Source organism: Pseudomonas sp. SWRI18 (genome assembly GCF_014268345.1).
Lineage (GTDB): Bacteria > Pseudomonadota > Gammaproteobacteria > Pseudomonadales > Pseudomonadaceae > Aquipseudomonas > Aquipseudomonas cedrina.
In genome coordinates, this window is sequence record NZ_JACCQQ010000032.1 from 1 (window position 1) to 41,575 (window position 41,575).

The window sequence follows — 41,575 nt, forward strand, 5'->3', positions numbered from 1 at the left end:
CGCGAATGCGGTGTGTCAGTTACAGATGCACTCGCTGACACACCGCATTCGCGAGCAAGCCCGCTCCCACAGTTTTATTGTGTTTCGTCAGCTACATGTTACAGACGTCGGCGATGGCTTCAGCCAGCAACGCAAGACGCGTCGCATCAACCCCCGCCACATTGGCCCGCCCGGAACTGACCATGTACACGCTGTGTTTCTCGCGCAGTTGCCTGACCTGCTCGGCGCTCAAACCGGTGTAGGAAAACATTCCGCGCTGCGCCCCAATGTGCGCAAACCGCTCCGACAAGCCGTGGGGCGCCAGCGCTTCCACCAGGCCTGAGCGCAAGTGCGCAATCCGCGAGCGCATGGCTTCGACTTCCTCGCTCCACAGCTGTTTCAGCTCGGCATCGCCCAGGATGGTCGCGACCACTGCCGCGCCATGATCCGGCGGCGTCGACCACAGGTTGCGCGCGGTATTCGCCAGTTGGCTGCGCACATCCGTCAGCTTCTCGGCATCCGCGGCGCACACGATCAGCGCGCCGACGCGGTCGCTGTACAGGCCAAAGTTCTTCGAGCAGGAACTGGTGACCAGGACTTCCGGCAACTCGGCGGCAAACAGTCGCACCGCCGAGGCGTCCTGCTCCAGGCCATCGCCAAAGCCCTGGTAAGCGAAGTCGATGAGCGGCAGCAGTTGGCGCTCGCGCACGATCTCGAGCACCTGGCGCCAATCAGCCTGGGACAGGTCGAAACCGGTCGGGTTGTGGCAGCAGGCGTGCAGCAGCACCACATCACCCTTCGGCACGCTAGACAGGGCGGCGAGCATCGCCGTCACGTCCAGACGATTGTCCGCCCCCACATACGGGTAATGGCTGACCTTGAGGCCGGCCTTGGCAAAGAGGGTCTCGTGGATCGGCCAGGTCGGGTTGCTCAGCCATACGCCACGGCCGGGCAGGTTCTGGGCGATGAAGTCGGCGCTCAGGCGCAGCGCACCGGTGCCGCCCGGGGTTTGGGTGGCGCCAACGCGGCGTTCGCGGATCAGCGCGGAATCGGCGCCGAGTACCAGTTCGCTGATCAGTGTGCCGAACGCGGCATTGCCGTGGCCGCCGATGTAGGTCTTGGTGGCTTGGGTGTCCACCAGGCGCTGCTCGGCGAGTTTGACCGCATGCAGGATGGGCGTAAGGCCCTGGTCATCCTTATAGACGCCCACGCCCAGATCGAACTTGTTCGGGTTGGCGTCCTGGGCGTACAGGTCCATCAGCCCGAGGATCGGGTCGCCGGGCACGCGGCCAATGGCATCGAAGTGCATTACTTGCGGCCCTCGGCATCTTTGGCCACTTCGTCGGTGCGCGCGGCCATGATGAAGTCGTTGCGGTGCAAGCCCTTGATGGAGTGGCTCCACCAGGTCACGGTGACCTTGCCCCATTCGGTAAGCAGGCCTGGGTGATGGCCTTCGGCTTCGGAAATTTCACCCACCGCGTTGGTAAAGGCCAGGGCGAATTTGAAGTTCTTGAACAGGAAAACCTTTTCCAGCTGCATCACGCCGTCGCGCACTTCGATGTTCCAGTCGGGGATCTGCTTGAGCAGTACCGGCAACTCTTCATCGCTGACTTGCGGGGCATCGGCGCGGCAGGCTTCGCAGTGGGCTTGGTTCAAGGTGGTCATGTGCGGTGTCCTGAATTCGAATGATTGAAGATCAGTGGGCGTCACCCTAAAGCAACGCGGGGCCAGGGAAAAGACTCACCTGGCCACAAAATATGAGGTTCACGCAGCCCTGGGCTTGGGCGCAAACTTCGGTGCGTGCAACCCAAGCTGCATGCCGCGCTCGACCATGCCCATGATGTCTTCCTGCGCCACATCGAACAGGCGCTTGAGTTCGGGCAGCACGAAGTACAGCGGTTGCAGGATGTCGATGCGATACGGCGTGCGCATCGCTTCCAGCGGGTCGAACGCCTGGTGCTCGGGCTCGGAGGACAGGCTGTACACCGTCTCCCTGGGCGACGACAGAATGCCGCCGCCGTAGATGCGCCGGCCTTCGGGCGTGTCCACCAGGCCGAACTCGATGGTCATCCAGTACAGACGCGCCAGGTAGACGCGCTGCTCCTTGGTGGCCGCCAGGCCGAGCTTGCCGTAGGTGTGGGTGAATTCGGCGAACCAGGGGTTGGTCAGCAGCGGGCAGTGGCCGAAGATCTCGTGGAAAATGTCCGGCTCTTGCAGGTAATCCAGTTCTTCACGGGTACGAATAAAGGTCGCCACGGGAAACTGCTTGCCGGCGAGCAACTCGAAAAAGGTCTGGAAGGGAATGAGCGCAGGCACGCGGGCGACTTGCCAGCCAGTGGTCTCGGCCAGCACCTTATTGATTTCGCCGAGTTGCGGAATGCGATCATGTGGCAGGCCGAGCTTATCGATGCCGTCCAGGTATTCCTGGCAGGCACGGCCCTCGATCACTTTCAACTGGCGAGTGATCAGGGTGTTCCACACCGCGTGTTCTTCCGGCGAGTAGTGGATAAAGCCTTGCGCGTCGGGTTCGCGGGCCACGTATTGCGTCTGCTTCATACGGCTCTCCTGCTAGGCATTCGTTCTTGTTATGTCCTGCTATGGGCTTATTGATAACCCGTGCGCGGCAAGATTCCATCCGCCTGAACAGCCGCCATGTAGGAAGAATTACCGGCTATCGTAAAGTATTCGTTACGTTTAGGCGGATGGCCGTGGTCTTGGGCTGGGAAATCCCCCGGGACTGTCACATAATCTTGACGACTATCTGCGCCCAGCGACAAAAAGACACGGCGCCTACCCACCTTTCGAGCCTCTTCATGCGTATCAAAGTGCACTGCCAGAACCGCATCGGCATCCTGCGGGACATTCTCAACCTGCTGGTGGAGTACGGCGTCAACGTTGCCAGGGGCGAGGTCGGCGGTGAGCACGGCAACGCCATTTACCTGTACTGCCCTAACCTTGTGAACATGCAGTTCCAGGCGCTGCGCCCGCAGTTCGAGGCGATTGCCGGGGTGTTTGGCGTGAAAAGGGTAGGGCTGATGCCCAGCGAGCGCCGGCACATGGAGCTCAACGCACTGCTCGGCGCCCTGGAGTTCCCGGTGTTGTCGATCGACATGGGCGGCTCCATCGTCGCCGCCAACCGCGCCGCGGCTCAGTTGCTCGGGGTGCGGGTGGATGAAGTGCCGGGCATTCCGTTGTCGCGCTATGCCGAGGATTTCGACTTGCCGGAGCTGGTGCGAGCGAGCAAATCGCGAATCAATGGCCTGCGGGTCAAGGTCAAGGGTGATGTGTTTCTGGCGGACATCGCGCCGCTGCAATCTTCCGAACACGATGACAGCGAGGCCATGGCCGGTGCGGTGCTGACCCTGCACCGTGCCGACCGCGTGGGTGAGCGCATCTACAATGTGCGCAAGCAGGAACTGCGCGGCTTTGACAGCATCTTCCAAAGCTCCAAGGTCATGGCCGCCGTGGTCCGCGAAGCCCGACGCATGGCGCCGCTGGATGCGCCTCTATTAATAGAAGGCGAAACCGGCACGGGCAAAGAGCTGCTGGCACGCGCCTGCCACCTGGCCAGCCCGCGTGGGCAATCGCCGTTGATGGCGCTTAACTGCGCCGGCTTGCCCGAGTCGATGGCCGAGACCGAACTGTTCGGCTACGGCCCGGGCGCCTTTGAAGGCGCTCGCGCCGAAGGCAAGCTGGGGCTGCTGGAGCTGACGGCGGGCGGTACCTTGTTTCTTGACGGTGTCGGGGAAATGAGCGCGCGCTTGCAGGTGAAATTGCTGCGCTTTTTGCAGGACGGCTGCTTTCGGCGGGTTGGCAGTGATGAAGAGGTGTACCTGGATGTGCGGGTGATCTGTGCGACCCAGGTGGACTTGTCCGAACTCTGCGCACGGGGTGAATTCCGCCAGGATCTCTACCATCGGCTCAATGTGCTGTCCTTGCACATCCCGCCTTTGCGCGAATGCCTGGATGGCTTGTCGCCTTTGGTTGACCACTTTCTCGACCAGGCGAGCCGACAGATCGGTTGCCCATTGCCCAAGCTGGCGCCCGCCGCGATGGATCGCTTGAGCCACTACCACTGGCCCGGCAATGTGCGGCAGTTGGAAAACGTGCTGTTTCAAGCGGTGTCGCTGTGCGAGGGCGGCACGGTCAAGGCTGAGCATATTCGTTTGCCGGATTACGGGGTGCGTCAGCCGCTTGGCGATTTTTCGCTGGAGGGAGGGCTTGAAGCGATCGTTGGTCGGTTCGAGAAGGCGGTATTGGAAAGTTTGTATGCGCAGCATCCCAGCAGTCGGCAGTTGGGCAAGCGGTTGGGGGTTTCTCACACCACGATCGCCAACAAGCTGCGCGATTACGAAATTCTCAAAGCCGAACGCGGTTGAAAAGTGGGTGGCTTGCCTGCGATGGCCGTGGGTATCTACACAACTTTGTAGTGAGCGGGCTTGTCCCGCGCTGGGTGGCGAAGCCGCCCCAATAAGAACACTGCGGTGTTTCAGATAGAACACAGTCGCCTGGTTTGGGGCGGCTTCGCCACCCAGCGCGGGACAAGCCCGCTCACTACAGGGATACCTTTCAGTCGTTGGGAGTTGTGTAGATACACATGCTGCGATTGCGGTCATTCAGTCACAGATGAGCAATATGACACTCGGCAATCGCAGGCAAGCCAGCTCCCACAGTTGATCTTTGTCGGTTTCAAGACCGGGGCTTGCCGTAAGCGGCAGTAGTCCGCCGTTTTTTCGACTCTCACCCAACCCTTAAATCACCATGCCTGCCCGCAAACCCCCGTCCCGCCTGCACTTCACCGCCTTTTTAAAAGTTGGTTCGCAAATTGCTTAAGCCTCATCAGTACAGCGGTGGGCGGCAAGCGTCCGTCAGAAAGAGGAAGAAGCGTGGACAAGTACCTTTATGTGGCAATGACCGGCGCCAGCCAGAATGCGCTGGCGCAGAAGGCCCATGCCAACAACCTGGCGAACATCTCCACCAATGGTTTCCAACGTGACCTGGAACAGGCGCGTTCGATGCCGGTGTTCGGTGACAGCTTTCCGGCGCGGGCGTTTGCCCTTACCGAGCGTCCGGCCACCGACTTCACGCCGGGCGCCATGATCGAAACCGGCCGCGACCTCGACGTGGCCGTCAGCGGCGACGGCTGGATGGCCGTGCAGACCCCGGATGGCGGCGAAGCCTACGTGCGCAGCGCCAGCATGAACGTTGACGCGCTGGGCGTGCTGCGGGCCGGCAACGGCATGCCGATCATGGGCAACGGTGGCCCGATTGCCGTGCCGCCCCAGCAGAAGATCGAAGTGGGCGCCGACGGCACCATCAGCATCCGCGCCATGGGTGAAGGCCCACGGGTGATGGCTGAAGTGGACCGCATCAAGCTGGTCCAGCCCGACCTGAAGAACATGACCAAGGGCCTGGACGGCACCATCCACACCAAGGATGGCCAGCCGGCCCAAGCCGACGCGAACGTCACGCTGACCTCGGGCTTCCTGCAGGCCAGCAACGTCAATGCGGTGGAAGAAATGACCGCGGTGCTGGCGCTGGCCAAACAGTTCGAACTGCACATCAAGATGATGAACAGCGCCAAGGAAGATGACCAGGCCATGACCCGCGTCATGCAGATGAGCTGACAGGCGACCCCCGAATTCTAATTGTGTAACGCGGCGCCAACAAACAGGCGCGCAGAGGAGAACAGCATGCTTCCGGCTCTATGGGTTGCCAAAACAGGTTTGTCCGCCCAGGACACCAACCTGACCACCATTTCCAACAACCTGGCCAACGTGTCGACCACGGGTTTCAAACGTGACCGTGCCGAGTTCCAGGACTTGCTCTACCAGATCAAGCGCCAGCCTGGCGCCCAGTCGACCCAGGACAGCGAGCTGCCATCGGGTCTGCAACTGGGTACCGGTGTGAAGATCGTCGGCACCCAGAAGAACTTCACCGCCGGTAACCTGCAGCAGACCGGCCAACCGCTGGACATGGCGATCAACGGCAAAGGCTTCTTCCAGATCCTGCAGCCGGATGGGACCACGTCCTACACCCGTGACGGTACGTTCCACCTGGATTCCAACGGCCAGATCGTCACCGCCAACGGCTTCGCGCTGGAACCTGCGATTGTGGTGCCAGCCGATGCGCAGACCTTCACCGTCGGCAACGATGGCACCGTCTCGATCACCGTGGCCGGCAACCCGGCGTCCCAGGTGATCGGCAACCTGCAGACCGCCGACTTCATCAACCCGGCCGGCCTGCAGGCCATGGGTGGCAACCTGTTCCTGGAAACCGCCGCCAGCGGCGCGCCGCAAATCGGCACCCCTGGCCTGAACGGTTTCGGCACCACGCTGCAAAGCACCCTGGAGACCTCCAACGTGAGCACGGTTGAGGAGATGGTCAACATGATCACCACCCAGCGCGCCTACGAGATGAACTCGAAGGTGATCTCCACCGCCGACCAGATGCTCTCGTTCGTTACGCAGAATCTGTAATCAAGTCTATGGGCGCCCTCGAGGGCGCCGGCAACACCGTGAGGTTAGGGTCATGAATCGCTTTGTTTCTGTTCTGGCATTGAGTGGGATCGCCGTGCTCGCGGGCTGTGTCGCCCCGACGCCGAAACCCAATGACCCGTACTACGCGCCGGTGTTGCCGCGCACGCCACTGCCGGCGGCGGCCAACAATGGCTCGATCTATCAGGCCGGTTTCGAACAGAACCTGTACAGCGACCGCAAGGCGTTCCGCGTGGGTGACATCATCACCATCACCCTGAACGAGCGCACCCAGGCCAGCAAGAACGCCAACTCCCAGGTGGGCAAGACCAGCAAGGCGGGTCTGAGCCTGACCTCGTTGTTCGGCGCCGTGCCCAACGTCAATAACCCGCTGGGCGATGGTGACCTGAGCCTGAACGCCGGCTACAGCGGCGACCGCGCCACCAACGGCAAGAGCGCGGCGGGGCAGGGCAACAGCCTGACCGGCTCGATCACCGTGACCGTCGCGGATGTATTGCCCAACGGCATCATCGCCGTACGCGGCGAGAAGTGGATGACCCTCAACACCGGCGACGAGCTGGTGCGCATTGCGGGCATGGTCCGCGCCGATGACATTTCCACCGACAACACCGTGCCGTCCACGCGGATCGCCGATGCGCGCATCACCTATTCCGGTACCGGTGCTTTCGCCGATGCGAGTCAGCCTGGCTGGTTCGACCGTTTCTTCCTCAGCCCGCTGTTTCCTTTCTAGGTGGCCACTTTGAAACTCAAACAGCTGATGGCGGCCGCATTGTTGCTGAGCCTGAGCGCCGTCGCCCAGGCCGAACGCCTGAAAGACATCGCCAGCATCTCCGGCGTGCGCTCCAACCAGTTGATCGGCTACGGCCTGGTGGTGGGGCTCAGCGGTACGGGTGACCAGACCACCCAGACCCCGTTCACCCTGCAGACCTTCAACAACATGCTCTCGCAGTTCGGCATCAAGGTGCCGGCGGGTTCGGGCAACGTGCAGCTCAAAAACGTCGCGGCGGTGTCGATCAGTGCCGACCTGCCGGCGTTCTCCAAGCCGGGCCAGGTGGTGGACATCACCGTGTCGTCCATCGGTAACTCCAAAAGCCTGCGTGGCGGCACCTTGCTGATGACGCCCCTCAAGGGTATCGACGGCAACGTCTACGCCATCGCCCAGGGCAACCTGGTGGTGGGCGGCTTTGATGCCGAAGGTCGCGACGGTTCGAAGATCACCGTCAACGTGCCGTCGGCGGGGCGTATTCCCGGCGGCGCCACGGTTGAACGCACCGTGCCCAGCGGTTTCAACCAGGGCAACAGCCTGACCTTGAACCTCAACCGCTCCGACTTCACCACCGCCAAGCGCGTGGTCGACAAGATCAACGACATGCTCGGCCCTGGCGTGGCCCAGGCCATCGACGGCGGCTCGATCCGTGTGACGGCGCCGCTGGATCCAAGCCAGCGCGTCGACTACTTGTCGATCCTGGAAAACCTCGAGGTAGACCCGGGCCAGGCGGTGGCCAAAGTCATCATCAACTCGCGCACCGGTACCATCGTGATTGGCCAGAACGTCAAGGTCTCGCCGGCGGCGGTGACCCACGGCAGCCTGACCGTGACCATCACCGAAGACCCGATCGTCAGCCAGCCCGGGCCGTTGTCCAACGGCCAGACGGCGGTGGTGCCGCGTTCGCGCGTCAATGCCGAGCAAGAAGCCAAGCCGATGTTCAAGTTCGGCCCCGGCACCACCCTGGATGAGATTGTCCGCGCGGTGAACCAGGTGGGCGCAGCGCCCGGCGACTTGATGGCGATCCTTGAAGCTTTGAAACAGGCCGGCGCCTTGCAAGCCGACCTGATCGTGATCTGAGGCCATGGCCATGGACATGCGCAAGAGCGGTATCAGCAGCACGGCGGACTCGGGGTCCTACTCCGACTTGAACCGGCTTAACCAGCTCAAGGTCGGCGACGACAAGAACAGCGAAGGCAACATGCGCAAGGTGGCGCAGGAGTTCGAATCGCTGTTCTTGAACGAGATGCTCAAGTCCATGCGTTCGGCCACCGACGCCCTGGGCAAGGACAACCCGCTGAACACCCCGGCGGCCAAGCAGTACCAGGAAATGTACGACCAGCAACTGGCGGTCTCGCTGTCCCGCGAAGGCGGCGGTATCGGCCTGGCCGACGTGCTGATGCGCCAGATGCAAAAGAACAAACCGGTGGAGGCCCAGGCCGCCACCCTGCAGGGCCCGGCAGCGGCAACGGCTGCGAAGAAGGCCGATGTGCCGACCGAAATAGCCGCCGGCACCCAGGCTCAAGGCCCGCTGGGTCGCTCCAACGGCCAGCGTCCGCTGTGGGCGTACCGCGTGGCTGAACCCCAGGCTGGCGCCGCGGCCTCCCACGGCAACGATATGGAGTTGATGAACCAGCGCCGTATCGCCTTGCCGAGCAAGCTGACCGATCGCCTGCTCGCCGGCATCGTGCCGACCACCCAGGTAGCCACGCAAGCCAAGGCCGCGCCGCTGCGCAACAGCGCCTTGCAAGACAATGTGGTCAACAGTGCTGCGCGCAGCGTTGCCGTGCCCAGCGACCGCATGCAGATTTACAGCCGCGCCGTGGCCCAGCCGCCGTTGGCGCCGGCGAAGAAAGCCTTCAGTTCGCAGGATGAATTCGTCGCCACCATGTTGCCGATGGCCGAAGCGGCCGCCAAGCGCATTGGTGTCGATCCCAAGTACCTGGTGGCCCAGGCCGCGCTGGAAACCGGTTGGGGTAAATCGGTGATGCGCGCCCAGGACGGAACCAGCAGTCATAACCTGTTCGGCATCAAGGCCGGCCAGAGTTGGCAGGGCGAGAAAGCGCGTGCGATCACCAGCGAATTCCGTGACGGGGCGATGGTCAAGGAAACGGCGCAGTTCCGTTCCTACAACTCTTACCAGGACAGCTTCCACGACCTGGTGACCTTACTGCAAAGCAATGATCGCTATAAAGATGTTGTGAAATCGGCCGACAACCCGGAACAGTTTGTACGCGAGTTGCAAAAAGCCGGGTACGCCACCGACCCGGCCTACGCCAGCAAGATTTCGCAGATCGCCAAAACGATGGACAGTTACCAGAATTACGCTGCCGCTGGCGCAACCACACATTTATAAGGTCTGAACCATGAGTTTGCTCAATATCGGGATGTCGGGGCTTAACGCTGCTCAAGGATCGTTGACGGTCTTGAGTAACAACATCGCCAACGCCAACACGGCGGGCTATTCGCGTCAGCAGACCACCCAGAGCGCGAATGCGTCGAATCCGTTCGGCGGCGTATTCATCGGCAGCGGCACCACCCTGGCGGACGTGCGCCGGGTGTACAACGAATTTCTCGACGCGGCCTACCAGAACAGCACCTCGCTCAACGCTGACGCCAAGGCGTACCTGGACCAGGTGAGCGCCGTGGACAAGACGCTGTCGGACAAGACCACCGGCATGTCGGCGGTGCTCAGCGATTTCTTCGCCGCGGTCCAGTCCGCCTCGGCCAGCCCGAACAATACGTCGACCCGCCAGATCCTGCTGACCAGCGCCCAGACGTTGAGCAACCGGTTCAACTCGATCTCCAGTCAGTTGAGCCAGCAGAAAGAAACCATCAACAGCCAACTGACCTCCCTGACCGATCAGGTCAACCAGCTGACGACGTCGATTGCTTCTCTCAATAAACAGATCAATCAGGTGCAGGGTTCTTCGAACACCACGCCGGCCAACCTGCTGGATGCGCGCGCCGAAGCCGTGCGTTCGCTCAATGAACTGGTCGGCGTCACCGTCGGCGAAAAGAATGGCGTGTTCAGTGTCAGCACCGGCAGCGGCCAATCCCTGGTGCTGGGCGATCGGTCCAACACCCTGTCCGCCGTACCGAGCAAGAGCGACGCCAGCCAGTACACGATCCAGCTCAATGCCGCAGGCGGCGGTACGACCATGGACCTGGGTAACGTGATCAGTGGGGGCAGCATTGGCGGCTTGCTGCGCTATCGCAGCGATGTCCTGACGCCGGCCATCAATGACCTGGGCCGCATTGCGATTGTCACTGCCGACACGATCAACAGCCAATTGGGCCAGGGTCTCGACCTGAACGGCGAGTTCGGTGCGTCGATGTTCAAGGACATCAACAACGCGGCGTCCGTCGCCCTGCGCAGCGTGGGCGCCCAGGGTAACCAGGGTGCCGGTAGCCTGGGTGTGACGATCAAGGACACCAGCAAGCTGACCAACTTCGATTACAAGGTCAGCTTCAACGACCCGGCCGACCTCAACAAGGTCACCGTGCTGCGCTCCGATGGCAAGGCCATGGGCAACTTTGATATCAGCGCCACACCGCCCGCAGTGATCGACGGCTTTACCCTGGAGCTCAAGAACGGCCCGATGCAAGTCGGCGACAGCTTCAAGGTCAGCCCGACCGCCAGCGGTGCCAAGGATATCGGTACCGTCCTCACCGACCCGAACAAGGTTGCGTTTGCCGCGCCGTTGAAAGGGGAGGCCAGTAAAACCAACCAGGGCACCGGCAGCTTTACCCCGCCGACCCTGACCCTGCCCCTGGATATCCAGGGCGGCGCCGATACCGCGCAACTGCGCGTCGGTATCGAAAGTTCGATGCCGGTGAAGATGGTCTTTGCCAAGCCCGCGGCCGACGGCACCCAGGCCTATACGCTGAATGACGCCAAGGGCGACCCGATCGGCTCCGGCACCATCATCCCGGGGCAGGCGAACAAGATCACCATCAACGTGCCGATGCGAGATGCCAGCGGTGCCCTGGTGGTGCCGGCCAAGAGCTTCGGCTTCGATACCTCGGTGGCGGGTTCGCCGGCGCCGGGTGACAGCACCACGTTTTCGTTCAATGCCACGGGCGAGTCCGACAACCGTAACGCCCAGCAACTGCTCAACTTGCAAACCAAAGCAACCGTGGGCGTGGCGCTGGATGGCACCGGCGGCACCAGCCTGGTGGGGGCCAACAGCAAGTTGGTGTCCACGGTAGGCGCCAAGGCCGCTGCGGCCACCACGGACACCACTGCCACCAACGCGTTGCTGGCGGCCAACAAAAATGCGCGCAACTCCGTGTCCCAGGTCAACCTGGACGAAGAGGCGGGCGACATGATCAAGTTCCAGCAGTACTACACAGCGTCGTCGCAGATCATCAAGGCTGCGCAAGAAACCTTCAGCACGCTGATCAATAGTCTTTAAGGGAGTCTGGGACGATGCGCATTTCTACACAGCAGTATTTCGACACCAGTGCCGCCAAGTACCAGAACAACTATTCCGGTGTGGTCAAGGCGCAAGAGCAGGCGAGCTCTGGCGTGCGCGTGCAAACCGCTGGGGATGACCCGGTGGCCGCGCAGCGTTTGCTCATGCTGCAGCAGCAGAAAGATATGCTGGCGCAGTTCAGCGGCAATATCACCAACCTTCAGAGCTCGCTGACCAACGAAGAAGGCGTGCTGCAGGCGATCACCCAGACGATCCAGGCGGCCAGCCAATTGGCGCTGAAGGCCGGTGGTGTGACCAGCGATGCCGACCGCAAATCCATCTCGGTGGAGGTGGGCGCCCTTGAAGACCAACTGCTGGGCTTGCTCAACAGCAAGGATGCGTCGGGCAACTATCTGTTTTCCGGCTCCAAGACCGATACCCCGCCGTACGCGCGCAACATTGACGGCACCTACAACTATCAGGGTGACGAAAACGAGCTGAGCCTGCAGGTGTCCGAAACCCTGAGCGTGCGCACTGGCGACACCGGCAAGAGCATTCTGGAAGGGGCGGCCAACAACAGTCGCACCCAGACCCAGTACACCACGCCGGCACCGGTGCCACCTGCGACCACGCCGTCTGCGGTGGATGACAAAAAAGTCTCCATTTCGGCCGGTTTGGTGACCTCGGGTATCGACTACACCAAGTCGTTCGCCGACGGCCAGCCCTACAAGCTGACGTTCACCAGCAGCACCCAATACGTGGTGCGCGACAAAGACAACAACGACATCACGTCGCAGCTCCCAGGCAACGGCACGTTCGACTCTACCAAAGAAGGCAGCGCCAGCATCAACCTGCGCGGGGTCAAGTTCGATATTGCCGTCGACCTCACCGACATTTCCACCGGACCGGTTGCCGATGCGATGGTTGCAGGCCGCGAGTTCAGCCTGGCGGCCAAGCCGGACGTGTTCAACGTGTCGCGAACCGCGAGCAACACCTCGGCGACCCAGTTGACCAACGCCACCATCAGCAGCCCGGCCAAATATGCCAGCACCTTTCCCGCCAACAGCGGCGTGCTGATCAAGTTCAGCGACACCGACCCGTCGGCGTTCCAGGTGTTTACGCAGCCGTACAGCGCCAACAGCAAGGCGATTGACTCGGGCGTCATCGACACGACGACCACGCCCAATTCCATCACGGCGGCCGGCGTGACCTTTGGCCTGAGTGCCGCGCCTGCGGTCGGCGATCAGTTTTCGGTCGGCGCCAGCACCCAGAAAACCCAGAGCGCCCTCGACACCCTGAGCCAGTTGCGCAAAGCCCTGGAGCTGCCGGCCGATGGCATTCCCGGTGCCCGGGTGAAGCTGCAGGACGCCTTGAACGCCGCGGTCAGTAACCTGACCAGTTCGGCGGACCAGGTCGACAACGTGCGCGGCTCCGTCGGTGCTCGGCAGAACGCGCTAGATGTGCAGGCCTCCGAGAACCAAAGCGTGGGCCTGGCCAACAAGACGACGATGAGTGCCCTGGCGAACATCGACATGGGCGAAGCGGCGATCAACCTGACCCTGCAGCAGACCATGCTGGAAGCCTCGCAGCTGGCCTTCGTGAAAATCTCGCAGTTGAGCCTGTTCAACAAGATGTAAGCGGCGTTACGTCAAGCGGCCCGCTCTGGAAACAGGGCGGGCCGTTGTCGTTTGCGGGGTTTAATTGTTTGAAGGTTTTGCATAAAGCACACACAATTAGGTGACCTGCGGGTCATAAAGCGCATCTTCACTGTATCGTGTGAAAAGGATAAGTCGTCACAGGATCCTTGCGGGACGGCTTTCAGCGAGATTTTTATGGGGTTATCCCCTTTATTGTCAGCACTCCGGGCGCAGGCCCTGGGGTGTTCTCCAGCTATTTAGTATTGGGAAGCCACAATGATTGGCATAAAAAGCATCGCCAGTTACGTGCCGGCAGACGGTATCGATAACTACGCCCAGGGTGCGAAGTTCGCCAAGGATGAAGAATTCATCATTGGCAAGATCGGTTCGGCGTTCCTGCCGCGCAAGGAAGCCGCGCAGGAAACCTCCGATCTGTGTGTCGAGGCGGTCAACGCTTTGTTTGCCAACAACCCCGATTTGAAGCGCGAGTCGATTGACGCGCTGATCGTCGTCACCCAGAACGGTGATGAAGAGGGCTTGCCCCACACCGCGGCCATCGTCCAGGACAAACTGGGCCTGCCGACCCATGTCGCGGCCTTTGATATTTCCCTGGGCTGCTCCGGCTACGTCTACGGCATCTACGCGATAAAGGGCTTCATGGAAGCCGCCGGCCTGAAAAACGGCCTGCTGGTTACCGCCGACCCGTACTCGAAGATCGTCGACCCGGAAGATCGCAACACCACCATGTTGTTTGGTGATGCCGCCACCGCCACCTGGATGGGCGAAGACGCGCCGTGGTTGCTGGGCAAAGCCAAGTTCGGCACCGACGGTTCCGGCGCGCCGCACCTTAAGGTCAGCAACGGTGTGTTCTTCATGAACGGCCGCCAAGTGTTCAACTTTGCCTTGCTCAAGGTGCCCGCGCATCTGCACGAGCTGCTCAATGAGTCGAATCTCAAGGCCGATGAGATCGATGCGTTCTGCATCCACCAGGGCAGTGCGGCCATTGTCGACGCCGTGGCGCGGCGTTTCGAAGATGCGCCGGTGGACAAGTTCATCAAGGACATGGTCGAGACCGGCAACACCGTGTCGTCGAGCATTCCGTTGCTGCTGGAAAAGCACGTGATGGACGCCACCTGGAAGCGCGTGGCCATCAGCGGTTTTGGCGTGGGCCTGTCGTGGGGTTCGGCGATTCTTTACCGTCCGTGACGGGTTAAACGCTCAAATAACAAAACGCCGATGATCGCCAGATCATCGGCGTTTTTTTATTGGCGCCAGAAAAGCCAATGAAACCGGGGCTTTGGGCCGCTGTAACCCATTGAAATGCAAGGGGTGGCACGGTGCTAGTAAAAAATTTCAAAAAAACCCTCAAGCAACCGGCTACCACGACGATAACTATTACGTAGGTTCTCAGGCCACACCCGGCGGTTGCCAGGGCCGGAAGCCGCAGTATCCATCCAACGAGGATTTCGTCATGGCTTTAACAGTAAACACCAACATTGCTTCGATCACTACTCAGGGCAACCTGAACAAAGCCGGCGGCGCCCTGGCCACTTCCATGCAGCGCCTGTCGTCCGGCCTGCGTATCAACAGCGCTAAAGACGACGCTGCCGGCCTGCAGATCGCTAACCGCCTGACCAGCCAAATCAACGGCCTGGGCCAAGCAGTCAAGAACGTGAACGACGGTATCTCGATCGCTCAGACCGCTGAAGGCGCGATGCAGGCTTCGACCGACATCCTGCAAAAAATGCGTACCCTGGCTCTGTCCTCGGCAACTGGTTCCCTCAGCCCTGACGACCGTAAGTCGAACAACGACGAATACCAGGCTCTGACTTCGGAACTGACCCGTATCGCACAAACCACTACTTTCGGTGGCCAGAAGCTGCTGGACGGTTCGTACGGTACCAAAGCCATCCAGGTTGGCGCAAACGCTAACGAAACCATCAACCTGAGCCTGGAAAACGTTTCGGCCAGCACCATTGGTTCGCAGCAAGTCAAAAGCAAAGCCATCGTGCCTAGCGCAACTGGCTTGGCTGGCGGCGCCATCACTGTTACCGGTAATGGCCAAACCAAAACCGTTAACTACGCTGCTGCTGCCTCGGCAAAAGACATCGCTGCCGGCCTGAACGGTTCTATCGGCGGCCTGACCGCTACCGCCAGCACTGAAGTAAAGCTGGAAGTGGGTGCTGCAACTCCGTCGAACTTCACCCTGGCTGTAGGTTCTAGCGGTGCAGTGAGCTTCGTGGGCGTTACCGACCTGGCTGGTCTGGCTGACCAACTGAAATCCAACGCTGCCAAGCTGGGTATCAGCGTCAACTACGACGAAGCTAACAAGAGCCTGTCGGTTAAGTCGGATTCCGGCGAAAACCTGTCGTTCGCTGGCGCTGATGCCAACGCTCAGACCAACATCCTGGTTGGCGCGAAAGATGGCGCAGGTGCATTCGCAACCCCAGCTGCATTGGGTGCTGCGGCGATCGTTGTGACCGGTCAGGTCTCCCTCGACTCGGCTAAAGGCTACTCCTTGAGCGATGCTGCTGCGGGTGTGTCGGACTTGTTCTCTGCCGCTACCGTGTCGTCGGCCAAAACCACCATCGCTCAAACCGACGTGACCGACGCCACCAAGGCCCAGAACGCCCTGGCTGTCATCGACAAAGCCATCGGCACCATCGACGGTGTTCGTTCGGGCCTGGGTGCTACCCAGAACCGTCTGACTACTACTGCAGACAACCTGCAGAACATTCAGAAGAACTCCACCGCTGCACGCTCCACTGTTCAGGACGTCGACTTCGCTTCCGAAACCGCCGAGCTGACCAAGCAACAAACCCTGCAATCGGCTTCCACCGCGATCCTGTCGCAGGCTAACCAGCTGCCATCCGCTGTACTGAAGCTGCTTCAGTAACACCAGCGCTTGGTAACTAACGGAAGGGCGCGTCTACGTGCCCTTCCGTTTTTTCGGTTTAGAGGAGATTGGACATGGACATGAGTGTAAAGCTGAACCAGTCTTATCCGCCGGTTGCCCCCCAAGGCGCACCTGTGCAGGTGATCGCCGACAAGAGCGTTGCCAAGGTTCAGGAAGTTGCGCCCGCAGGCAAAGAGCCTGAGCGTGCCGACCTGGAAAAAGCAGTTACTGATATTCGCGAATTCGTACAAGCGTCCGAGCGTAAACTGGACTTTTCAATCGATGACTCCACCCATCGTGTGGTGGTCAAGGTCATCGCCACCGATAGCGGTGAAGTGATTCGCCAGATTCCGTCGGAAACAGCATTGAAACTGGCCCAGAACCTTTCCAGCGCAAGCCACTTGTTGTTTGACGACAAGGTCTGAGCTGGCATGAAATTTGTTGCTGTCCTGTCTTGAGGCGTCATAAGTCAAGATAACGGCAGCCACCGAACAGGAGAGACGAAGATGGCAGGTCCAACCATAAGTGGTATCGGTTCGAACATCGATACGCAAAAGATCGTGACTGCCTTGGTCGATGCCGAAAAGGTGCCCAAGCAATCGCAGATCAATACCGCTTCTGCGAAGGCAACCACTCAGCTGTCTTCGATCGGCAAGATTCAGGCGGCGCTGGATGCCTTCCGTGGCGCCCTGGACACAATGGCCAAGGACAGCAGTTTCACTGGGTTGACCGGCTCGTCCTCGGATGAAAAAGTCGCCACCATGAAGGCCAGCAATACGGCGTCCAATGGCAGTTTCCGTCTGATCATCGATCAGCTCGCCCAGGCGTCGAAGCTGTCGACCACCACGTTCAAGAATGGTACCGCTTCGGTGGTCAATGCCACTGGCACGGCGACCAAGCTGACCATTACCCAGTCTGACAAGAGCTACGACCTGAGCATACCTGCCGGCGCGACCTTGCAGCAGGTGCGTGACTCGATCAATACGCAGTTTTCGACTGCGGGCCTGAGTGCCAACATTCTCACCGACTCGAACGGTTCGCGGTTGATCCTGACGTCCACCAAGATGGGGACCGGTTCGGATATCACCCTGTCCGGCAACTCCGGGCTCGATGTCGGTGCGACCGTGGTCGACCCACCCAAAGATGCCGAATACAGCATCGATGGCATTCCGGCTGTTTCCAAGAGCAACACCATCACGGGCGCCTTGAGTGGCGTGGACATCACGCTGGTCGCGGTTTCGCCGACCAAGATTGCCAATGATCCTGCCTCTGGGCGCACTGCCACGCTTATTACCGTCAGCACCAACAACACGGCACTCAAGTCCGGCGTGAAGGGTTTCCTGGATACCTACAATGCGCTGATGACCGCCATAAACGCAGAAACCAAGGTCACCAAGAACGCGGATGGCAGCACGACCCCGGCGACCCTGACCGGCGATTCAACCATGCGCTCGCTGCAGTCTGCGATTCGCAACGAGTTCAACATGCTCTCCGGGACAGGCCAGCTCAAGTCCCTGGCTCAGTTTGGTATGACGACCAGTTCCACCACGGGTTTGCTGACGCTGGATGATAAGAAGTGGGACGCGGCGGTGAAGACCAACGCGGCCGATATCAACAGTATGTTCACCGGCCCCACCGGTATGCTGGCGCGCATGAAAACTGCTACCGAAGACTACGCCAAGGCCACCACTGGCGTTTTGGCCACGCGCTCGTCATCTCTATCGGATTCGTTGAGAGACATCGGCAAGCAGCAAGCGGCCCTGGAAGAGCGCATGACCCTGCTCACCAGCAGCCTCTCCGCCAAATACAACGCCATGGACACCCTGGTCGCTCAATTGCGCCAGCAAAGCACCAGCGTCATGACCACGCTCAATGCTTTGAACAATCCAAAGACCAATAATTGATCCCTTGAGTGGATAACGGCCAGACACTTGTCTGGCCTTTTTTTGATCGTTGACGACTGGCCCTAAAGCTTTTTGCGGGCCAGTCGACATATTGGTTACTGAATTCCTTTTCGCTGTCGCCTGTCACGAGGTAGAAACATGAATCCCATGAGAGCCCTTCGCCAATACCAGAAGGTCAATTCCCATGCTCAGATCTCCGAAGCCAGCCCGCATCGCCTGGTGCAGATGCTGATGGAAGGCGGGCTGGACCGCATGGCCCAGGCCAAAGGCGCGTTGGCGCGTGGTGACATCGCGGCCAAGGGCCTGATGCTCGGCAAGGCGATCGATATCGTGATCGGCCTGCGTGACGGCCTGGATGCAGAGAAGAGTGATAACCCGGCTTACGTCCAGCAGTTGGAAAGTTTGTATGCCTATATGACCAACCGACTGATGGAAGCGAACCTGCATAACGACGCCGACATGATCGACGAAGTGGCGCGTTTGCTGATCACTGTAAAAGAAGGCTGGGACGCCATCGCGGCGCCACAGGCAGCGGCAGAATAAGGCCTTAGGCCTTGAGGAACACGTCATGAGCCAAGCACTGCAACGCATTGATGAAACCCGTGAGGCGCTGATCGGCGCGCTGGCGGACCGTAACTGGGACGCCATCGGCGAACTGGACATGGGCTGTCGTGGCGTGATTGACGAGGTGCTCAGCGAAGTGCCGGTGGATGAAGATGCGCTGCGCGAGAAGCTGGAGAGCCTGTTGACGGTGTACCAGCAGCTGCTTGAAGTGACGACGGGCGAGCGCCAGGCGATTTTCGAAGAGATGTCGCAGATCAACCAAGCGAAAAACGCGTCAAAGGTCTACCATCTGTTCGGTTGAAGCAGACGCAGTTAATCCGACCGGCGCGTCATAAATTTGACCGTGCCAGCTTTTTTGACTTAACTAGTGCTGTTTTAAGATTTCAGACGTCTATAGAGTAAGAAGTCCTACAGCCGTCTCGATTGCTCTCACCGGGCAGGAAGTTTTACTAGGGAAGTTGCTATTGCATGTGGCGTGAAACCAAAATTCTGCTGATCGATGACGATAGCGTCCGCCGCCGCGATTTGGCGGTGATTTTAAATTTTCTTGGCGAAGAAAATTTGCCCTGTGGCAGCCATGATTGGCAGCAGGTTGTCAGCTCGTTGTCATCGAGCCGTGAAGTCATCTGTGTGCTGATCGGGACGGTAAACGCTCCTGGCGCTGTTTTGGGCTTGTTAAAGACACTGTCTACCTGGGATGAGTTCCTTCCGGTGTTGCTGATGGGCGATATTTCTTCTGTCGACCTGCCGGAAGACCAGCGCCGCCGCGTGCTTTCTAACCTGGAAATGCCGCCCAGCTACAGCAAGTTGCTCGATTCCCTGCACCGTGCCCAGGTCTATCGCGAGATGTACGACCAGGCCCGTGAGCGCGGTCGCCACCGCGAACCCAACCTGTTCCGCAGCCTTGTGGGCACCAGCCGCGCCATCCAGCACGTACGCCAGATGATGCAGCAAGTGGCCGACACCGACGCCAGCGTGCTGATCCTCGGCGAGTCCGGCACCGGCAAGGAAGTGGTCGCGCGCAACCTGCATTATCACTCCAAGCGCCGCGATGGGCCCTTTGTGCCGGTCAACTGCGGGGCGATCCCGGCGGAGCTGCTCGAAAGCGAATTGTTCGGCCACGAGAAGGGCGCCTTTACCGGGGCGATCACCAGCCGTGCCGGGCGCTTTGAGCTGGCCAACGGCGGCACGCTGTTCCTTGATGAAATCGGCGATATGCCACTGCCGATGCAGGTCAAGCTGCTGCGCGTGTTGCAGGAGCGCACCTTCGAGCGCGTGGGCAGCAACAAGACCCAGAGCGTCGACGTGCGCATCATCGCGGCGACCCACAAGAACCTCGAAAGCATGATTGAGGTCGGCAGCTTCCGCGAAGACCTGTATTACCGCCTCAACGTCTTCCCGATCGAGATGGCCCCGCTGCGCGAGCGCGTGGAAGACATCCCGCTGCTGATGAACGAACTGATCTCGCGCATGGAACACGAAAAGCGCGGCTCGATCCGTTTCAACTCCGCCGCGATCATGTCCCTGTGCCGCCACGGCTGGCCGGGCAACGTGCGTGAGCTGGCCAACCTGGTGGAGCGCATGGCGATCATGCACCCCTACGGTGTGATCGGCGTGGTCGAGTTGCCGAAGAAATTCCGCTACGTCGACGACGAAGACGAGCAACTGGTCGACAGCCTGCGCAGCGACCTGGAAGAGCGGGTCGCCATCAACGGCCACACGCCGGACTTCGGTTCCACCGCCATGCTGCCGCCCGAAGGCCTGGACCTGAAGGACTACCTCGGCAACCTGGAGCAAGGCCTTATCCAGCAGGCCCTGGACGACGCCAACGGCATCGTCGCGCGTGCCGCCGAGCGCTTGCGCATCCGCCGCACCACCCTGGTGGAGAAGATGCGCAAGTACGGCATGAGCCGCAAAGAAGGTGATGAACAGGCGGATGATTGACGCCTGTTTTTCAAGCCGCTGATTTATCAGCGGTTTTTTTTCGGCACAAGTATTGCTACAGCCCTCGCAACGTTCCGTTTAACTGACGGTCAGCCAAGCGAGAGAGCATGATGCCCCACGCCGCCCAAGTAGCTTCGACCCCTGTCATCCCGGGGCTCATTCCGTCTGTAGAGCCGCTGGCCCGCCAGGGGCTTGAACACGCGTTCTCGCAGTTCAGCCAGATGTCGAGCCAACTGACCGACTCCTACAGCCTGCTCGAGGCGCGGGTGTCCGAGCTCAAGGGCGAGCTGGCCGTGGTCAGCGCCCAACGCATGGAAGAGCTGGCCGAGAAGGAACGCCTGGCCAACCGCCTGCAAAACCTGCTCTCGCTGTTGCCGGGCGGCGTGATCGTCATCGATGAAGAGGGCCGCGTGCGCGAAGCCAACCCGGCCGCCTGCGACATGCTCGGCCTGCCGCTGGAAGGGCAGCTGTGGCGCCATGTGATCACTCGCTGCTTTGCGCCGCGTGAAGACGACGGCCATGAAATTTCCCTCAAGGACGGCCGCCGCTTGTCCATCGCTACCCGTTCCCTGGACGCGGAGCCGGGCCAGTTGGTGCTGCTCAACGACCTGACTGAAACCCGGCACCTGCAAGACCAGTTGGCACGCCACGAGCGGTTGTCGTCGCTGGGGCGCATGGTCGCTTCCCTGGCGCACCAGATCCGCACGCCACTGTCGGCCGCGCTGATCTACGCCAGTCATTTGACTGACGAGCAACTGCCCGCCGCCACCCACCAGCGCTTTGCCGGTCGCCTCAAGGAGCGCCTGCATGAGCTGGAGCACCAGGTGCGCGACATGCTGGTGTTCGCCCGTGGCGAATTGCCGCTGACCGAACGCATCACGCCGGCCGAGTTGATGCAGGCCCTGCAAGCGGCTGCCGCCACCCATATTCAAGAGGCCCAGGTGCGCTGGCAGTGCGACAGCCACCTCGGTGAACTGCTGTGCAACCGCGACACGCTGGTGGGTTCACTGCTCAACCTGATCGAAAACGCCACCCAGGCCAGCGGCACCGGCGCGCGGCTCAAGGTGCACCTGTACAACCGTGGGCAGACCCTGCGCCTGTGCATCAGCGACAGCGGCAGCGGTATAGAACCTGCGGTGCTGCGCCGCTTGGGCGAGCCGTTTTTTACCACCAAGACCAACGGCACCGGCCTGGGCCTGACCGTGGTCAAGGCTGTGGCACGTGCGCATCAGGGAGAATTGCAGCTGCATTCGCGCCTGGGGCGTGGCACCTGTGCATTGATGACCTTGCCGCTGTTTTCATGCGCGGCAAGCGCGGAGTAACGAGGATATGGCTATCAAGGTTCTGTTGGTGGAAGACGATCGCGCCCTGCGTGAAGCATTGGCTGACACGCTGCTGTTGGCGGGCCATGACTACCGGGCGGTCGGTTCTGCCGAGGACGCCTTGGAAGCGGTGGAGCAGGAGTCCTTCAGCCTGGTGGTCAGCGACGTGAACATGCCTGGCATGGATGGTCACCAGTTGCTCGGCCTGCTGCGTGCGCGCCAGCCGCAGTTGCCGGTGCTGTTGATGACCGCCCATGGCGCCGTGGAGCGCGCGGTCGACGCGATGCGCCAAGGCGCGGCGGATTACCTGGTCAAGCCGTTCGAACCCAAGGCGCTGATCGAGCTGGTCGCGCGGCATGCCCTGGGCGTTATCCCGGCCACTGAAGGCGAGGGCCCGATTGCCTTCGAACCGGCCAGCGCACAATTGCTGGAGCTGGCGGCCCGCGTGGCGCGCAGCGATTCCACCGTGTTGATCTCCGGCGAGTCGGGCACCGGCAAGGAGGTGCTGGCGCGTTACATTCACCAGCAATCGACCCGTGCCAAACAGCCGTTTATCGCGATCAACTGCGCGGCGATCCCCGACAACATGCTCGAAGCCACGTTGTTCGGCCATGAAAAAGGCTCGTTCACCGGCGCCATCGCGGCCCAGGCGGGCAAGTTCGAACAGGCCGACGGCGGCACCATCCTGCTCGATGAAATTTCGGAAATGCCCCTGGGCCTGCAAGCCAAGCTGCTGCGCGTGCTGCAGGAGCGCGAAGTGGAACGCGTCGGCGCGCGCAAGCCGATCCAGCTGGATATCCGCGTGGTCGCCACCACCAACCGCGACCTGGCGGGCGAAGTGGCGGCGAGGCGCTTTCGTGAAGACCTGTTCTACCGGCTGTCGGTGTTCCCCCTGGCCTGGCGCCCGTTGCGCGAGCGCCCGGCGGACATCATTCCGCTGGCCGAGCGCCTGTTGAATAACCACGTCAAAAAAATGAAGCATGCCCAGGCGCGCCTGTCCGCCGAGGCCCAGGCGTGCCTGATCGCCTATCCATGGCCGGGCAATGTGCGCGAGCTGGACAACGCGATCCAGCGCGCGCTGATCCTGCAACAGGGCGGCCTGATCCAACCCCAGGATTTCTGCCTGGCCATGGGCAGCGGCGCGGCGCCCTTGCCAACGCTGGCGCCCGCGCCGCCGGTGGCGGAGGCGGAGTCCGCCGGTGCCCTGGGCGACGACCTGCGTCGCCGCGAATTCCAGATGATCATCGACACCCTGCGCGCCGAGCGCGGCCGCCGCAAAGAGGCCGCCGAGCGCCTGGGCATCAGCCCGCGCACCCTGCGCTACAAGCTGGCGCAGATGCGCGACGCCGGGATGGATGTGGAAGCGTATCTGTTCGCCACCTGACCGCACGCACCCTTGGCCCGACGCTGAAATCCCGCTGAGCAGGGTTTCTGTGGCGAGCGGGCATGTTGTGGCGAGCGGGCTTGCCCCGCGTTGGGCTGCGAAGCAGCCCCAAAGCCAGGCGCAGAGGAATGTCTGATACACCGCATTCGTCTTCATTGGGGCTGCTTCGCAGCCCAACGCGGGGCAAGCCCGCTCGCCACAAGGGGAGCTCGCCAGCCTCTGAACGTCACTATGGCGGTAAAAAGGCCGACAAGGTTTGTCGCCTTTTCTTACGAGCTGAACCAGAGCTGGCACCCTTGTTGCTACCTCCCTTAGTAATCGCTGCGTAGTGTCAAAAATTTGCGGGTTGTCGGAGAGAGAAGGTCATGAGCCAGGGTATTGAATTCAATCGGTTGATGTTGGATATGCGCTCCATGCAAATGGATGCCATGGCTCAGCCGAAATCCGTCGCGCAGGTGCCGCAACTGGGCCAGAGCAGTTTTGCCGACATGCTCGGTTCGGCCATCAATAAAGTCAGTGACACCCAACAAGCGTCCAGCCAGTTGGCCAATGCGTTCGAGATCGGTAAGAGCGGCGTGGACCTCACCGACGTGATGGTCGCCTCGCAAAAAGCCAGCGTGTCCTTTCAGGCCTTGACCCAGGTGCGTAACAAGCTGGTGCAGGCCTATCAAGACATCATGCAGATGCCGGTTTAAGGACGAGATTTAAGTCATGGCAGAAGCAGTCGTGGACAACGTACCCGCCAAGGCAGACGGCAAGCCGCCGCTGTTTGGCCTGTCGTTCCTGGAAAACCTCTCGGAAATGACCATGTTGCGTCAGGTGGGCCTGATGGTTGGCCTGGCTGCCAGCGTGGCGATTGGTTTTGCCGTGGTGTTGTGGTCGCAGCAACCCGATTACCGGCCGCTGTACGGCAGCCTGGCGGGCATGGATTCCAAGCAGATCATGGAAACCCTCGCCGCCGCCGACATCGCCTACACCGTGGAGCCCAACTCCGGCGCTTTGCTGGTCAAGGCCGATGACGTGGCCCGTGCGCGCATGAAGCTGGCCGCCGCCGGCGTGACCCCGTCCGACGCCAACATCGGTTTTGAGATCCTCGACAAGGACCAGGGCCTGGGTACCAGCCAGTTCATGGAAGCCACCCGCTACCGTCGTGGCCTGGAAGGCGAACTGGCACGCACCATCTCCAGCCTGAATAACGTCAAGGGCGCCCGCGTGCACCTGGCCATTCCGAAAAGTTCGGTGTTCGTGCGCGACGAGCGCAAGCCCAGCGCCTCGGTCCTGGTGGAACTGTTCTCCGGCCGCTCCCTGGAGCCTGGCCAGGTTCTGGCGATCATCAACCTGGTCGCCACCAGCGTGCCTGAATTGAGCAAGTCGCAGATCACCGTGGTCGACCAGAAGGGCAACCTACTGTCCGACATGGCGGAAAACTCGGCATTGACCCAGGCCGGCAAGCAGTTCGATTACAGCCGCCGCATGGAAAGCATGCTCACCCAGCGTGTGCACAACATCCTGCAGCCGGTATTGGGCAACGACCGCTACAAGGCTGAAGTGTCCGCCGACGTGGACTTCAGCGCCGTCGAGTCGACATCCGAGCAGTTCAACCCGGACCAGCCGGCGCTGCGCAGCGAGCAGTCCACCAGCGAACAGCGCACCGCCGCCAATGGCCCGCCGCAAGGCGTGCCGGGGGCCCTGAGCAACCAGCCGCCATCCCCGGCCTCGGCGCCGCAGACCACCGGTGGCGCGGGCGCTGCCGCGGCGGCCGCGATCCAGCCTGGCCAGCCTTTGCTGGACGCCAACGGCCAGCAGATCATGGACCCGGCCACCGGCCAGCCGATGCTCGCACCGTACCCGGCGGACAAGCGTAACCAGTCCACCAAGAACTTCGAGCTCGACCGTTCCATCAGCCACGTCAAGCAGCAGCAAGGCCGCGTCAATCGCCTGTCGGTGTCGGTGGTGGTCGATGACCAGGTCAAGGTCAATGCCGCTGACGGCGCGGTCACCCGTGCGCCGTGGAGCGCCGACGAATTGGCGCGCTTCACCCGCCTGGTGCAGGACGCCGTCGGTTTCGACGCCAGCCGTGGCGACAGCGTCAGCGTGATCAACATGCCGTTCTCCGCCGAGCGTGGCGAAGTCATCGCCGAAGCCGCGTTCTACACGCAGCCATGGTTCTGGGACATCGTCAAACAAGTGCTGGGGGTGTTGTTCATCCTGGTACTGGTGTTCGGTGTGCTGCGTCCGGTGCTCAACAACATCACCGGCAACGGCAAGAACAAGCAACTGGCGGCCTTTGGTGGCAGCGACGTCGAGTTGGGCGGCATGGGCGGCCTGGACGGCGAACTGGCCAACGACCGCGTCAGCCTCGGCGGCCCGCAAAGCATCCTGTTGCCGAGCCCGAGCGAAGGCTATGACGCGCAGTTGAACGCAATCAAGAGTCTGGTGGCAGAAGACCCGGGCCGTGTGGCCCAGGTCGTGAAAGAGTGGATTAACGCAGATGAGTGATCGAGCCGCAGTTGCCAAGCTCTCCAAGGTCGACAAAGCCGCCGTGCTGCTGCTGTCCCTGGGTGAAACCGATGCCGCCCAAGTGCTGCGTCACATGGGCCCCAAAGAGGTCCAGCGCGTCGGCGTGGCCATGGCGCAGATGCGCAATGTGCACCGCGAGCAAGTCGAGCAGGTGATGAGCGAGTTCGTCGAGATCGTCGGCGACCAGACCAGCCTGGGCGTCGGCTCCGACAGCTACATCCGCAAGATGCTCACCTCGGCGCTGGGCGAAGACAAGGCCAACGGCCTGATCGACCGCATCCTGCTCGGTGGCAACACCAGCGGCCTCGACAGCCTGAAATGGATGGAGCCACGCGCCGTCGCCGACGTGATCCGCTACGAGCACCCGCAGATCCAGGCGATCGTGGTGGCGTACCTCGATCCGGACCAGGCCGGTGAAGTCCTCGGCCACTTCGACCATAAAGTGCGCCTGGACATCATCCTGCGCGTGTCGTCGCTGAACACCGTGCAGCCGGCGGCCTTGAAAGAATTGAACACCATCCTGGAGAAGCAGTTCTCCGGCAACTCGAACGCCTCGCGTACCACCCTGGGCGGTATCAAGCGTGCGGCGGACATCATGAACTTCCTCGACAGCTCGGTCGAAGGCCAGTTGATGGACTCGATCCGCGAGATCGACGACACCCTGTCCGGCCAGATCGAAGACCTCATGTTCGTGTTCAACAACCTCTCCGATGTCGACGACCGTGGCATCCAGGCGCTGCTGCGCGAAGTGTCCTCCGATGTGCTGGTGCTGGCCCTCAAGGGTTCGGACGAAGGCGTCAAGGAAAAGATCTTCAAGAACATGTCCAAGCGTGCCTCGGAACTGTTGCGCGACGACCTGGAAGCCAAGGGCCCGGTGCGCGTCAGCGACGTGGAAACCGCACAAAAGGAAATCCTCACCATTGCCCGCCGTATGGCCGAAGCCGGAGAAATCGTTCTCGGTGGGAAGGGCGGCGAAGAAATGATTTAAGGCGCCTGTGATGTCGAGCAAAGATGAGGCACCCAGCGACCTGATTCGCGCCCGCGACGTCGGCGGGTTCGACATCTGGTCGTTGCCCAGCTTCGATCCGCACGTGCCGGAGCCCGAGCCGGAACCGGTGATCGAGCCGCCGGTGGAAATGGAGGAGGTGCCGCTGGACGAAGTCCAGCCACTGACCCTGGAAGAGTTGGAAAGCATCCGCCAGGAGGCCTACAACGAAGGCTTCGCCGCCGGTGAGAAAGACGGTTTTCGCAGCACCACCCTCAAGGTGCGCCAGGAAGCCGAGGCGGCGCTGAGCGTCAAGCTGGCCAGCCTGGAGCGCTTGATGGGCGGTTTGTTCGACCCTATCGCCGAGCAGGATTCACAGATCGAAATAGCCATGGTCGGCCTGGTGCAGCACATCGCTCGCCAGGTGATCCAGCGTGAGCTGGTGCTCGACTCCAGCCAGATCGAAAGCGTCATGCGCGAAGCGCTCAAGCTGCTGCCCCTGGGCGTCGGCAATGTGCGGCTGTACATCAACCCGCAGGACTTCGAACAGGTCAAAGCCCTGCGCGAGCGCCATGAAGAAACCTGGCGCATCGTCGAAGACGCCGCCTTGCAGCCGGGTGGCTGCCGTGTCGAGACCGAGCACAGCCGCATCGATGCCACGGTGGAAACCCGCATCAGCCAGATCATGGCCAAGCTGCTGGACCAAGCCCACGAGCAGGTATTGAACCCGGCCGAGCCCGACCTGAGCCTGGACCTGGACGCCGCCGATGCGCCTTGATCGCACCAGCTTCGCCAGGCGCTTGAGCGGTTACACCGACGCCACGCAGTTGCCCGGCCAACCGATCCTCGAGGGGCGCCTGTTGCGCATGGTCGGCCTGACCCTTGAAGCCGAGGGCCTGCGCGCCGCCATGGGCAGCCGCTGCATGGTGATCAACGACGACAGCTACCATCCGGTGCAGGTCGAAGCCGAAGTGATGGGTTTTTCCGGCAATAAGATTTTCCTGATGCCGGTGGGCAGTATCGCCGGCATCGCGCCCGGCGCCCGCGTGGTGCCGTTGGCCGACACTGGCCGCCTGCCGATGGGCATGAGCATGCTCGGCCGCGTGCTCGACGGCGCCGGCCGCGCGCTGGACGGCAAGGGCGGCATGAAGGCCGAAGACTGGGTGCCGATGGACGGCCCCACCATCAACCCGCTCAACCGCAACCCCATCAGCCAGCCGCTCGATGTGGGCATTCGCAGCATCAACGGTTTATTGACGGTCGGCCGCGGCCAGCGTCTGGGCCTGTTCGCCGGTACCGGCGTGGGTAAATCGGTGTTGCTGGGCATGATGACGCGCTTTACCGAGGCCGACATCATTGTGGTGGGGCTGATCGGCGAGCGAGGCCGCGAAGTGAAGGAGTTCATCGAGCACAGCCTCGGTGAAGAAGGCCTCAAGCGCTCGGTTGTGGTTGCTTCGCCGGCGGACGATGCACCGCTGATGCGCCTGCGCGCCGCCATGTACTGTACGCGCATCGCCGAATATTTTCGTGACAAGGGTAAGAACGTCCTGTTGCTGATGGACTCGCTCACGCGTTTCGCCCAGGCCCAGCGGGAAATCGCCCTGGCCATTGGCGAACCGCCGGCGACCAAGGGTTATCCGCCGTCGGTGTTCGCCAAACTCCCCAAGCTGGTGGAGCGCGCCGGTAACGCCGAGGCCGGCGGTGGCTCGATCACCGCGTTCTACACCGTGCTGTCCGAAGGCGATGACCAGCAGGACCCGATTGCCGACTCGGCGCGGGGCGTGCTCGACGGCCACATCGTGCTCTCGCGGCGGCTGGCCGAGGAAGGGCATTACCCGGCCATCGACATCGAAGCGTCCATCAGCCGGGTGATGCCGGCGGTGGTCACCCCGGAGCACATGGCCCGTGCGCAACAATTCAAGCAGTTGTGGTCGCGCTACCAGCAGAGCCGCGACTTGATCAGCGTCGGTGCCTACGTGGCCGGTGGTGATCGCGAGACCGACCTGGCCATCGCCCTGCAACCGCAACTGGTGACCTACCTGCGCCAGGGCCTCAACGACAAGATCAGCATGGGCGAAAGCGAAGCGCACCTGCAGTCGATCTTCGCGCCCGCGCCGGGCGGCTAAGCCATGGCCAACAGCCGCGCTGCGCGCCTGGCTCCGGTGGTGGACATGGCCGAGAAGGCCGAGAAAACCGCCGTGCAACGCCTGGGCTACTTCCAGGGCCAGGTGCGCCTGGCCGAAAGCAAGCTGGGCGACCTGGAGCGTTTTCGCAGTGAGTACCAGCAGCAATGGATCGACCGTGGTGCCAAAGGCGTGTCGGGCCAATGGCTGATGGGTTACCAGGGCTTTCTCAACCAGCTGGAAACCGCCGTCGGCCAGCAACGCCAGAGCCTGGCATGGCACCAGAACAACCTGGATAAAGCCCGCGAAAGTTGGCAACAGGCGTTCGCCCGTGTCGAAGGGCTGCGCAAGCTGGTGCAGCGCTACATCGACGAGGCCAGGGCGCTGGAAGACAAGCGCGAGCAGAAGCTGCTGGACGAGCTGTCACAACGGCTGCCACGCCAGTCCCAATTCTAACTGCCGGCTCCGTCAAATGTGGGAGCTGGCTTGCCTGCGATAGCGATGTATCAGTGCCAGATGAGCAAGCTGACCCACCGCAATCGCAGCATAGGTATCTACACAACTTTCGACGGTGTGTGGCGAGGGCGGCCTACGGGCCGACCGTTTTTTGGGTTTGACCGAGTACATATCCGTTGCTGCGGTAACGGCGGCTTAGGGTTCCGCCCTTACGGCGGGTCACTTTTTGAAGAGCGCAAAAAGTAACCCAAAACGCTTCGCCCCACCACTCGGTGCCTCGCCTAGGCTCGGCATGCCCGTAATCCGACATTGATTTGGGGGGCCGCCGCCACGCGCCATCCATGGCGCGGGGCGGCTAAACCGGCGTCCTGCCGGTTTACCCCCCAAATCAATATCGAATTACGGCCAGCGTGGTTGACGGGGCGCCCCAGATCAAGATCAAAAACAAAGCGCGGCGGCCTTAGAGCCGACCGGTATTCATGTTGAACTCGGTTCAAAATGTGGGAGCTGTCGAGCCCCAGCGAGGCTGCGAAGGCGGCGGCACTGCTGGCATTTTTTTCGCCTGACCCACCGCTTTCGCAGCCTCGCTAAAGCTCGACAGCTCCCACAGGGGGTGAAGTCAGCCTCTGAAAGTTGTGTAGATACCCACCGCAATCGCAGGCAAGCCAGCTCCCACATTTGCTTCGTCGTGTTGCCCACATTCAGTTCACCTGCTAAACCTTCCTTCATCGCCAATGACAAGGAAGCAGTCGCATGTCAATCGAGTCAGAAGTCTCCCTGGACGGGAAGAAGTTGACGATCGCCATCAAGGGCCGGTTCGATTTCGGTAGCCACCAGGCCTTTCGTGAAGCCTACGAGCGGTTCTATAAGGTGCCTGAAGCCTATGTCGTCAACTTGAAGGAAACTACCTACATCGACAGTTCTGCCTTGGGCATGCTCCTGTTGCTGCGGGACCACGCCGGCGGCGATGAGTCGGATGTCAGTGTGATCAACTGCAACGCCGACGTGCGCAAGATTCTGGCGATCTCCAACTTCGATAAGCTGTTCGACATCAATTGAGCGTCCTGGCCCCCCTCGAGACGCTGACGATCCTGATCGCCGAAGACAGCGCCGCCGACCTGCTGCTGCTGTCGACCATCGTGCGCCGCCAGGGCCATCAGGTACTCACCGCCACCAACGGCGAGCAAGCCGTTGAGGTATTCGCCCGCGAGCGTCCGCAGCTTGTGTTGATGGATGCCTTGATGCCGGTGATGGATGGCTTCGCCGCCGCGCGATGGATCAAGCAGTTGGCCGGTGAAGCGCTGGTTCCTATCATTTTCCTCACCTCGTTGCGCGAAAGCGCCGACCTGGCCGAGTGCCTGGATGCCGGCGGCGATGACTTTTTGCCCAAGCCCTACAATCCGCTGATCCTGGCGGCCAAGATCAATGCCATGGACCGCTTGCGTCGGTTGCAGGCCACGGTCCTGGAGCAGCGTGACCTGATCGCCAAGCATCACGACTACCTGCTGCACGAGCAGCGGGTGGCCAAGGAGGTGTTCGACAAGGTCGCGCATTCGGGCTGCATCAATGCCGCGCCGAACATCCGCTACCTGCAATCGCCCTATGCGCTGTTCAACGGCGACTTGCTGTTGGCGGCCTACACGCCTTCCGGTGACATGCACGTGCTGCTCGGTGATTTCACCGGCCACGGCCTGCCGGCCGCAGTGGGCGCCATGCCCCTGGCAGAAGTCTTCTACGGCATGACTGCCAAGGGCTACGGCCTGGCGCAGACCCTGCGCGAGATGAACGCCAAGCTCAAGCGCATCCTGCCCGTGGACATGTTCTGCTGCGCCACGCTGTTGTGCCTGAGCACGCAGCGGCGCGTGGTGGAGGTGTGGAACGGCGGCATGCCTGAAGGCTATGTACATGAAATTGCCAGCGGCAAGCGCACGCCGCTGGAATCGCGGCATTTGCCCCTGGGCGTGCTGTCGGCCGAGGCCTTTGATGATCGCACCGAAGTCTGGCCCATGGCCTTGGGCGACCGGGTGTTCCTGCTCTCCGACGGTGTGCTGGAGACGGCCGGCCCTGATGATCAGCTGTTTGGCGCAGAGCGCTTGCAGCAGGTGTTCGCCGCCAATCGCGAGCCTGATCGGTTATTTGACGAGATCGAGCAGGCCCTGGCGGCGTTTCGAGGTGAGGCGCGCGATGACGTGAGCATGCTGGAAATCACCCTCCAGGCCGGCCAGTCGCTTCGCGCGGCGGGGCCGTTGTACGCCGACAGTGGGCAGTCCTCTCCGCTGAACTGGTCGGCGAACTTCGAGTTTCGTGCCGAAACCTTGAAACGCTACAACCCGTTGCCGTACCTGCTGCAACTGCTGCTGGAGATCCACGGGTTGCGTGAGCAGAGCGGGGCGCTCTACAGCGTGATGGCCGAGCTGTATTCGAATGCGCTGGAACATGGCGTGCTGGGCCTGGATTCGCGGCTCAAGCGCGATGCCCAGGGGTTCGCCGAGTATTATCGCCAGCGCAATGAGCGCCTGACGCAATTGAGCAGTGGTCACGTGCGCGTGCAGGTGCAGGTGCTGCCCACGGAGGCGGGCGGTCGCCTGAGCCTGTGTGTCGAAGACAGCGGGCCGGGCTTTGACGTGGAGCACGTACTGGCGCGGCCGCAGGACATCGACCGCCTGTCTGGCCGGGGTTTGAGCCTGGTGCGCGAACTGTGCAGCGCGGTACGCTGGTCCGAAGGCGGGCGTCGTGTCTGCGTAGAGTTTTCCTGGGAGGCTCTGGCATAATCCACCGATTCTTGATCAAGGAGCGAGCAAGTGGTTGATCTACATCTGGACCCCGACGTGTTGTCAAGTTTGCAGGAGGTCATGGAAAGCGAGTATCCCAAGCTGCTCGAGACCTTTCTTGATGATTCCCAGAAGCGCGTCGAGGCCCTGCGCAAGGCGCGCGATGACGCCAAGGCGTTGGGGCTGATCGCGCATAGTTTCAAGGGAAGCAGTGGAAACCTCGGCGCGGTGCGGCTGACGCAACTGTGCCAGCAGCTTGAAGAGGAGTCCGCCGGTCCCGCTGCGGAACTTGGGGCGTTGGTGGACCAGATTGATCAGGAGTTTGCGTTGGTCAGGCCGCTGTATGAGTCCGAGCGCCAGCGCTTTCAGCTCTGACCCAATGATCGTTCCTACGCGGAGCATGGGAACGATCAACCTGGCCCGACTCTTGCTCTATCTCTTCGTACTGCATCCCCGATCCCCATGCAGTGGAGACCTTTACCTATGCCAGTCGCCCCGAATTCGCTCCTTCAGGCTGCCCCCGCGGCCAAGCCTCAAGCGCCCGCCGTCAACCCGCCGGCAGCCGCTGCGGACCCACGGGACAAGGGCCCTGGCTTCGCTCAAGTGTTTGCCAGCCAGGGTCCCAAGCCCAGCGCCAAGGCCGACGACAGCGCGGCCAAACCCACGCGGGACAAGCCGGCCGACGCCAGCGCCAAACCTGTGGCGGGCGGCGACAAGCCTGCCGCCGGTACGCCAGCGGTTGCCGATAGCGGCAATACCTTGCCTGCCAGCCCGCCGGCCAAGACCGATGACAGTGCCAGCAGCGATGACGACGCAGCTGTCGACCCGAGCCTGGTACAACTGCCCCCGGTTGATCCGGTAGTCGACCCGGCGTTGATCGCCAGCGTGACCCCGGTGGCCGTGCCGGTTCCTGTGGAGACCACGGTGCCCGTCGCCGCCACCGATGACCAGGCCCTGCCGGTGGTGGCGACGCCGATCATTGCGACCGAGCCGGCCAAGCCAACCTTCGATCCGCAAGCCGATCCCCTGGACGCCATGCCGGCTGTACGCCTGGCGATGGAGCAGGGTGGGCACGTGTCGGCCAGCAGCCAGGCGACGGCGAAAACCGCGCCGCCGTCGACTCTGGATCAACCGACCGCCGCGCAGAATTTCGCTGCCGGCATGGCCACCATGGTCGACCAGCAAGCCACCAAGGACAGCACCGAGGGCGGCGACAAAGCCTTCAGCGGGCTGATCGAAGACGGCCTCAAGGACCTGAAGAACGCCAGCAGCGATACCCGAGTCGACGACTTCGCCAATCGCTTGGCCGCGTTGACCCAGGCCGCCACGCCGAAAACCGCCAATGCCTTGCCGCCGGTAGCCAACGCACCGTTGGCCATGCATCAGAGCGGTTGGACCGACGAGATCGTCAACCGCGTGATGTACCTGTCCAGCGCCAACCTCAAGTCGGCGGAGATCCAGTTGCAACCGGCTGAACTCGGCCGCCTGGACATCAAGGTCAACATGACCGCCGACCAGCAGGCCCAGGTCAACTTCATGAGCGCGCATCCGGTGGTGCGTGAAGCCCTGGAAAGCCAGTCCGGCCGCTTGCGCGAAATGTTTGCCCAGCAGGGCATGGGGCAAGTGGATGTAAATGTGTCCGACCAGTCCCGCGGCCAGGAGCAGCAACAACAGGCCCAGACCCGTGGCGTGAGTGGCGGCGGGCGGGGTGGCGATAACGGCGACAGCGGCAACGCCATCGATGTGGCCGAAGCGGTAACGCCGGTGACCTCCACCGTGGTCGGTTCCAGCGCCGTCGATTACTACGCCTGATTGCTGTCGAAACTCCGCCATGTGGGAGCTGGCTTGCCTGCGATAGTGGCCTGTAGTGAGCGGGCTTGCCCCGCGCTGGGGTGCGAAGCGGCCCCAATAAAAACACCGCCGACCTCCAGGTAGAACCGAGTCGCCTGGTTTGGGGCGGCTTCGCCACCCAGCGCGGGGCAAGCCCGCTCACTACTCACCGCATTCGCGAGCAAGCCCGCTCCCACAGGGGACCTGTGGTGTGGCGAATTTCGTGGTCCTCTTGCAGATAGCCCAGACAACTCTGGCATAACACTTGCTCTTGCCTTCCCGTAGATCTATGAATCCCCGAATAGTGACGGATTATTGGCATGGCGAAGAGCGACGACGCAGCAGCAAAACCACCGGCGGGCAAAGGCAAGCTCAAGCTTATCCTGATGATAGTCGTGGGCCTGCTCCTGGCCATTGGCGCCTCGGTGGGCGGCACCTGGTACATCATGCACAGCAGCGCCGCGAAACCGGCGCCCGCCGCCGAAACCGCCACTAACGTCAAGCAACCGGCAATCTTCGAGCCGATGCTTCCGGCCTTTGTCGCCAACTTCAATCAGAACGGCCGTCAACGCTACCTGCAGGTGAGCATCACCTTGCTGGCGCGTAACCAGTCGGACCTGGATGCCCTCAAGGTGCATATGCCAGTGATCCGCAACAACCTGGTGATGCTGTTTTCAAGCCAGGGCTTCGACACACTCGCCACGCCGGTGGGCCAGGAAATGCTGCGTCAGAAGGTTACCGCCAGCGTGCAGGAAGTGGCCCAGAAGGAACTCGGCAAAGTCGTGGTCGAGCAGGCGCTCTTCACTAACTTCGTATTGCAGTAGGATCACGACATGGCCGTGCAAGACCTGCTGTCCCAGGATGAAATCGACGCGCTGTTGCATGGCGTCGACGACGGTCTGGTACAGACCGAAACGGCTGCCGAGCCCGGCAGCGTCAAAAGTTACGACCTTACCAGCCAGGATCGCATCGTCCGCGGACGCATGCCGACCCTGGAAATGATCAACGAGCGCTTCGCCCGCTACACCCGCATCAGCATGTTCAACATGCTGCGCCGTTCGGCGGACGTGGCGGTGGGCGGCGTGCAGGTGATGAAGTTCGGCGAGTACGTGCACTCGCTGTACGTGCCCACCAGCCTCAACCTGGTCAAGATCAAGCCGCTGCGCGGCACCGCGCTGTTCATCCTTGACGCCAAGCTGGTGTTCAAGCTGGTGGACAACTTCTTCGGCGGCGACGGCCGTCACGCCAAGATCGAAGGCCGCGAATTCACCCCCACCGAGCTGCGGGTGGTGCGCATGGTGCTGGAGCAAGCCTTCATCGATTTGAAGGAAGCCTGGCAGGCGATCATGGAAGTCAGTTTCGAGTACATCAACTCGGAAGTGAACCCGGCCATGGCCAACATCGTCGGGCCCAGCGAAGCCATTGTGGTGTCCACCTTCCACATCGAACTCGATGGCGGCGGCGGCGACCTGCACGTGACCATGCCGTACTCGATGATCGAGCCGGTGCGCGAAATGCTCGACGCCGGCTTCCAGTCCGACCTGGACGACCAGGACGAACGCTGGGTCAAGGCCCTGCGCGAAGACTTGCTGGATGTCGACGTACCGCTGAGCGCCACGGTTGCCCGTCGCCAGTTGCGCCTGCGCGATATCTTGCACATGCAGCCGGGCGACATCATCCCGGTCGAATTGCCGGAAGAAATGATCATGCGCGCCAACGGCGTGCCGTCATTCAAGGTCAAGCTGGGTTCCCACAAGGGCAACCTGGCGCTGCAAGTGGTGGAACCGATCAACCGTCGGTGATGCACCCTAATTAATTTATGAATGTTTGCTCCGCCGAGGACATGTAATGGCTACCGAACACGAAAACACTTCCGCCGAAGACCAGGCCCTGGCTGACGAATGGGCGGCTGCCCTGGAAGAAACCGGCGATGTTGGCCAGGACGATATCGACGCGCTGCTGGCCGCCGACGCCGCCACCGCGCCGGCCGGCAACCGCCTGGCCATGGAAGAATTCGGCAGCGTGCCGAAGAACAACGACCCGGTGACCCTCGACGGCCCGAACCTGGACGTGATCCTCGACATTCCGGTGTCGATCTCCATGGAGGTCGGCAGCACCGAAATCAACATCCGCAACCTGCTGCAACTCAACCAGGGTTCGGTGATCGAGCTCGATCGCCTGGCCGGCGAGCCGCTGGACGTGCTGGTCAACGGCACGCTGATCGCCCACGGTGAAGTCGTCGTGGTCAACGAAAAGTTCGGCATCCGCCTGACGGACGTGATCAGCCCGAGCGAACGCATCAAGAAGTTGCGCTGATATGAAACGGTTGCTGGTGGCACTTCTTGTCGCGCTGCCGTTGGACGCCTGGGCAGCGGAGCCGGTGGCTCAGGCCGCCGCCGCGCCTGCCGTGGGCAGTGTCGGCGGGCAGTTGACCCAACTGGTGCTCGGCCTGTTGCTGGTGGTCGGCTTGATCTTTGCGCTGGCCTGGCTGATGCGCCGCGTACAGAGCGCGGGCGCGGGCAACGGCCAGGTGATCGAAATGATCGGCTCCCGTGCCCTCGGCCCGCGCGATCGGCTGGTGCTGGTGCAAGTGGGCGAGGAGCAGATTCTGCTGGGCATCACCCCCGGCCGCATCACCCCGTTGCACGTGCTCAAGACGCCGGTGGACGTGGCCGAGACCAAGGCTGCCACGCCAGAATTCGCCCAGCGCCTGATGGAGTTGCTGGGCAAGGATCAGAAGGATAAGAAGTAATGCGCGTTTTATTGGCGCTCATGCTGTTGCTGGCCGCGCCGCTGGCGTTTGGCGCCGACCCGTTGTCGATCCCGGCGATCACCCTGGGCACCAACGCGGCAGGGGCGCAGGAGTATTCGGTCAGCCTGCAGATCCTGCTGATCATGACCGCGCTGAGCTTCATCCCGGCGTTTGTCATGCTGATGACCAGCTTCACGCGGATCATCATCGTGTTCTCGATCCTGCGTCAGGCCCTGGGCCTGCAGCAGACGCCGTCGAACCAGATCCTCACCGGCATGGCCTTGTTCCTGACCATGTTCATCATGGCGCCGGTGTTCGACAAGGTGAACCAACAAGCGCTGCAGCCGTACCTGGCGGAAACCATCACCGCCCAGGTGGCGATCGACCGCGCCCAGGTGCCGATCAAAGACTTCATGTTGTCGCAGACCCGCTCCAGCGACCTGGAACTGTTCATGCGCCTGTCCAAGCGGACCGACATCGCCACCCCCGACCAGGCGCCGTTGACCATCCTGGTGCCGGCGTTCGTCACGTCCGAATTGAAGACCGCGTTCCAGATCGGCTTCATGATCTTCATCCCGTTCCTGATCATCGACCTGGTGGTGGCGAGCGTGCTGATGGCCATGGGTATGATGATGCTCTCGCCGTTGATCATTTCGTTGCCGTTCAAGATCATGCTGTTTGTGCTGGTGGACGGCTGGGCGCTGATTATCGGCACCCTGGCCGGCAGTTTCGGCGGAGTATAGGGCCATGACTCCAGAAGTAGCGGTCGACCTGTTCCGCGAAGCGCTGTGGTTGACCACCGTGATGGTCGCGGTGCTGGTGGTGCCCAGCCTGTTGGTGGGCCTGCTGGTGGCGATGTTCCAGGCGGCGACCCAGATCAACGAACAGACCTTGAGCTTCCTGCCGCGCCTGCTGGTGATGCTGGTCACGCTGATCGTCGCCGGCCCGTGGCTGGTGCAGACCTTCATGGAATACATCCTGCAGTTGTACGGCAGTATTCCGCAGTTGATCGGCTGACCCGATGCAGTCCTTGCTGGCATTGACCGACACCCAGATCAGCACGTGGGTGGCTGCCTTCATCCTGCCGCTGTTCCGCGTCACGGCCATGTTGATGGCCATGCCGGTGTTCGGCACGACCCTGGTACCCCGGCGTGTGCGCCTGTACTTTGCGGTGGCGATTACCGTGGTGATCGTGCCAGGTTTGCCGCCGATGCCCCCAGTCAACGCCATCGACCTCAGCGCGTTACTGCTGATTGCCGAGCAGATTCTGATCGGCACACTCATGGGCTTTTCCCTCTCGCTGTTTTTCCAGGCCTTTGTGATCGCCGGGCAAATCATCTCGGTCCAGATGGGCATGGGCTTCGCGTCCATGGTCGACCCTACCAACGGTGTCTCGGCGGCGGTGATCGGGCAATTCCTGACCATGCTGGTCACCTTGCTGTTCCTGGCCATGAACGGCCATCTGGTGGCCTTCGAGGTGATGACCGAGAGTTTCACCACCTTGCCGGTGGGTTCGGGCCTGGTGGTCAACCATTTTTGGGAAATCGTCGGGCGCCTGGGCTGGGTGTTCGGCGCTTCTCTGTTGCTGGTGCTGCCGGCGATCACCGCATTGCTGGTGATCAATATCGCCTTTGGCGTGATGACCCGCGCGGCGCCGCAGTTGAACATCTTTTCCATCGGTTTCCCGTTGACCCTGGTGTTGGGCATGTGGATTTTCTGGGTCGGCCTGGCGGACATTCTCAATCAGTATCAACCGCTGGCGACTGACGCCCTGCAGTTCTTACGTGATCTGGCACGGGCGCGCTGAGCCATGGCCGAGAGCGAGAGTGGTCAGGACAAGACAGAAGACCCCACGGAGAAACGCAAAAAGGACTCCAGGGAAAAGGGCGAAATTGCTCGCTCCAAGGAACTCAACACCGTCGCCACCATGATGGCCGGCGCTGGCGCCTTGCTGATTTATGGCGGCGGCCTGGCGCTGGACTTGATGGAGTTGATGAAGCACAACTTCGCCTTGCCCCGCGAAGTGCTGCTCAACCCCGACGCCATGGGCCAGTACCTGCTGCACTCGGGCAAGATCGCACTGCTGGCGGTGCAGCCTATTCTGATCACCTTGCTGCTGGCCGCGCTGATCGGCCCGGTCGCCCTTGGCGGCTGGCTGTTTGCCGCCGGCAGCATGGCACCCAAGTTCAGCCGCATGAACCCCGGCGCCGGGCTCAAGCGCATGTTTTCCGCCAAGGCCCTGGTGGAGCTGCTCAAGGCTTTGGCCAAATTTATCCTGATCCTGTTTGTGGCGCTGGTGGTGTTGTCGTCCGACATCGACGACCTGCTGCTGATCGCCCATGAACCGCTGGAGTCGGCGATCATCCACAGCGTGCAGGTGGTGGGCTGGAGTGCGCTGTGGATGGCCGCCGGGCTGATCATCATCGCGGCGGTGGATGCGCCGATCCAGCTGTGGGAAAGCCACAAGAAACTGCTGATGACCAAGCAGGAAGTGCGCGACGAACACAAGGATTCCGAAGGCCGGCCCGAGGTCAAACAGCGTATTCGCCAGCTGCAGCGCGAAATGTCCCAGCGCAAGATGATGGCGGCGGTGCCCGACGCCGACGTGGTCATCACCAACCCGACGCACTACGCCGTGGCGCTCAAGTACGACCCGGAGAAAGGCGGCGCGCCGATGCTGCTGGCCAAGGGCAGTGACTTTACCGCGTTGAAAATCCGCGAAATCGCCGTGGCCAACGACATCCTGTTGCTGGAGTCGCCGGAGCTGGCGCGCTCGATCTTCTACTCCACCGACCTTGACCAGGAAATCCCCGCCGGGCTTTACCTGGCCGTGGCCCAGGTGTTGGCCTATGTCTATCAGATTCGCCAATACCGCGCGGGCAAGGGCAAGCGCCCGGATCCGCTCAAAGACCTGCCGATTCCACCGGATTTGCGTCGCGATTCCTGACGGTCGCGCGCCTGCTGTCGTGCGTCTACCTGTCAAGGTTGACAGTAGGCAATACGCCGCCAGCAGGGTTTGATAGAGCGATGAGCCGCGCAGCCCTGCGCGGCTCGGGAGGCGGTGATGGATAGGCCTACGGTCAAGTGGTTTGATGCGGTCAAAGGCATCGGCTTTATGGCCCTGGATCGCGATGGCAAAGAGGTTGCCGTCCAGTCGGCCGACACTCAATGCAGTGACGTCCCGCCAGCCCCTCCCAAGCCGCGAAAACCGCGCAAGCGCAAAAAGTCATCGGATGCATGAAGTGAACCACGGATTGCCACCGTGCCATTCGTCTTAAACCCCCTCTACCTGTCAACTTTGACAGTAGTCAGTGTTGGCCCCTTGCGGTTCCATGGCGCCAGGTACTGCGCGCAGGTAATCAAGAGATGCAGGGGGTGATCATGGAAATGGTGACGGGCACGATCAAATCTTACAGCCGCACTACCGGAGAAGGTTTGATCGAACCGGACGGCGGAAGAGAGCCGGTACTGTTGGATCTGAAGAGCTCGGCAGGTCTTTGGTTTAGAAAGGGCCAGCGGGTGCAGTTTTCCAGAATCCATGGCCCCAAGGGCATCTATGCGTTTCGTCTGAAACTCATTCGCATGCCCCGTGCAAAACGTTGAAAGTGACGGCAGGAGAACGGTCATGGCGACAGGTACGGTGAAGTGGTTTAACGCGGAGAAAGGGTTTGGGTTCATCACGTCCGATACTGACGGCGAGGATATTTTTGTCCACTATTCAGCTATTGCAAGTCCTGGCTTCAAGAGTTTGGATGAAAATCAAAAAGTGGATTTTGATGTTATCCAGGGGCCCAAAGGGCCACAGGCCGAGAACGTGCGTAAGCTCTAACTCGGTCTCAAGTCGAACACGGGCAAATTGTGGGAGCGGGCTTGCCTGCGATAGCCATAGGTATCTACACAACTCTCAACGACTGAAAAGTGTCCCTGTAGTGAGCGGGCTTGTCCCGCGCTGGGTGGCGAAGCCGCCCCAATAAAGACGCCGCCGAGTTCCAGATAAATCCAAGTCGCCTGGTTTGGGGCTGCTTCGCAGCCCAGCGCGGGACAAGCCCGCTTACTACAGATGCTCGCATGCTCTCAATAAAGATGTGTAGATACCTATGGCTATCGCAGGCAAGCCAGCTCCCACAGTTGAATCGGTTTACACCCGGTGGGTTTGATTTGATCTAGCCAATTGCAGTCGACGGCTCAACGCCTTCCAGCACCCGCTCGGCCAGTAACTGTGCCACTTCAATCAACTGCGCGACACCCAATGCGCCTTCGCGCCGCGAGCTGTCCAGTTCGAAGGCAAAGTTGCAGGTCAGGGCATGGGCTGACGCCAGTGTTTCGGTGAGGTTGACCAGCAGGTCTTCGGTGGGGATGCCGTCTTTTACGCGCAATAGCACGACGGGCGCGTCGTTGGCGTCGAGTGGGGGATTTGGGGTGGGTTTGATCATTGTGAAGTTCCTAGGTAAAGGTGGAGCTGCCACTGATCGCCGCGACGCGATGGAGGGTGGCAGCTGTACGCAGGTTCGCGGACCGGTCTAGGAACAACCCGGCATACCCGAAGGTATCCCGCGCACAGCCGCCATAGCGCCGCACAGTAGACGATAAAAAACCGCTTACTGAAAGGCAGATGGTGCTTTGTTCCGTAGCAAACCGGGCCGCGACGCCCGTCCGCTGCGTTTGCAGCGGTGTACGGAGACTAGAGATCGAGTTTCCTAGGGGCAACCTCAAAACGCTGTCGGAAATTTCCCCGGTAGCGGCGGCTATACACTAATCCAACTGTGGGAGCGGGCTTGCTCGCGAATGCGGTGGGTCAGTCAATGGATGTGCTGGCTGGCCAACCGC

Annotated in this window: 41 protein-coding genes; 37 read left to right on the plus strand and 4 right to left on the minus strand. The window is 61.5% G+C overall.

The genetic code is table 11. The features are described 5' to 3' along the window. Positions 1-91 precede the first annotated feature (91 nt). The 3 genes from H0Z09_RS25145 to phhA form a co-directional block, all read right to left on the minus strand. Positions 92-1,288, minus strand: a complete 1,197-nt coding sequence (locus tag H0Z09_RS25145) for an amino acid aminotransferase (protein WP_186694317.1) — start codon at positions 1,286-1,288, stop codon at positions 92-94. Then, a complete protein-coding gene (locus H0Z09_RS25150) occupies positions 1,288-1,644 on the minus strand; it encodes a 4a-hydroxytetrahydrobiopterin dehydratase (protein ID WP_076952964.1) in 357 nt (118 codons plus the stop codon). The genes H0Z09_RS25145 and H0Z09_RS25150 overlap by 1 nt, the downstream gene beginning before the upstream one ends. 99 nt (positions 1,645-1,743) lie before the next feature. Further along, positions 1,744-2,535, minus strand: a complete 792-nt coding sequence (gene phhA, locus H0Z09_RS25155) for a phenylalanine 4-monooxygenase (protein ID WP_186694319.1) — start codon at positions 2,533-2,535, stop codon at positions 1,744-1,746. A 257-nt stretch (positions 2,536-2,792) separates the two neighbouring features. Here phhA and H0Z09_RS25160 point away from each other — a divergent pair, with 257 nt between their 5' ends. From H0Z09_RS25160 to H0Z09_RS25340, 37 genes are all read left to right on the plus strand, one after another. After that, a complete protein-coding gene (locus tag H0Z09_RS25160) occupies positions 2,793-4,358 on the plus strand; it encodes a sigma-54-dependent transcriptional regulator (RefSeq protein ID WP_186694321.1) in 1,566 nt (521 codons plus the stop codon). Between the two features lie 507 nt (positions 4,359-4,865). Next, complete coding sequence (locus H0Z09_RS25165; protein ID WP_186694323.1) at positions 4,866-5,606, plus strand: flagellar basal body rod protein FlgF; 741 nt, start codon at positions 4,866-4,868, stop codon at positions 5,604-5,606. A 66-nt stretch (positions 5,607-5,672) separates the two neighbouring features. Beyond that, positions 5,673-6,458 carry a flagellar basal-body rod protein FlgG gene (gene flgG / locus H0Z09_RS25170; RefSeq protein WP_186694325.1) on the plus strand — a complete coding sequence of 262 codons (786 nt, stop codon included), beginning with the start codon at positions 5,673-5,675 and terminating at the stop codon, positions 6,456-6,458. Positions 6,459-6,510: 52 nt separating this feature from the next. After that, positions 6,511-7,206: a flagellar basal body L-ring protein FlgH gene (gene flgH / locus H0Z09_RS25175; protein WP_169376323.1), complete on the plus strand. Its 696-nt coding sequence runs from the start codon at positions 6,511-6,513 to the stop codon at positions 7,204-7,206. Positions 7,207-7,233: 27 nt separating this feature from the next. Further along, positions 7,234-8,322, plus strand: coding sequence for a flagellar basal body P-ring protein FlgI (locus H0Z09_RS25180; RefSeq protein ID WP_076953109.1), 1,089 nt, complete (start codon positions 7,234-7,236; stop codon positions 8,320-8,322). Between the two features lie 10 nt (positions 8,323-8,332). Next, positions 8,333-9,598: a flagellar assembly peptidoglycan hydrolase FlgJ gene (flgJ, locus tag H0Z09_RS25185; protein WP_186694328.1), complete on the plus strand. Its 1,266-nt coding sequence runs from the start codon at positions 8,333-8,335 to the stop codon at positions 9,596-9,598. A 10-nt stretch (positions 9,599-9,608) separates the two neighbouring features. Beyond that, entirely contained in the window at positions 9,609-11,660 is a 2,052-nt protein-coding gene (flgK, locus tag H0Z09_RS25190) for a flagellar hook-associated protein FlgK (RefSeq protein ID WP_186694330.1), read from the plus strand. Between the two features lie 14 nt (positions 11,661-11,674). After that, entirely contained in the window at positions 11,675-13,297 is a 1,623-nt protein-coding gene (locus H0Z09_RS25195) for a flagellar hook-associated protein 3 (protein ID WP_186694332.1), read from the plus strand. 276 nt (positions 13,298-13,573) lie between these two features. Further along, entirely contained in the window at positions 13,574-14,503 is a 930-nt protein-coding gene (locus H0Z09_RS25200) for a ketoacyl-ACP synthase III (RefSeq protein WP_186694334.1), read from the plus strand. Positions 14,504-14,768: 265 nt separating this feature from the next. After that, positions 14,769-16,193, plus strand: coding sequence for a flagellin (locus H0Z09_RS25205; protein WP_186694361.1), 1,425 nt, complete (start codon positions 14,769-14,771; stop codon positions 16,191-16,193). A gap of 74 nt (positions 16,194-16,267) precedes the next feature. Further along, positions 16,268-16,618: a flagellar protein FlaG gene (locus H0Z09_RS25210; RefSeq protein WP_186694337.1), complete on the plus strand. Its 351-nt coding sequence runs from the start codon at positions 16,268-16,270 to the stop codon at positions 16,616-16,618. A gap of 81 nt (positions 16,619-16,699) precedes the next feature. Further along, positions 16,700-18,097, plus strand: a complete 1,398-nt coding sequence (fliD, locus tag H0Z09_RS25215) for a flagellar filament capping protein FliD (protein WP_186694339.1) — start codon at positions 16,700-16,702, stop codon at positions 18,095-18,097. A gap of 138 nt (positions 18,098-18,235) precedes the next feature. Next, positions 18,236-18,640 (plus strand): flagellar export chaperone FliS, encoded by a 405-nt coding sequence (fliS, locus tag H0Z09_RS25220; RefSeq protein WP_076952977.1) that lies wholly within the window; start codon positions 18,236-18,238, stop codon positions 18,638-18,640. Positions 18,641-18,665: 25 nt separating this feature from the next. Next, on the plus strand, positions 18,666-18,962 hold the full coding sequence (locus tag H0Z09_RS25225; RefSeq protein ID WP_169374639.1) for a flagellar protein FliT: 297 nt from the start codon (positions 18,666-18,668) through the stop codon (positions 18,960-18,962). A gap of 167 nt (positions 18,963-19,129) precedes the next feature. Next, a complete protein-coding gene (locus H0Z09_RS25230) occupies positions 19,130-20,605 on the plus strand; it encodes a sigma-54 dependent transcriptional regulator (RefSeq protein WP_186694341.1) in 1,476 nt (491 codons plus the stop codon). 110 nt (positions 20,606-20,715) lie between these two features. Next, positions 20,716-21,927, plus strand: coding sequence for an ATP-binding protein (locus H0Z09_RS25235; RefSeq protein ID WP_186694363.1), 1,212 nt, complete (start codon positions 20,716-20,718; stop codon positions 21,925-21,927). Positions 21,928-21,934: 7 nt separating this feature from the next. After that, entirely contained in the window at positions 21,935-23,311 is a 1,377-nt protein-coding gene (locus H0Z09_RS25240) for a sigma-54 dependent transcriptional regulator (RefSeq protein WP_186694343.1), read from the plus strand. 365 nt (positions 23,312-23,676) lie between these two features. After that, entirely contained in the window at positions 23,677-24,006 is a 330-nt protein-coding gene (gene fliE, locus H0Z09_RS25245; protein WP_076952981.1) for a flagellar hook-basal body complex protein FliE, read from the plus strand. Between the two features lie 16 nt (positions 24,007-24,022). Next, the gene (fliF, locus tag H0Z09_RS25250; protein WP_076952982.1) at positions 24,023-25,810 is read left to right on the plus strand and encodes a flagellar basal-body MS-ring/collar protein FliF; all 1,788 of its coding nucleotides are present in this window, start codon (positions 24,023-24,025) and stop codon (positions 25,808-25,810) included. Then, entirely contained in the window at positions 25,803-26,819 is a 1,017-nt protein-coding gene (gene fliG / locus H0Z09_RS25255) for a flagellar motor switch protein FliG (RefSeq protein WP_076952983.1), read from the plus strand. Before fliF ends, fliG begins: the two co-directional genes overlap by 8 nt. Positions 26,820-26,829: 10 nt before the next feature. After that, entirely contained in the window at positions 26,830-27,594 is a 765-nt protein-coding gene (gene fliH / locus H0Z09_RS25260) for a flagellar assembly protein FliH (protein WP_186694345.1), read from the plus strand. Then, on the plus strand, positions 27,584-28,942 hold the full coding sequence (fliI, locus tag H0Z09_RS25265; protein ID WP_076952985.1) for a flagellar protein export ATPase FliI: 1,359 nt from the start codon (positions 27,584-27,586) through the stop codon (positions 28,940-28,942). The genes fliH and fliI overlap by 11 nt, the downstream gene beginning before the upstream one ends. Positions 28,943-28,945: 3 nt before the next feature. After that, the gene (gene fliJ / locus H0Z09_RS25270) at positions 28,946-29,395 is read left to right on the plus strand and encodes a flagellar export protein FliJ (protein WP_076952986.1); all 450 of its coding nucleotides are present in this window, start codon (positions 28,946-28,948) and stop codon (positions 29,393-29,395) included. 753 nt (positions 29,396-30,148) lie between these two features. Beyond that, positions 30,149-30,454: an STAS domain-containing protein gene (locus tag H0Z09_RS25275; protein WP_186694347.1), complete on the plus strand. Its 306-nt coding sequence runs from the start codon at positions 30,149-30,151 to the stop codon at positions 30,452-30,454. Beyond that, the gene (locus H0Z09_RS25280) at positions 30,451-32,166 is read left to right on the plus strand and encodes a fused response regulator/phosphatase (protein WP_186694349.1); all 1,716 of its coding nucleotides are present in this window, start codon (positions 30,451-30,453) and stop codon (positions 32,164-32,166) included. Before H0Z09_RS25275 ends, H0Z09_RS25280 begins: the two co-directional genes overlap by 4 nt. Before the next feature lie 30 nt (positions 32,167-32,196). Next, a complete protein-coding gene (locus tag H0Z09_RS25285) occupies positions 32,197-32,541 on the plus strand; it encodes an Hpt domain-containing protein (RefSeq protein WP_076952989.1) in 345 nt (114 codons plus the stop codon). Between the two features lie 108 nt (positions 32,542-32,649). Continuing rightward, the gene (locus H0Z09_RS25290; protein WP_186694351.1) at positions 32,650-33,978 is read left to right on the plus strand and encodes a flagellar hook-length control protein FliK; all 1,329 of its coding nucleotides are present in this window, start codon (positions 32,650-32,652) and stop codon (positions 33,976-33,978) included. 338 nt (positions 33,979-34,316) lie between these two features. Continuing rightward, complete coding sequence (gene fliL, locus H0Z09_RS25295) at positions 34,317-34,820, plus strand: flagellar basal body-associated protein FliL (RefSeq protein WP_186694353.1); 504 nt, start codon at positions 34,317-34,319, stop codon at positions 34,818-34,820. A gap of 9 nt (positions 34,821-34,829) precedes the next feature. Next, positions 34,830-35,798, plus strand: coding sequence for a flagellar motor switch protein FliM (gene fliM / locus H0Z09_RS25300; protein ID WP_076952992.1), 969 nt, complete (start codon positions 34,830-34,832; stop codon positions 35,796-35,798). Between the two features lie 46 nt (positions 35,799-35,844). After that, on the plus strand, positions 35,845-36,312 hold the full coding sequence (gene fliN, locus H0Z09_RS25305; protein ID WP_076952993.1) for a flagellar motor switch protein FliN: 468 nt from the start codon (positions 35,845-35,847) through the stop codon (positions 36,310-36,312). Between the two features lies 1 nt (position 36,313). Continuing rightward, on the plus strand, positions 36,314-36,748 hold the full coding sequence (gene fliO, locus H0Z09_RS25310) for a flagellar biosynthetic protein FliO (RefSeq protein WP_076952994.1): 435 nt from the start codon (positions 36,314-36,316) through the stop codon (positions 36,746-36,748). Beyond that, positions 36,748-37,491, plus strand: a complete 744-nt coding sequence (gene fliP, locus H0Z09_RS25315; protein ID WP_076952995.1) for a flagellar type III secretion system pore protein FliP — start codon at positions 36,748-36,750, stop codon at positions 37,489-37,491. The genes fliO and fliP overlap by 1 nt, the downstream gene beginning before the upstream one ends. A gap of 4 nt (positions 37,492-37,495) precedes the next feature. Then, entirely contained in the window at positions 37,496-37,765 is a 270-nt protein-coding gene (gene fliQ / locus H0Z09_RS25320) for a flagellar biosynthesis protein FliQ (protein WP_010208761.1), read from the plus strand. Positions 37,766-37,769: 4 nt separating this feature from the next. Continuing rightward, the gene (gene fliR, locus H0Z09_RS25325) at positions 37,770-38,555 is read left to right on the plus strand and encodes a flagellar biosynthetic protein FliR (protein ID WP_076952996.1); all 786 of its coding nucleotides are present in this window, start codon (positions 37,770-37,772) and stop codon (positions 38,553-38,555) included. 3 nt (positions 38,556-38,558) lie between these two features. Further along, positions 38,559-39,695 (plus strand): flagellar biosynthesis protein FlhB, encoded by a 1,137-nt coding sequence (gene flhB, locus H0Z09_RS25330; RefSeq protein ID WP_169377170.1) that lies wholly within the window; start codon positions 38,559-38,561, stop codon positions 39,693-39,695. 434 nt (positions 39,696-40,129) lie between these two features. Continuing rightward, positions 40,130-40,351, plus strand: a complete 222-nt coding sequence (locus H0Z09_RS25335; protein ID WP_186694355.1) for a cold shock domain-containing protein — start codon at positions 40,130-40,132, stop codon at positions 40,349-40,351. A 22-nt stretch (positions 40,352-40,373) separates the two neighbouring features. Then, positions 40,374-40,577 carry a cold-shock protein gene (locus H0Z09_RS25340; protein ID WP_186694357.1) on the plus strand — a complete coding sequence of 68 codons (204 nt, stop codon included), beginning with the start codon at positions 40,374-40,376 and terminating at the stop codon, positions 40,575-40,577. Between the two features lie 334 nt (positions 40,578-40,911). On the opposite strand, the gene H0Z09_RS25345 is transcribed toward H0Z09_RS25340, so the two are convergent. Next, positions 40,912-41,181 (minus strand): hypothetical protein, encoded by a 270-nt coding sequence (locus H0Z09_RS25345; protein ID WP_186694359.1) that lies wholly within the window; start codon positions 41,179-41,181, stop codon positions 40,912-40,914. Positions 41,182-41,575 lie beyond the last annotated feature (394 nt).

What these genes read in the sequence shown, in the direction of transcription:
- H0Z09_RS25225 (WP_169374639.1), top strand. Translation starts at nt 18,666, where the DNA reads ATGAGCCAAGCACTGCAACGCATTGATGAAACCCGTGAGGCGCTGATC.
- fliN (WP_076952993.1), top strand. Translation starts at nt 35,845, where the DNA reads ATGGCTACCGAACACGAAAACACTTCCGCCGAAGACCAGGCCCTGGCT.
- flgH (WP_169376323.1), top strand. Translation starts at nt 6,511, where the DNA reads ATGAATCGCTTTGTTTCTGTTCTGGCATTGAGTGGGATCGCCGTGCTC.
- H0Z09_RS25345 (WP_186694359.1), bottom strand. Translation starts at nt 41,181, where the DNA reads ATGATCAAACCCACCCCAAATCCCCCACTCGACGCCAACGACGCGCCC.
- fliE (WP_076952981.1), top strand. Translation starts at nt 23,677, where the DNA reads ATGAGCCAGGGTATTGAATTCAATCGGTTGATGTTGGATATGCGCTCC.
- flgJ (WP_186694328.1), top strand. Translation starts at nt 8,333, where the DNA reads ATGGACATGCGCAAGAGCGGTATCAGCAGCACGGCGGACTCGGGGTCC.
- phhA (WP_186694319.1), bottom strand. Translation starts at nt 2,535, where the DNA reads ATGAAGCAGACGCAATACGTGGCCCGCGAACCCGACGCGCAAGGCTTT.
- H0Z09_RS25335 (WP_186694355.1), top strand. Translation starts at nt 40,130, where the DNA reads ATGGAAATGGTGACGGGCACGATCAAATCTTACAGCCGCACTACCGGA.
- flhB (WP_169377170.1), top strand. Translation starts at nt 38,559, where the DNA reads ATGGCCGAGAGCGAGAGTGGTCAGGACAAGACAGAAGACCCCACGGAG.
- H0Z09_RS25180 (WP_076953109.1), top strand. Translation starts at nt 7,234, where the DNA reads ATGGCGGCCGCATTGTTGCTGAGCCTGAGCGCCGTCGCCCAGGCCGAA.
- flgK (WP_186694330.1), top strand. Translation starts at nt 9,609, where the DNA reads ATGAGTTTGCTCAATATCGGGATGTCGGGGCTTAACGCTGCTCAAGGA.
- fliQ (WP_010208761.1), top strand. Translation starts at nt 37,496, where the DNA reads ATGACTCCAGAAGTAGCGGTCGACCTGTTCCGCGAAGCGCTGTGGTTG.
- fliL (WP_186694353.1), top strand. Translation starts at nt 34,317, where the DNA reads ATGGCGAAGAGCGACGACGCAGCAGCAAAACCACCGGCGGGCAAAGGC.
- fliF (WP_076952982.1), top strand. Translation starts at nt 24,023, where the DNA reads ATGGCAGAAGCAGTCGTGGACAACGTACCCGCCAAGGCAGACGGCAAG.
- H0Z09_RS25150 (WP_076952964.1), bottom strand. Translation starts at nt 1,644, where the DNA reads ATGACCACCTTGAACCAAGCCCACTGCGAAGCCTGCCGCGCCGATGCC.
- H0Z09_RS25275 (WP_186694347.1), top strand. Translation starts at nt 30,149, where the DNA reads ATGTCAATCGAGTCAGAAGTCTCCCTGGACGGGAAGAAGTTGACGATC.
- H0Z09_RS25290 (WP_186694351.1), top strand. Translation starts at nt 32,650, where the DNA reads ATGCCAGTCGCCCCGAATTCGCTCCTTCAGGCTGCCCCCGCGGCCAAG.
- fliD (WP_186694339.1), top strand. Translation starts at nt 16,700, where the DNA reads ATGGCAGGTCCAACCATAAGTGGTATCGGTTCGAACATCGATACGCAA.
- H0Z09_RS25340 (WP_186694357.1), top strand. Translation starts at nt 40,374, where the DNA reads ATGGCGACAGGTACGGTGAAGTGGTTTAACGCGGAGAAAGGGTTTGGG.
- H0Z09_RS25240 (WP_186694343.1), top strand. Translation starts at nt 21,935, where the DNA reads ATGGCTATCAAGGTTCTGTTGGTGGAAGACGATCGCGCCCTGCGTGAA.
- flgG (WP_186694325.1), top strand. Translation starts at nt 5,673, where the DNA reads ATGCTTCCGGCTCTATGGGTTGCCAAAACAGGTTTGTCCGCCCAGGAC.
- fliJ (WP_076952986.1), top strand. Translation starts at nt 28,946, where the DNA reads ATGGCCAACAGCCGCGCTGCGCGCCTGGCTCCGGTGGTGGACATGGCC.
- H0Z09_RS25195 (WP_186694332.1), top strand. Translation starts at nt 11,675, where the DNA reads ATGCGCATTTCTACACAGCAGTATTTCGACACCAGTGCCGCCAAGTAC.
- fliS (WP_076952977.1), top strand. Translation starts at nt 18,236, where the DNA reads ATGAATCCCATGAGAGCCCTTCGCCAATACCAGAAGGTCAATTCCCAT.
- H0Z09_RS25205 (WP_186694361.1), top strand. Translation starts at nt 14,769, where the DNA reads ATGGCTTTAACAGTAAACACCAACATTGCTTCGATCACTACTCAGGGC.
- H0Z09_RS25160 (WP_186694321.1), top strand. Translation starts at nt 2,793, where the DNA reads ATGCGTATCAAAGTGCACTGCCAGAACCGCATCGGCATCCTGCGGGAC.
- fliP (WP_076952995.1), top strand. Translation starts at nt 36,748, where the DNA reads ATGCGCGTTTTATTGGCGCTCATGCTGTTGCTGGCCGCGCCGCTGGCG.
- H0Z09_RS25145 (WP_186694317.1), bottom strand. Translation starts at nt 1,288, where the DNA reads ATGCACTTCGATGCCATTGGCCGCGTGCCCGGCGACCCGATCCTCGGG.
- H0Z09_RS25235 (WP_186694363.1), top strand. Translation starts at nt 20,716, where the DNA reads ATGCCCCACGCCGCCCAAGTAGCTTCGACCCCTGTCATCCCGGGGCTC.
- fliI (WP_076952985.1), top strand. Translation starts at nt 27,584, where the DNA reads ATGCGCCTTGATCGCACCAGCTTCGCCAGGCGCTTGAGCGGTTACACC.
- fliR (WP_076952996.1), top strand. Translation starts at nt 37,770, where the DNA reads ATGCAGTCCTTGCTGGCATTGACCGACACCCAGATCAGCACGTGGGTG.
- fliO (WP_076952994.1), top strand. Translation starts at nt 36,314, where the DNA reads ATGAAACGGTTGCTGGTGGCACTTCTTGTCGCGCTGCCGTTGGACGCC.
- H0Z09_RS25230 (WP_186694341.1), top strand. Translation starts at nt 19,130, where the DNA reads ATGTGGCGTGAAACCAAAATTCTGCTGATCGATGACGATAGCGTCCGC.
- H0Z09_RS25200 (WP_186694334.1), top strand. Translation starts at nt 13,574, where the DNA reads ATGATTGGCATAAAAAGCATCGCCAGTTACGTGCCGGCAGACGGTATC.
- fliH (WP_186694345.1), top strand. Translation starts at nt 26,830, where the DNA reads ATGTCGAGCAAAGATGAGGCACCCAGCGACCTGATTCGCGCCCGCGAC.
- fliG (WP_076952983.1), top strand. Translation starts at nt 25,803, where the DNA reads ATGAGTGATCGAGCCGCAGTTGCCAAGCTCTCCAAGGTCGACAAAGCC.
- fliM (WP_076952992.1), top strand. Translation starts at nt 34,830, where the DNA reads ATGGCCGTGCAAGACCTGCTGTCCCAGGATGAAATCGACGCGCTGTTG.
- H0Z09_RS25210 (WP_186694337.1), top strand. Translation starts at nt 16,268, where the DNA reads ATGGACATGAGTGTAAAGCTGAACCAGTCTTATCCGCCGGTTGCCCCC.